This is a genomic window from Streptomyces sp. NPDC042638, from assembly GCF_040647235.1.
Taxonomy (GTDB): domain Bacteria; phylum Actinomycetota; class Actinomycetes; order Streptomycetales; family Streptomycetaceae; genus Streptomyces; species Streptomyces rameus.
In genome coordinates this window covers 45,743-99,499 of sequence record NZ_JBEZBT010000023.1, presented here as the reverse complement: position 1 = coordinate 99,499, position 53,757 = coordinate 45,743, and the positions used below count along the sequence as shown (strand labels likewise).

General features: G+C 72.7%; 49 protein-coding genes, 3 pseudogenes and 1 riboswitch. Of the genes and pseudogenes, 34 read left to right on the top strand and 18 right to left on the bottom strand.

Going from position 1 to position 53,757, the window contains the following annotated elements; genetic code table 11:
* Window positions 1-527 precede the first annotated feature (527 nt).
* Together AB0B40_RS20215 and AB0B40_RS20210 are read left to right on the top strand one after the other, a co-directional pair.
* The gene (locus AB0B40_RS20215) at window positions 528-1,316 is read left to right on the top strand and encodes a carbon-nitrogen hydrolase family protein (protein WP_345056470.1); all 789 of its coding nucleotides are present in this window, start codon (window positions 528-530) and stop codon (window positions 1,314-1,316) included.
* Window positions 1,317-1,369: 53 nt separating this feature from the next.
* On the top strand, window positions 1,370-3,067 hold the full coding sequence (locus tag AB0B40_RS20210) for an NAD(P)/FAD-dependent oxidoreductase (protein ID WP_345056468.1): 1,698 nt from the start codon (window positions 1,370-1,372) through the stop codon (window positions 3,065-3,067).
* A 64-nt stretch (window positions 3,068-3,131) separates the two neighbouring features.
* On the opposite strand, the gene AB0B40_RS20205 is transcribed toward AB0B40_RS20210, so the two are convergent.
* The 3 genes from AB0B40_RS20205 to AB0B40_RS20195 form a co-directional block, all read right to left on the bottom strand.
* A complete protein-coding gene (locus AB0B40_RS20205) occupies window positions 3,132-4,061 on the bottom strand; it encodes an LLM class F420-dependent oxidoreductase (protein ID WP_345056466.1) in 930 nt (309 codons plus the stop codon).
* A 106-nt stretch (window positions 4,062-4,167) separates the two neighbouring features.
* Window positions 4,168-4,881 (bottom strand): DUF5995 family protein, encoded by a 714-nt coding sequence (locus AB0B40_RS20200; protein WP_345056464.1) that lies wholly within the window; start codon window positions 4,879-4,881, stop codon window positions 4,168-4,170.
* A gap of 110 nt (window positions 4,882-4,991) precedes the next feature.
* The gene (locus AB0B40_RS20195; RefSeq protein WP_362264798.1) at window positions 4,992-6,395 is read right to left on the bottom strand and encodes a solute carrier family 23 protein; all 1,404 of its coding nucleotides are present in this window, start codon (window positions 6,393-6,395) and stop codon (window positions 4,992-4,994) included.
* A gap of 134 nt (window positions 6,396-6,529) precedes the next feature.
* Between AB0B40_RS20195 and AB0B40_RS20190 the strand changes: the two genes are divergently transcribed.
* The gene (locus AB0B40_RS20190; protein ID WP_362264796.1) at window positions 6,530-7,786 is read left to right on the top strand and encodes an alginate lyase family protein; all 1,257 of its coding nucleotides are present in this window, start codon (window positions 6,530-6,532) and stop codon (window positions 7,784-7,786) included.
* 106 nt (window positions 7,787-7,892) lie between these two features.
* Window positions 7,893-8,351: a thioesterase family protein gene (locus tag AB0B40_RS20185; RefSeq protein ID WP_345056457.1), complete on the top strand. Its 459-nt coding sequence runs from the start codon at window positions 7,893-7,895 to the stop codon at window positions 8,349-8,351.
* Here AB0B40_RS20185 and AB0B40_RS20180 read toward each other — a convergent pair.
* Window positions 8,311-9,525 carry an MFS transporter gene (locus tag AB0B40_RS20180; RefSeq protein WP_362264795.1) on the bottom strand — a complete coding sequence of 405 codons (1,215 nt, stop codon included), beginning with the start codon at window positions 9,523-9,525 and terminating at the stop codon, window positions 8,311-8,313. The genes AB0B40_RS20185 and AB0B40_RS20180 overlap by 41 nt on opposite strands.
* Before the next feature lie 139 nt (window positions 9,526-9,664).
* Between AB0B40_RS20180 and AB0B40_RS20175 the strand changes: the two genes are divergently transcribed.
* Together AB0B40_RS20175 and AB0B40_RS20170 are read left to right on the top strand one after the other, a co-directional pair.
* Entirely contained in the window at window positions 9,665-10,924 is a 1,260-nt protein-coding gene (locus AB0B40_RS20175) for an ROK family transcriptional regulator (protein WP_362264793.1), read from the top strand.
* 36 nt (window positions 10,925-10,960) lie between these two features.
* Window positions 10,961-11,197: a leucine zipper domain-containing protein gene (locus AB0B40_RS20170; protein ID WP_362264791.1), complete on the top strand. Its 237-nt coding sequence runs from the start codon at window positions 10,961-10,963 to the stop codon at window positions 11,195-11,197.
* Here the strand turns inward: AB0B40_RS20170 and AB0B40_RS20165 are convergent.
* The gene (locus tag AB0B40_RS20165) at window positions 11,098-11,844 is read right to left on the bottom strand and encodes an SDR family oxidoreductase (RefSeq protein WP_345056451.1); all 747 of its coding nucleotides are present in this window, start codon (window positions 11,842-11,844) and stop codon (window positions 11,098-11,100) included. The genes AB0B40_RS20170 and AB0B40_RS20165 overlap by 100 nt on opposite strands.
* 406 nt (window positions 11,845-12,250) lie before the next feature.
* Window positions 12,251-12,381, top strand: a riboswitch (FMN riboswitch).
* Between the two features lie 163 nt (window positions 12,382-12,544).
* Between AB0B40_RS20165 and AB0B40_RS20160 the strand changes: the two genes are divergently transcribed.
* The 9 genes from AB0B40_RS20160 (at window position 12,545) to AB0B40_RS20120 (ending at window position 19,857) form a co-directional block, all read left to right on the top strand.
* Complete coding sequence (locus AB0B40_RS20160) at window positions 12,545-13,150, top strand: riboflavin synthase (protein WP_345056449.1); 606 nt, start codon at window positions 12,545-12,547, stop codon at window positions 13,148-13,150.
* Window positions 13,147-13,788 (top strand): nicotinamide mononucleotide transporter family protein, encoded by a 642-nt coding sequence (locus tag AB0B40_RS20155; RefSeq protein WP_345056447.1) that lies wholly within the window; start codon window positions 13,147-13,149, stop codon window positions 13,786-13,788. Before AB0B40_RS20160 ends, AB0B40_RS20155 begins: the two co-directional genes overlap by 4 nt.
* Window positions 13,785-15,098 carry a bifunctional 3,4-dihydroxy-2-butanone-4-phosphate synthase/GTP cyclohydrolase II gene (locus tag AB0B40_RS20150; RefSeq protein ID WP_345056445.1) on the top strand — a complete coding sequence of 438 codons (1,314 nt, stop codon included), beginning with the start codon at window positions 13,785-13,787 and terminating at the stop codon, window positions 15,096-15,098. The genes AB0B40_RS20155 and AB0B40_RS20150 overlap by 4 nt, the downstream gene beginning before the upstream one ends.
* Before the next feature lie 20 nt (window positions 15,099-15,118).
* The gene (gene ribH / locus AB0B40_RS20145) at window positions 15,119-15,604 is read left to right on the top strand and encodes a 6,7-dimethyl-8-ribityllumazine synthase (RefSeq protein WP_345056443.1); all 486 of its coding nucleotides are present in this window, start codon (window positions 15,119-15,121) and stop codon (window positions 15,602-15,604) included.
* Between the two features lie 34 nt (window positions 15,605-15,638).
* On the top strand, window positions 15,639-15,911 hold the full coding sequence (locus tag AB0B40_RS20140) for a phosphoribosyl-ATP diphosphatase (protein WP_019983911.1): 273 nt from the start codon (window positions 15,639-15,641) through the stop codon (window positions 15,909-15,911).
* Between the two features lie 49 nt (window positions 15,912-15,960).
* A complete protein-coding gene (hisG, locus tag AB0B40_RS20135; RefSeq protein ID WP_345056441.1) occupies window positions 15,961-16,809 on the top strand; it encodes an ATP phosphoribosyltransferase in 849 nt (282 codons plus the stop codon).
* A gap of 17 nt (window positions 16,810-16,826) precedes the next feature.
* Window positions 16,827-17,288 (top strand): PH domain-containing protein, encoded by a 462-nt coding sequence (locus tag AB0B40_RS20130; RefSeq protein ID WP_345056439.1) that lies wholly within the window; start codon window positions 16,827-16,829, stop codon window positions 17,286-17,288.
* A gap of 164 nt (window positions 17,289-17,452) precedes the next feature.
* Window positions 17,453-18,787, top strand: a complete 1,335-nt coding sequence (locus AB0B40_RS20125) for a hemolysin family protein (protein ID WP_362264788.1) — start codon at window positions 17,453-17,455, stop codon at window positions 18,785-18,787.
* On the top strand, window positions 18,784-19,857 hold the full coding sequence (locus AB0B40_RS20120) for a hemolysin family protein (RefSeq protein ID WP_345056435.1): 1,074 nt from the start codon (window positions 18,784-18,786) through the stop codon (window positions 19,855-19,857). The genes AB0B40_RS20125 and AB0B40_RS20120 overlap by 4 nt, the downstream gene beginning before the upstream one ends.
* 96 nt (window positions 19,858-19,953) lie before the next feature.
* Here AB0B40_RS20120 and AB0B40_RS20115 read toward each other — a convergent pair whose 3' ends face one another.
* Window positions 19,954-21,825: an AAA family ATPase gene (locus AB0B40_RS20115; RefSeq protein WP_345056433.1), complete on the bottom strand. Its 1,872-nt coding sequence runs from the start codon at window positions 21,823-21,825 to the stop codon at window positions 19,954-19,956.
* Window positions 21,826-22,255: 430 nt separating this feature from the next.
* Complete coding sequence (locus tag AB0B40_RS20110) at window positions 22,256-22,876, bottom strand: hypothetical protein (protein ID WP_345056505.1); 621 nt, start codon at window positions 22,874-22,876, stop codon at window positions 22,256-22,258.
* Window positions 22,877-23,152: 276 nt separating this feature from the next.
* On the opposite strand from AB0B40_RS20110, the gene AB0B40_RS20105 reads away from it, so the two are divergent.
* The 5 genes from AB0B40_RS20105 (at window position 23,153) to AB0B40_RS20085 (ending at window position 28,225) form a co-directional block, all read left to right on the top strand.
* A complete protein-coding gene (locus AB0B40_RS20105) occupies window positions 23,153-24,109 on the top strand; it encodes a hypothetical protein (protein ID WP_345056431.1) in 957 nt (318 codons plus the stop codon).
* 41 nt (window positions 24,110-24,150) lie between these two features.
* Window positions 24,151-25,689: an amino acid permease gene (locus tag AB0B40_RS20100; protein ID WP_345056429.1), complete on the top strand. Its 1,539-nt coding sequence runs from the start codon at window positions 24,151-24,153 to the stop codon at window positions 25,687-25,689.
* A gap of 200 nt (window positions 25,690-25,889) precedes the next feature.
* A complete protein-coding gene (locus tag AB0B40_RS20095) occupies window positions 25,890-27,245 on the top strand; it encodes a peptidase C39 family protein (protein ID WP_345056427.1) in 1,356 nt (451 codons plus the stop codon).
* A 114-nt stretch (window positions 27,246-27,359) separates the two neighbouring features.
* Window positions 27,360-27,500 carry an SCO1431 family membrane protein gene (locus tag AB0B40_RS20090; RefSeq protein WP_345056426.1) on the top strand — a complete coding sequence of 47 codons (141 nt, stop codon included), beginning with the start codon at window positions 27,360-27,362 and terminating at the stop codon, window positions 27,498-27,500.
* 77 nt (window positions 27,501-27,577) lie between these two features.
* Window positions 27,578-28,225: a TetR/AcrR family transcriptional regulator gene (locus tag AB0B40_RS20085; RefSeq protein WP_345056424.1), complete on the top strand. Its 648-nt coding sequence runs from the start codon at window positions 27,578-27,580 to the stop codon at window positions 28,223-28,225.
* A 7-nt stretch (window positions 28,226-28,232) separates the two neighbouring features.
* Here AB0B40_RS20085 and AB0B40_RS20080 read toward each other — a convergent pair whose 3' ends face one another.
* Window positions 28,233-29,465: a glycoside hydrolase family 18 protein gene (locus tag AB0B40_RS20080; RefSeq protein ID WP_345056422.1), complete on the bottom strand. Its 1,233-nt coding sequence runs from the start codon at window positions 29,463-29,465 to the stop codon at window positions 28,233-28,235.
* Window positions 29,466-29,795: 330 nt separating this feature from the next.
* On the opposite strand from AB0B40_RS20080, the gene AB0B40_RS20075 reads away from it, so the two are divergent.
* The 3 genes from AB0B40_RS20075 (at window position 29,796) to AB0B40_RS20065 (ending at window position 33,518) form a co-directional block, all read left to right on the top strand.
* Window positions 29,796-30,968 (top strand): acyl-CoA dehydrogenase family protein, encoded by a 1,173-nt coding sequence (locus tag AB0B40_RS20075; RefSeq protein WP_345056420.1) that lies wholly within the window; start codon window positions 29,796-29,798, stop codon window positions 30,966-30,968.
* Between the two features lie 341 nt (window positions 30,969-31,309).
* Window positions 31,310-32,410, top strand: a complete 1,101-nt coding sequence (locus AB0B40_RS20070) for a hypothetical protein (protein ID WP_362264784.1) — start codon at window positions 31,310-31,312, stop codon at window positions 32,408-32,410.
* Window positions 32,411-32,420: 10 nt separating this feature from the next.
* Window positions 32,421-33,518, top strand: coding sequence for a phosphotransferase family protein (locus tag AB0B40_RS20065; RefSeq protein ID WP_362264782.1), 1,098 nt, complete (start codon window positions 32,421-32,423; stop codon window positions 33,516-33,518).
* 6 nt (window positions 33,519-33,524) lie between these two features.
* Here AB0B40_RS20065 and AB0B40_RS20060 read toward each other — a convergent pair whose 3' ends face one another.
* Window positions 33,525-33,959 (bottom strand): hypothetical protein, encoded by a 435-nt coding sequence (locus tag AB0B40_RS20060; RefSeq protein ID WP_345056415.1) that lies wholly within the window; start codon window positions 33,957-33,959, stop codon window positions 33,525-33,527.
* Window positions 33,960-34,195: 236 nt separating this feature from the next.
* Here AB0B40_RS20060 and AB0B40_RS20055 point away from each other — a divergent pair, with 236 nt between their 5' ends.
* From AB0B40_RS20055 to fxsA, 4 genes are all read left to right on the top strand, one after another.
* Window positions 34,196-34,636: an Lrp/AsnC family transcriptional regulator gene (locus tag AB0B40_RS20055; protein WP_132853528.1), complete on the top strand. Its 441-nt coding sequence runs from the start codon at window positions 34,196-34,198 to the stop codon at window positions 34,634-34,636.
* Window positions 34,637-34,688: 52 nt separating this feature from the next.
* Complete coding sequence (locus AB0B40_RS20050) at window positions 34,689-36,302, top strand: amidohydrolase (RefSeq protein ID WP_362264780.1); 1,614 nt, start codon at window positions 34,689-34,691, stop codon at window positions 36,300-36,302.
* A gap of 559 nt (window positions 36,303-36,861) precedes the next feature.
* The gene (locus tag AB0B40_RS20045; protein WP_362264778.1) at window positions 36,862-37,656 is read left to right on the top strand and encodes a polyprenol monophosphomannose synthase; all 795 of its coding nucleotides are present in this window, start codon (window positions 36,862-36,864) and stop codon (window positions 37,654-37,656) included.
* Window positions 37,657-37,717: 61 nt separating this feature from the next.
* Entirely contained in the window at window positions 37,718-38,269 is a 552-nt protein-coding gene (gene fxsA / locus AB0B40_RS20040) for an FxsA family membrane protein (RefSeq protein WP_345056407.1), read from the top strand.
* A gap of 119 nt (window positions 38,270-38,388) precedes the next feature.
* Here the strand turns inward: fxsA and AB0B40_RS20035 are convergent, their stop codons facing one another.
* The 4 genes and pseudogenes from AB0B40_RS20035 to AB0B40_RS20020 form a co-directional block, all read right to left on the bottom strand.
* Window positions 38,389-38,763, bottom strand: a complete 375-nt coding sequence (locus AB0B40_RS20035) for an RNA polymerase-binding protein RbpA (protein ID WP_003977404.1) — start codon at window positions 38,761-38,763, stop codon at window positions 38,389-38,391.
* A 170-nt stretch (window positions 38,764-38,933) separates the two neighbouring features.
* A pseudogene (locus AB0B40_RS20030) lies at window positions 38,934-39,125 on the bottom strand (MFS transporter); the annotation flags it as partial.
* Window positions 39,126-39,137: 12 nt separating this feature from the next.
* On the bottom strand, window positions 39,138-39,914 hold the full coding sequence (locus AB0B40_RS20025; protein ID WP_362264776.1) for a glycerophosphodiester phosphodiesterase: 777 nt from the start codon (window positions 39,912-39,914) through the stop codon (window positions 39,138-39,140).
* Window positions 39,911-40,582 (bottom strand): hypothetical protein, encoded by a 672-nt coding sequence (locus tag AB0B40_RS20020; RefSeq protein ID WP_345056403.1) that lies wholly within the window; start codon window positions 40,580-40,582, stop codon window positions 39,911-39,913. The genes AB0B40_RS20025 and AB0B40_RS20020 overlap by 4 nt, the downstream gene beginning before the upstream one ends.
* Before the next feature lie 101 nt (window positions 40,583-40,683).
* On the opposite strand from AB0B40_RS20020, the gene AB0B40_RS20015 reads away from it, so the two are divergent.
* Entirely contained in the window at window positions 40,684-42,192 is a 1,509-nt protein-coding gene (locus tag AB0B40_RS20015; RefSeq protein ID WP_345056401.1) for a PLP-dependent aminotransferase family protein, read from the top strand.
* A 330-nt stretch (window positions 42,193-42,522) separates the two neighbouring features.
* Here the strand turns inward: AB0B40_RS20015 and AB0B40_RS20010 are convergent, their stop codons facing one another.
* Together AB0B40_RS20010 and AB0B40_RS20005 are read right to left on the bottom strand one after the other, a co-directional pair.
* Window positions 42,523-44,142, bottom strand: coding sequence for a hypothetical protein (locus AB0B40_RS20010; protein ID WP_362264774.1), 1,620 nt, complete (start codon window positions 44,140-44,142; stop codon window positions 42,523-42,525).
* 40 nt (window positions 44,143-44,182) lie between these two features.
* A complete protein-coding gene (locus AB0B40_RS20005) occupies window positions 44,183-44,377 on the bottom strand; it encodes a hypothetical protein (protein WP_345056397.1) in 195 nt (64 codons plus the stop codon).
* 319 nt (window positions 44,378-44,696) lie between these two features.
* Here AB0B40_RS20005 and AB0B40_RS20000 point away from each other — a divergent pair, with 319 nt between their 5' ends.
* The 5 genes and pseudogenes from AB0B40_RS20000 to AB0B40_RS19980 form a co-directional block, all read left to right on the top strand.
* Window positions 44,697-45,089: an ankyrin repeat domain-containing protein gene (locus AB0B40_RS20000; protein ID WP_201825269.1), complete on the top strand. Its 393-nt coding sequence runs from the start codon at window positions 44,697-44,699 to the stop codon at window positions 45,087-45,089.
* A gap of 300 nt (window positions 45,090-45,389) precedes the next feature.
* Window positions 45,390-46,808: a HEAT repeat domain-containing protein gene (locus AB0B40_RS19995; protein WP_345056394.1), complete on the top strand. Its 1,419-nt coding sequence runs from the start codon at window positions 45,390-45,392 to the stop codon at window positions 46,806-46,808.
* A 277-nt stretch (window positions 46,809-47,085) separates the two neighbouring features.
* Window positions 47,086-48,213, top strand: coding sequence for a glycosyltransferase family 1 protein (locus AB0B40_RS19990; RefSeq protein ID WP_345056392.1), 1,128 nt, complete (start codon window positions 47,086-47,088; stop codon window positions 48,211-48,213).
* Window positions 48,210-49,385 carry a glycosyltransferase gene (locus AB0B40_RS19985; protein WP_345056390.1) on the top strand — a complete coding sequence of 392 codons (1,176 nt, stop codon included), beginning with the start codon at window positions 48,210-48,212 and terminating at the stop codon, window positions 49,383-49,385. The genes AB0B40_RS19990 and AB0B40_RS19985 overlap by 4 nt, the downstream gene beginning before the upstream one ends.
* Window positions 49,382-50,206 (top strand): annotated as a pseudogene (locus tag AB0B40_RS19980) (SGNH/GDSL hydrolase family protein); the annotation flags it as partial. The gene AB0B40_RS19985 and the pseudogene AB0B40_RS19980, both read left to right, overlap by 4 nt.
* A 215-nt stretch (window positions 50,207-50,421) precedes the next feature.
* Here AB0B40_RS19980 and AB0B40_RS19975 read toward each other — a convergent pair.
* The 3 genes and pseudogenes from AB0B40_RS19975 to AB0B40_RS19965 form a co-directional block, all read right to left on the bottom strand.
* A pseudogene (locus tag AB0B40_RS19975) lies at window positions 50,422-50,520 on the bottom strand (allophanate hydrolase subunit 2 family protein); the annotation flags it as partial.
* Between the two features lie 65 nt (window positions 50,521-50,585).
* Window positions 50,586-51,416, bottom strand: a complete 831-nt coding sequence (locus AB0B40_RS19970; protein WP_345056503.1) for a putative hydro-lyase — start codon at window positions 51,414-51,416, stop codon at window positions 50,586-50,588.
* A 5-nt stretch (window positions 51,417-51,421) separates the two neighbouring features.
* Window positions 51,422-52,744, bottom strand: coding sequence for an MFS transporter (locus AB0B40_RS19965; protein ID WP_345056388.1), 1,323 nt, complete (start codon window positions 52,742-52,744; stop codon window positions 51,422-51,424).
* A 127-nt stretch (window positions 52,745-52,871) separates the two neighbouring features.
* On the opposite strand from AB0B40_RS19965, the gene AB0B40_RS19960 reads away from it, so the two are divergent.
* On the top strand, window positions 52,872-53,573 hold the full coding sequence (locus AB0B40_RS19960) for a GntR family transcriptional regulator (protein ID WP_345056387.1): 702 nt from the start codon (window positions 52,872-52,874) through the stop codon (window positions 53,571-53,573).
* The last annotated feature ends 184 nt before the right edge of the window (window positions 53,574-53,757 follow it).

Sequence of the window (53,757 nt, the reverse complement as noted above, 5' to 3'; positions counted from 1 at the left end):
TGTCGGTGAGGCCGGACCCGGTTCCAGCTGTCGGCGAGACCGGCTCCGGTGCCGGCTGCCGGTGAGGCCGGCTCCGGTCCTCGGCTGTCGGCGCCGGCTCCGGCGTCAGCTGTCGGTGAGGCCGGACCCGGTTCCAGCTGTCGGCGAGACCGGCTCCGGTGCCGGGTCGGTGGGGACCGGCGGGCGGGAGCGCCAGGCGTACGTCCGGGTCGCCTACGTTCTCGGCCCGCACCGGGTCGATATGCGCCACGCCCACTCGGGCCCTGGCACGGCGCTTCAGGACGGCCCTTTCCGCAGGTGGAGGGCGTGCACGGGAGATCATCCCGCGGCCGGGCCGCACGCCCCGGCACACCGCGCCCGGGCCGGCCCCCGCACCCCGCCCGGGGGCGCGCAACAAATCGTCGTCCGCCCCCCGTTCCACGCAACGATCCGCGCACCCGCGCGCAACGGCTCCTTCTTGTCCGGCCGAGCGTGCCGACCGTACGGTCTATTCGGCCCCCAAACCCCCCGTACCGGTGAGGATCCCCATGCGCACCGCCCTGCTCCAGAGCTCCGGCCGCCCCGGCTCCGTCGTCGAGAACCTCAAGGTCCTCGACGAGGCCGCGGGCCGGGCCGCCGCCGCGGGCGCCGGTCTGCTGGCGGCGCCGGAGATGTTCCTCACCGGGTACGCGATCGGCGACGACATCGCACGCCTCGCCGAGCCCGCCGACGGCGACTCCGCCGACGCGATCGCCGAGACCGCCACCCGGCACGGCCTGGCGATCGCCTACGGCTACCCGGAGCGCGACGGCGGGACCGTCTACAACTCCGCCCAGCTGATCTCCGCCGACGGCACCCGGCTCGCGAACTACCGCAAGACCCACCTCTTCGGCTGCTTCGAGCGCGACCACTTCACCCCGGGCGGGCAGCAGGTCGTCCAGGCCGAGCTGAACGGCCTCACCGTGGGCCTGCTGATCTGCTACGACGTCGAGTTCCCGGAGAACGTCCGCGCCCACGCCCTGGCCGGCACCGACCTCCTCGTCGTGCCGACCGCGCAGATGCACCCCTTCCAGTTCGTCGCCGAGGCGATGATCCCGGTGCGCGCCTTCGAGAACCAGATGTACGTCGCCTACGTCAACCGCGTCGGCCAGGAAGGGGAGTTCGAGTTCGTCGGCCTCTCCGTCCTCGCCGGGCCCGACGGGATCGCCCGCACCCGCGCCGGCCGCGCCGAGCAGCTGGTGCTCGCCGACGCCGACCCCGCCTTCCTGGCCGCCTCCCGGGAGAGCAACCCGTACCTGAAGGACCGCCGCCCGGGCCTGTACGGGTCCCTCGTCTGAGCCGCCCCCACAGCTACCCCCCGTTTCACCACGCGCAAGGAGTCCGTACCCCCATGACGTCCACGGTGCCCAACGCCGTCGAGCACACCGACGAGCAGCAGCCGCCGATCACCATGTTCGGCCCGGACTTCCCCTACGCCTACGACGACTTCCTCGCGCACCCCGCGGGCCTCGGCCAGATCCCCGCGACCGAGCACGGCACCGAGGTCGCGATCATCGGCGGCGGTCTGTCCGGCATCGTGGCCGCGTACGAGCTGATGAAGATGGGCCTCAAGCCCGTCGTCTACGAGGCCGACCAGATCGGCGGCCGACTCCGCACGGTCGGCTTCGAGGGCTGCGACGGGTCACTGACCGCCGAGATGGGCGCGATGCGCTTCCCGCCGTCCTCCACCGCCCTCCAGCACTACATCGACATGGTGGGACTGCAGACCAGGCCGTTCCCGAACCCGCTGGCCGAGGCGACCCCGTCGACCGTCGTCGACCTCAAGGGCGAGTCGCACTACGCCGAGAAGATCGACGACCTGCCCCAGGTCTACCGGGACGTCGCCGACGCCTGGAACAAGTGCCTCGAAGAGGGCGCCGACTTCTCCGACATGAACCGCGCCATGCGCGAGCGGGACGTCCCGCGCATCCGCGAGATCTGGGCGAAGCTGGTCGAGAAGCTCGACAACCAGACCTTCTACGGCTTCCTCTGCGACTCCGAGGCGTTCAAGTCCTTCCGGCACCGCGAGATCTTCGGCCAGGTCGGCTTCGGCACCGGCGGCTGGGACACCGACTTCCCGAACTCCATCCTGGAGATCCTACGCGTCGTCTACACCGAGGCCGACGACCACCACCGCGGCATCGTCGGCGGCTCCCAGCAGCTGCCGTTGCGCCTGTGGGAGCGCGAGCCGGAGAAGATCGTCCACTGGCCGTACGGCACCTCGCTGAAGTCGCTGCACGTGGACGGCGAGCCGCGTCCGGCCGTGACCCGGCTGCACCGCACCGCGGGCAACCAGATCACCGTGACCGACGCGAACGGCGACATCCGCACCTACCAGGCGGCCGTCTTCACCGCGCAGTCCTGGATGCTGCTGTCCAAGATCGCCTGCGACGACTCGCTCTTCCCGATCGACCACTGGACCGCGATCGAGCGCACCCACTACATGGAGTCCTCGAAGCTCTTCGTCCCGGTCGACCGGCCGTTCTGGCTGGACAAGGACGAGGAGACCGGCCGGGACGTCATGTCGATGACGCTGACCGACCGCATGACCCGCGGCACCTACCTGCTGGACGACGGCCCGGACAAGCCCGCCGTCATCTGCCTCTCCTACACCTGGTGCGACGACAGCCTGAAGTGGCTGCCGCTGTCCGCGAACGAGCGGATGGAGGTCATGCTGAAGTCGCTCGGCGAGATCTACCCGAAGGTCGACATCCGCAAGCACATCATCGGCAACCCGGTGACGGTCTCCTGGGAGAACGAGCCCTACTTCATGGGCGCGTTCAAGGCCAACCTGCCCGGCCACTACCGCTACCAGCGGCGCCTGTTCACGCACTTCATGCAGGACCGGCTGCCCGAGGACAAGCGGGGCATCTTCCTGGCCGGCGACGACATCTCCTGGACGGCCGGCTGGGCCGAGGGCGCGATCCAGACCGCGCTGAACGCGGTCTGGGGTGTCATGCACCACTTCGGCGGCGGGACCGACGCGACGAACCCGGGCCCGGGCGACGTCTACGACGAGATCGCGCCGGTGGAGCTTCCCGAGGACTGACGAGGACCGACGAGTACCGACGCGAACCGACCCGCGCGACGGACCAGGGCGCGGGCGGCCGGCCTCAGACTCCGGCCGCCCGCGCCTCTTCCCACACCTCGGCGGCGACGTCCGTCAGCTCCCGTGCGTCCCGGGCGCAGCTCTGGAGATCGATGAGGATCTCGTCCATGCCGATCCCGTCGAACTCGACCAGGTCCGCCACGATCTGGTCCACGCTGCCCTGGAACGGCCTGCGGTCGGGACCGTCGTACGGCTTGGCCTGCTGGGTGGCGTTCACCCGCAGCACGGTCCGGATCGGCTCGGTGCGGCCCCGCTCCTCGGCCAGCTCCCGCAGCCGGCGCCACTCGGCGGCCACCCTCGGGGCGCTGAACCCCACCGGCAGCCAGCCGTCGGCGTGGTCGACCAGCCGCCGCAAGGCCCGCTCGCTGCCCGCCGCCAGCAGCACCGGGACCGGCCGGACGGGCTTGGGACCGACCGCGGCGGAGGCGATCCGGGTGAGCGGTCCGTCGTGGACGACCGGATCCGGGCCCCACACCGCCCGGCAGACCGCGATGATCTCGTCCAGGACCGCGCCGCGCTCCTCGAACGGCCGCACGCCCGAGGCGGCGTACTCGTCCCACGACCAGCCGGTGCCGAAGCCCGCGATCACCCGGCCCCCGCTCGCCGCGTCCAGCGAGGCCAGCGCCTTGGCCAGCCGGAACGGCAGGTGCAGCGGCGCCACCAGGACACTGGAGCCCAGTTCCGCCCGCTCGGTGGCCGCCGCGGCCAGGGTGAGCGTGACCAGCGGGTCCGCCACGTTCCGGTACGTGTCGGGCCAGGGCAGGCCCTCGATGCCGTACAGGCCCTGGGTGGCGGGCTCGGGGAACAGGGCCCGTTCGAAGACCCACAGGCTGTCGTAGCCGATCCGTTCGGCGGCACGCGCCACCGCGGGCACGTCCGTGCCGATCGAGTAGTGGCCCATCTGGGGAAGGCTCAGCCCGAGCCGGGTCGCCATACCGGTGCTCCTCTGCGATCGGATGCGTGATCGGGTGCCTGCCCGGCAACGTACGGCGCCGGACACGGGGTTTCGGGAAGGCTCGCTCGGTGCGGGATCCGACCGATCAGTCGGCGAGCGGTGTCAGCAGCATCCGGCCCGCGAACCCCACGGCCGCGTCCAGCCGTTCGGTGAACTCCTCGGCGACGTCGGCGCAGTGCCGCAGCGCCCACAGGGCGCGGGCCGCCGTCCAGGTCGCGTCCCGGGCCCGCTCCAGGCTCCAGGAGCCGAGCAGATGAGTGAGCGGGTCGGCGATCTGGAGCAGGTCGGGGCCCGGCATCAGATCCTCCCGGATGCGCTCCTCCAGCGATCCGAGCAGCTCGCCCACCCGGTCGAACTCGTCCTCCAGGTCGGCCGGCCGGCAGCCGAGCGCACGGCACGTGTCGACCACGGCGAGGGCCAGGTCGTGTCCGATGTGGGCGTTGATGCCGGCCAGCGCGAACTGCAGTGGCCGCACCCCGGGATGGCGGCGGAGCTGGAACAGGGGCCGCCAGCAGGCGGGCGGGCGGCGGTCCGCGGCAGCCGCGTCGACCGCCGCCAGGTAGCGCTCGGCGAACCGCACGTCCAGCGCGCTCGCCGCGCGCGGGTCCGGGAACTCGCCCGCGGCCAGCCGCCGGCCGACCTCCTCGGTGACGGCGAGGTAGACGCGGTTGAACACGGCGACGCCGTCCCGGGCGGGCAGCGCCGCGTCGAGCGCGCGCATCCGCGTGAGGACCGTGCCGACGGAGGTGGTCGTGACGACCGTGTCGACGGAGGTGGTGAGGTGTGCCGGCTGCGCCATGGGGGAAGCGTCCCAGCCCGTGGCCGGCCGGCGCGCCGACCGGCCCGGCGCTTCGCCGGAACGGGGGAACGCCGGGCCCGGTGCTGCGGTGTGCGGTGCGGCCGTGCCGCCTACGACTCGGCGCGCGGCGCCTGTGCGCCCGCCTCCGCGTCGTAGGAGGACATGCCCTCGTCCAGCAGCGGCTGCTGCTTCTTCAGATGGGCCGGGGCGAAGGCGCGCAGCGCGTGGTAGCCGGTGATGACGACCAGGGTGCCGAGGGCGATGCCGCTCAGCGAGAAGTTGTCGGTGAACTTCATGCTGACGTTGCCGACCCCGATGATGATGCCCGCCGCGGCCGGCACCAGGTTCAGCGGGTTGCGCAGGTCCACCTTGGCGTTCAGCCAGATCTGGGCGCCGAGCAGGCCGATCATGCCGTACAGGATGACGGTGATGCCGCCGAGGACTCCGCCCGGGATCGCCGCCACGATCGCGCCGAACTTCGGGCAGACGCCGAAGAGCAGCGCGAAGCCGGCGGCGGCCCAGTAGGCGGCGGTGGAGTAGACGCGGGTCGCGGCCATCACGCCGATGTTCTCCGAGTAGGTGGTGTTCGGCGGGCCGCCGACGGCCGTCGACAGCACGGAGGCGACGCCGTCCGCCGAGATCGCCGTGCCGAGCTTGTCGTCCAGCGGGTCGCCGGTCATCTCGCCGACCGCCTTGACGTGACCGGCGTTCTCGGCGACGAGGGCGATGACCACCGGCAGCGCGACCAGGATCGCCGACCACTGGAACGACGGTCCGTGGAAGTGCGGCAGGCCGATCCAGTCGGCCTTGGAGACGCCGGAGAGGTCGAGTCGCCAGTGGTCGGTGACCTTGCCGCCCGGGCCCATGGAGTGGATCTTCCCGAAGACCCGGTCGAACGCCCAGGAGATGCCGTAGCCGAAGACCAGACCGAGGAAGATCGCGATGCGCGACCAGAAACCGCGCAGGCAGACGACCGACAGGCCGGTGAAGAGCATCACCAGCAGGGCGGTCCACTGGTCCTGCGGCCAGTAGGTGGAGGCGGTCACGGGGGCCAGGTTGAAGCCGATCAGCATGACGACCGCGCCGGTCACGATCGGCGGCATGGCGGCATGGATGATCCGGGCGCCGAAGTGCTGCACGGCGAGGCCCACCAGGAACAGCACGACGCCGACGACGAGGACGGCGCCGGTCACCGTCGCGCTCGTACCTCCCTGGGCGCGGATGACGGCGGCCACACCCACGAACGACAGGGAGCAGCCGAGGTAACTCGGCACCCGGCCGCGGGTGGCCAGCAGGAAGATGGCGGTCGCGACTCCGGACATCATGATCGCGAGATTGGGGTCCAGGCCCATCAGCACGGGGGCGACGAAGGACGCCCCGAACATCGCGACCACGTGCTGGGCGCCCAGGCCCACGGTTCGGGGCCAGGAGAGCCGTTCGTCGGGGCGTACCACCGCTCCGGGTGCGGGCGTGCGCCCGTCACCGTGCAGTTTCCAGCGCACGCCGAGGTCCATGGTGGGGTTTCGCTTTCTTACGTACATGAAGACGGTCCGAACCATTGTCAGGGGTAACGAGCGCCTCTACGCTCGCACGGTCCTACTCGTGAACTCTGTTCATATATCTGATCAGTGGCAGATCGGAGCGCCTGATGAGTGGAAGATCCCGTGCGGCCGTACTGCTGGCCGCGGTGGTGACGTTCGGGGCCGTGCTCGTCCCGTCCGCGCACGCCGCGCCCGAGCCGCCGCGGACCGCCGTCCTCGACGGCGCCCGCCTGGAGCGGACCCGGGCCCGGGCGGCCCACGACCCCGCACTCCGGCGCGCCCTCGCGGACCTGACCACCCGCGCGGACGCCTGGCTGGACCAGGGCCCCTGGACGGTCGTCGACAAGCCGAAACCGGCCCCCGGCGGTGACGTCCACGAGTACCTGAGCCAGGCTCCCTACTGGTGGCCCACGACCGCCCCCACCGCCGGCAACCCCTGGGGCTGCCCCTACGTCCAGCGCGACGGACAGCGCAATCCGGAGGTCGACAGCGGCACGGACCGCCAGGATGTGGAGAAGGTCTTCGACTCGACGTACGACCTCTCCCTCGCCTGGTACTACACCGGCAGGCGTGACTACGCCGAGAAGGCCGGGCAGATCCTGCGCACCTGGTTCCTGGACCCGGCCACCCGGATGAACCCGAACCTGGACCACGCCCAGTTCATCCCGTGCAAGTACGACGGCCGGGCCATCGGCGTCGTCGACTTCTCGCAGTCGTACACCAGCGTCCTGGACGCGCAGGCCGTCCTCGCCGCGGGCGCGCCCGGCTGGACGGCCGCAGACCGGGCCGCCATGACCAGGTGGAACAAGGACTTCCTCGGCTGGCTGAGGAACAGCGGCTTCGGCAAGGAGGAGGGCGCCGCCGCCAACAACCACGGCACCTTCTACGACATGCAGCTCGCCGCCCTCGCCTACGCCACCGGCGACACGGCCCTCGCCCGCCGGACCGTGCTGGACGCGCGCGCCCGGCGGATCGCCCCGCAGATCGCGGCCGACGGCAGCCAGCCCCAGGAACTGGCCCGCACCCGCAGCTGGCACTACTCGACCTTCGACCTCGTCGCCTACACCCGGCTCGCGGCCATCGGCCGGCACGTGGGCGTGAACCTCTGGGACTACCGCGGGCCGGACGGGCAGAGCCTGTTCAAGGCGGTCCGCTATCTGCTGCCGGCCGCGACCGGCGGGGCCGCCTGGCCCCATCCCGAGCTGGAGTTCCACCGGTACGCGGCGACCGACGTGGTGCACGCGGCGGCCGACGCCGGTGACCCGGCGGCCGTGGCGGCCGTGCCCCGGCTTCAGGCGCCGCCCGGGGGAGACCTCTGGGCGCTGCGGCCCGCCGCCGAGCAACTGGACTTGATAGCGGGCTGATCCCCGACGGCCCGGGGCTTCCCGGCCCGGCTCCTGAGCGGTCGCTTAGTATGGTGGTGTACCGGGGGTGCCGCCACCCCGCCAGCGCTGCTCAGGAGCCGTTCCCGTGACCGCCGAAGCCCCGATCGCCCCCGCCGTCTCCCACGGCCGGCTGATCCCCGTCACCGTCCACTTCGACGACCTCGACGCGCTCGGGCTGCTGCACAACGCCCGCTACCCGCTGATGGTCGAGCGCGCCTGGACCGAGCTGTGGAACGAGCACGGCGTCCGCTTCGACGGCGACTGGGAGGCGGCCGGCGACGCCTGCAACGCGGTCCGCGAACTGCGCATCAGCTATGAGGCGCCGGTCACCCGCCCCGGCACCTACGCCGTCCACCTCTGGCTGGAGCGGCTCGGCACCACCGGCCTCACCTACGGCTTCCGGTTCTGCTCGGCCGACGGGACCGAGACCTACGCCCAGGGCACCCGGGTGCTGGTCCGGCTGGACGCCACGACCATGCGCCCCGCGCCCTGGAGCGAGACCTTCAGGGCCGCGGGTCGGGCACTGCTGCGGCCCGCGGACTGACCTCCGCACGGCCCCCGCGCTCGGCGGTGCGCAGCACGCCCGCGAACCCGGCGAGCCCGCACGCCAGCAGCGTCACCACGCAGAACGACACCATCAGGCTGGTCGCCTGGGCCACCCCGCCGATCAGGCTCGGCGCGATCAGCCCCGAGGTGTAGGTGATGGTCGCCACGCCCGCGATGGCCTGGCTGGGATGGGGGCCGGCGTGCCCGGCCGCCGCGAAGCAGAGCGGTACGACCACCGCGATGCCGAGCCCCATCAGCGCGAACCCGGCCATCGCCACCGCGGGGTGCCCGGCGACAACGACCAGCAGCCCGCCCAGCACGGCCAGGACGCCGCCGGCCCGCACGGTGCGGACCGCGCCGAACCGGTTCACCACCGCGTCCCCGGCGATCCGGGCCACCGCCATGGTGAGCATGAACCCGGTCGTGGAGGCCGCCGCCAGCCCGGCCGAGCTGTCCAGCCGGTCCCGCAGGAAGACCGCCGACCAGTCGAGGCTCGCGCCCTCGGCGAACACCGCGCAGAAGCCGACCGCGCCGATCAGCAGCGCGGAGCGCGGCGGCAGCGCGAACCGCGGGGGCGGCTCCTCGTCCTCGGCGGGCTGGAGGTCCAGCACCCAGCCGCAGGCGGCGAACCCGAGCAGCGTGAGGACGGCCGACGCGAGGGCGAAGTGCAGGCGCGCGTCCGCGCCCAGATGAGCGGCGAGGGTGCCGGCCGCCGACCCGGCCAGGGCCCCCGCGCTCCACATGCCGTGCAGGCCCGACATGATCGACTTGTCGAGCAGCCGCTCGATCTCCACGCCGAGCGCGTTCATCGCGACGTCGGCCATGCCCGCCGTGGCGCCGTAGGCGAACATCGCCAGGCACAGGGTGACCAGGTTCGGCGCGACGGACGGCAGCACCAGGGACAGCGTCCACAGCGCCAGCAGTCCGCGCAGGGCCGTGCGGCTGCCGTAGCGGTGGCTGATCCGGCCCGCCAGCGGCATCGCGCAGGAGGCGCCGAACGCCGTGAAGGCCAGCGCGAACCCGAGCCGGCCCGTGCCGAGCGAGGTGTGCTCCTGCACCCATGGGACGCGCGTCGCGAACGAACCGGTCACGGCGCCGTGCACGGCGAACACGGCCGCCACGGCGTACCGGGCGCGCCTCACCCCGTCATGCGCATGCCTCACGTCGCTCATGTCCCTGTCCCTCCCGAGGGTGCCCGTCCCTGGCCTCCGTGCAACGTCGCGTAAACTATCAGGGACCCTTCCTGATAGATAGTCGTCTGCGCGTCCCGTGCGGCCGGCCGGCCCTCACCGATCTGGGAGGATTCCCGTCATGCCCGCATCACCGAGCACCGCCCGGGCCATCAACGACCGGCTGGCCCTGCGGCTGTTGCAGCAGGAGGGCCCACTCACGGCAGGGCAGCTGAAGCAGCTGACCGGACTGTCCCGGCCGACCGTGGCCGACCTGGTCGACCGGCTCACGGCCGCCGGGCTGATCACGGTCGTCGGCGAGTCCGGCGAACAGCGCCGGGGGCCCAACGCCCGGCTCTACGGCATCGTCGCCGACCGCGCTCACCTCGCCGCGCTCGACGTCCGCACCGAAGGCGTCTTCGTCCTGGTCTCCGACCTGGTGGGGCGGGTGCTCGCGGAGGCGTCCGCGCCCATCGGCGGGAGCACCGGGACCGGGCCGGCGGTGGAGCAGGCGGTGGCCGCGGTGGAGAGCGCGGCGAAGGAGGCCGCCGCCATGGGGGCGCCCCCGCGCGAGGGCGTCCCGGCGTGGGGGAGGCTGCACACCGTCGGCATCGGCACGCCGGGCCTGATCGACCCGGCCACCGGCGACCTCAGGGACTCGGCCGGTCTGCCCGCCTGGCACCGCAGCCTGGCCGCCGCGCTCCAGGACCGGCTGCCCGGCGCCCGGATCACCGTCGAGAACGAGACCAACCTGGCCGCCCTGGCGGAACAGCGCGAGGGCGCCGCCCGCGACCGCGACACCTTCGTCCTGCTCTGGCTGGGTCACGGCGTCGGCGCCGCGGTCGTCCTGGACGGCACCCTGCGCCGCGGTGCCTCCGGCGGCACCGGCGAGATCGGCTTCCTGCCGGTCCCGGGAACCGGCGCGCTGCCCTCGGCGACCGACTGCGACGGGGGCTTCCACTCCCTGGCCGGAGCGGCGGCGGTCGTGTCGCTGGCGGCGGAGTGCGGACTGCCGGCGCCGGGCCCGGCCGACGGTCCCGGGGCGGCCGTGGCGGTCCGGGCCGCGCTGGCTCAGGTGTCCGGGGAGCCGGTACCGGCCACGTCGTCCCCGGCGCACCGCTTCCTGAACACCCTGGCCGACCGGATCGCCGTCGGAGCCGCCTCCGTCGTGGCCGTCCTGGACCCCGGCTGCGTGGTGCTCGGCGGGGAGGCGGGGCACGCCGGGGGCGCGGTGCTGGCCGGGCTGGTGGAGGAGCGTCTGCGCCGGATGTCGCCCCTGCCGACCGAGGTGCGGGCGAGCGGCCTCGGCGGGGGCGCCGTACTGCGCGGAGCACTGCTGACCGCCCGGGAGCGGGCGCAGGACGAACTGTTCGCACCGCCCGGGCGCCAGATCCGGGCGTAGTGGAGATGCCCGCCTTCACCACCACCGGAGGTCTTGGTGACCCATGCTGATGCTCGGCCGACGTTTCACGGCAGACGTCTTCCGGTGCGCCGTGTCGTGCAGGATCCGCGGCCGGTGCCCGAAAGGGCTGTCCGGTCGTCCGCGGCGGTGTCCGGGCGCCCCGCCTCCTCCGTTCAGGCCCGTCCGAACCGGCGCGCCAGGTACTCCTCGAAGGTCACCTCGCCCACGGCCCGGTCCGGCGCCAGGTGTGCGCCCGTTCGCAAGGCCCGGTAGGTCCCGCCGGCGAGGGGCACCCGCACCACCGGGCGGCGCCGACCGGTCGCGTGCAGATAGGCGCGGGCCAGCGAGTCCAGCCCGCGGATCTCGGGACCGGCCATGTCCGACACCCGTCCGGCCGGCGCCCCGAGCGCCAGCTCCGCCAGGCGCCCCGCCACCTCGGCGACCTCGACCGGCTGGTCCGGCACCCCCGCCGGCACCGCCAGCACGGGCGGCTTGGCCAGACGCTCGAAGAGCGTGACCAGCAGGTCGTGGAACTGCGTCGCCCGCAGCAGCGTCCAGCCGAGCCCCGACTCCTCGACCAGCCGCTCCACCGCGAGCTTGGTCCGGTAGTAGCGCATCGGCACCCGGTCGACGCCCACGATGGAGATGTACACGAGATGGCCCGCCCCGGCCCGCCGGGCCGCCGCGAGCAGGTTCCGGGCCGCCTGCTCGTCACCGCCCCGCTGCGTGCTCGCGCAGTGCACGACCGTGTCCGTGCCGGCCAGGGCCGCGTCCAGGCCCGCTCCGCCCGCGCGCAGGTCCACGGCGTACGGCCCGGCGTGCCGACTGAGCACCCGGACCTCGTGCCCGTCCGTCCGCAGTCGCTGCGTCACGAGCCGGCCGAGGGTACCGGTACCGCCGGTCACCAGGATCGTGGACATGTCGTTCTCCGTCCTTTTCGACGTCGGGGCGCTCCCGTTGGAACGCCCGTCGTTGAATGGGACCGATACAACCACCCGGAAACGCGACACCGGTCGGCGGACTTCTCGGCGGGGTACCGCGCTGCCCTGCCAGAGCTCTGAGGAGCCCTGCCAGAGCGCTGCACGACCCCTGGCGGCCCGGCGGCGGGCAAGGGCCGTCGTCACCGCCGCCGGGCCCGTCCGCACCCTAAAAGGACTAGACCAGTACGGTCAATGGTCCGGACCCACGTCAACACGCTCTCCTCGGTGTCCAGTTGACCAGGGCGACTGCGGGGCGCGAAAGCGGGGGTACGCACTGTGAGCGAACGCACACCACTCACCCGTATGGACGAGTACCGGGCGTGGCACACTGGCCCTGTACCAAAAGCAGCGCACTCCGGGGTCGGTGAAAGTCCGAACCGGCGGTTACAGTCCGCGACCCGGTCGCTTCCAGCGGCCGGTTGACCAGGTGAAATTCCTGGACCGACGGTTAAAGTCCGGATGGGAGGCAGTGCGCGGCGGGCGGGCATGCGTTGTTCCGTGTGCGCGCCGCCGAATCTGGGCTCGGCCGCATGCGGACGAGTCCGTTCCGGCGACGTCTCCGGTGTGTGCTCACCCGTAGATTCTGTCGTCATCGACAGGCCCCGGAGTCCGTGCCCGAAGAGGCAGGAGGACCCGGGAAGTGTTCACCGGAATCGTCGAAGAGCTGGGTGAGGTCACCGCCGTCGAGAACCTCGGCGACGCCTCCCGTTTCCGGCTCCGCGGCCCCGTCGTGACCGAGGGCGCGCAGCACGGCGACTCCATCGCCGTGAACGGGGTCTGTCTCACCGTCGTCGAGCACGAGGGCGACGAGTTCACCGCCGACGTCATGGCCGAGACCCTGGACCGTTCCAGCCTGGGGGCCCTCACCGTCGGCTCCCGCGTCAACCTGGAGCGTCCCACCGCCGTCGGCGCCCGCCTGGGCGGCCACATCGTGCAGGGGCACGTGGACGGCACCGGCGAGATCCTGGAGCGCCGGCCCTCCGAGAACTGGGAGATCGTGAAGATCTCCCTCCCCGCGGCCCTGGCCCGCTACGTGGTGGAGAAGGGCTCCATCACCGTCGACGGCATCAGCCTGACCGTGGTGGACGCGGGCTCCGACCACTTCACCGTCAGCCTCATCCCGACCACACTCGCCCTGACCACGCTCGGCGTGAAGCAGCCCGGCGACCCGGTCAACCTCGAGGTGGACGTCCTCGCCAAGTACGTGGAGCGCCTGCTCACGGCCGGACAGGGGGCAGGCCGGTGAATTCGCTCAACACCGAGGCGTTCACCCTGTTCGGGCAGCACATCCTGTGGTCCGACATGGTCGGCAACATCCTCGGCCTGGCCGGCCTCGCCCTCGGCTGGCGCCGCTCCCTGTGGACCTGGCCGGTGCAGTTCGCCTCCGGCCTGATCCTCTTCGCGGCCTTCTACGGCCACCTCACCGGCAGCGCCGGCAAGCAGGCCGTGGTCATGGCGGTCGCCGGCTACGGCTTCTGGCAGTGGAACCGCGGCCGGGGCGAGGGCGGCGACGGCCACATCGCGCCCCGGTTCGCCACCTGGCGCGAGCGCGGCGCGATGGTCGCCGCGGCCGCCGTGGGCACGGTCGCCGTCGCCCTGCTCTTCACGGCCTACCCGAAGCTGTCCTGGGATCCCTGGCCCGACGCCTACATCTTCGTCGGCACCATCGTCGCGATGTACGCCCAGGCCAAGGGCATGGTCGAGTTCTGGTTCGCCTGGCTGCTCGTCGACCTCGTCGGCGTCCCCCTCAACTTCGCCAACGGCTACGCCTTCTCCGGCTTCGTCTACGTCATCTACGGCGCACTCGTCCTGTGGGGCATGCGCGACTGGTGGCTGCGCTCCCGCAGGGGCCCGCAGCCCGCACTGGAAGGAGCGCCGGCATGACCTCCGCACCGCCGCTGTACGACACCGACGACATCGAGCACTTCACGCTCGACCCGGTCGAGCGCGCCGTCGCCGACATCGCCGCGGGCCGCCCCGTGGTCGTCGTCGACGACGAGGACCGGGAGAACGAGGGCGACCTCGTCATCGCCGCCGAGAAGGCGACCCCCGAGATCGTCGCCTTCATGATGAGCGAGTGCAGGGGCCTGATCTGCGCCCCCATGGAGGGCGAGGAACTGGACCGGCTGCGGCTGCCGCAGATGGTCGAGGACAACACCGAGTCGATGAAGACCGCGTTCACGGTCTCCGTCGACGCCTCCGCCGCCCACGGCGTGAGCACCGGTATCTCGGCCGCCGACCGCGCGACCACCCTCCAGCTGCTCGCGAGCGGCACCGCCGAACCCACCGACCTCGTCCGCCCGGGACACGTCTTCCCGCTGCGCGCCCGGCCCGGCGGCGTCCTCGTCCGCAACGGCCACACCGAGGCCGCCGTCGACCTCGCCCGGCTCGCGGGCCTGCGCCCGGCCGGCGCCATCGTGGAGATCGCCGGCGAGGACGGCCGGATGCTCCGCCTGCCCGAGCTGATCCCGTTCGCCCGCAAGCACGGTCTGACGATCATCTCCATCGAGGACCTGATCGCCTACCGCCGCGGCAGCGAGCCCACCGTCCGCCGCGAGGCCGAGACCCGTCTGCCCACCCGGCACGGCACCTTCACCGCCTACGGCTACCGGTCCACGGCCGACGGCGTAGAGCACGTCGCCCTCGTCCACGGCGAGATCGGCGACGGCGAGGACGTCCTGGTCCGCGTCCACTCCGAATGCCTCACCGGCGACGTCTTCGGCTCCCTGCGCTGCGACTGCGGCCCCCAGCTGGACACCGCCCTGGAACGCATCCAGGCCGAGGGCCGGGGCGTCGTCGTCTACCTGCGCGGCCACGAGGGACGCGGCATCGGCCTGCTGTCCAAGCTCCGGGCCTACGAGCTGCAGGAGCAGGGCCACGACACCCTCGACGCCAACCTGGAACTCGGGCTGCCCGCCGACGCCCGCGACTACGGCGCCGGCGCGCAGATCCTCGCCGACCTCGGCGTGCGCGGCGTGCGGCTGATGACCAACAACCCCGACAAGAGCGACGCCCTGCTGCGGCACGGCCTGAAGGTGACCGGCCGCGAGCCGATGCCCGTCCAGGCCGGCGAGCACAACCTCCGCTACCTGCGCACCAAGCGGGACCGGATGGGGCACGACCTGCCCTGGCTCGACACGCCCGCCGTGTCGGCCCCCACGGCCGCGGCAGCGGCCACCTGTGGCAACCAGTAAGCAAGGGACTTAGGAGAGACGTGAGCGGCAAGGGTGCACCGGAGCTGTCCGTACGCAACGTGAGCGACCTCAGGGTCGCCGTCATCGCGGCGCAGTGGCACGAGACGGTGATGGACGGTCTGGTGAACGGCGCGCTGCGCGCCCTGCACGAACTGGGCATCGACGAGCCCACGCTGATCCGGGTCCCCGGCAGCTTCGAACTCCCGGTCGCCGCCAAGGTCCTCGCCGGCCGCGGCTACGACGCCGTGGTCGCCCTCGGCGTCGTCATCCGGGGCGGCACCCCCCACTTCGACTACGTGTGCCAGGGCGTCGCCCAGGGCCTCACCCAGGTCTCCGTCGAGACCGGCGTCCCCGTCGGCTTCGGCGTGCTCACCTGTGACACCGAGGAGCAGGCCCTGGACCGGGCCGGCCTGGAGGGCTCGAACGAGGACAAGGGCCACGAGGCGGTGACGGCGGCCGTGGCGACCGCGGCCACGCTGCGCTCGGTATCCGAACCCTGGCACTAGGCCGGCCACCACAACGGCTAGGGTGGGGCTCACCATGTCCAAGAAGACGTTCGAGGAGCTCTTCACCGAGCTCCAGCACAAGGCCGCCCAGGGCGATCCCGCCACCTCCCGTACCGCAGAGCTGGTCGGCAAGGGCGTCCATGCCATCGGCAAGAAGGTCGTCGAAGAGGCCGCCGAGGTCTGGATGGCCGCCGAGTACGAGGGCAAGGAGGCGGCCGCCGAGGAGATCTCGCAGCTGCTGTACCACGTCCAGGTGATGATGGTCGCCCGCGGGATCTCCCTGGACGACGTCTACGCCCATCTCTAAGCCGCACCAGCTCCCACCCACCCCACTCCACGCGAAGGAAGCCGACCTCATGCTGCGCATCGCCGTCCCCAACAAGGGTTCCCTGTCCGGCCCTGCGGCGGAGATGCTGCATGAGGCCGGCTACCAGCAGCGCCGCGAGTCCAAGGAACTCCGGATCGTCGACCCGGGCAACGAGGTCGAGTTCTTCTATCTCCGCCCCCGCGACATCGCGATCTACGTCTCCTCCGGCCGCCTCGACATCGGCATCACCGGCCGTGACCTGCTGATCGACTCCGGCGCCGACGCCGAGGAGATCCTGCCGCTCGGCTTCGCCCGTTCCACCTTCCGCTTCGCCGCCAAGCCGGGCACGGCGAACGGCATCGAGGACCTCAAGGGCCGCACGGTCGCCACCTCCTACGAGGGGATCGTCGCCGGACACCTCGCCGACAGCGGCGTCGACGCCTCCGTCGTCCACCTGGACGGCGCCGTCGAGACCGCCATCGAGCTGGGCGTCGCCGAGGTCATCGCCGACGTCGTCGAGACCGGCACCAGCCTGCGCAACGCGGGCCTGGAGGTCTTCGGCGAGCCGATCATGAAGTCCGAGGCGATCGTGATCCGCCGCACCGGCGCCGACGCCGAGGAACCGAAGGTCCAGCAGTTCCTGCGCCGCCTCCAGGGCGTCCTGGTCGCGCGGACGTACGTGATGATGGACTACGACTGCCGGGTCGAGCAGCTGGAGAAGGCCGTCGCGCTCACCCCCGGCCTGGAGTCCCCGACCGTCTCCCCGCTGCACAACGAGGGCTGGGTCGCCGTCCGCGCCATGGTCCCCTCCAAGGAAGCCCAGCGGATCATGGACGACCTCTACGCCATCGGCGCCCGCGCCATCCTGACCACGGCCATCCACGCCTGCCGCCTGTAGAAGGGGTACGCCGACCGATGTCCGACCTGCCCACCCTGCCCGTCACCTTCCGGCCGGGCCACACCCGGGTGATCCTGCTCACTGCCGGGGTCGTGATGTTCCTGGTGATAAGCGCCATCGCGCTGCTGCTGGAGCAGCTCGGCCCGGGCGACCGGCTCACCTTCATCATCACCGGGGCAGTCATCTTCTGGGTCCTGGCCCAGCTGGCCCGGGTGAAGGTGATCGCCGACGACTCCGGCGTCACCGTGGTCAACATCGTCAGCAGGCGCCGCCTGGCCTGGGCGGAGATCCTGCGGGTGAACCTCCGCCCGGGTGACCCCTGGGTGTTCCTCGACCTCAGCGACGGCACCAGCCTGCCCGCGCTCGGCATCCAGCCGGGCATCGCCAGGCAGCGCGCCGTCGCCGACGCCCGGACCCTGCGCGCACTCGCCGAGGCCCACTCGGGCCCCTCCGCCCTGCCGCACGAGCCCAGATCTTGATTAATCTGGTGGGCGGAGGCCGACTCGCTGCGCCTCCGCCCCTGCGCCCAGCCCGGTGCACAGGGGCTCCTGCTACCCGAGGAGTGACTCCCTCCAGCGATGGACGGATCGTCCTGTAGTACCTGCGCCACCCCCGCCCGACATAGCGGGAAGGCGGTGGCAGCGTGACCACCCCCCTGCTGCTCCTCGGAGCGGCGCTCCTGTTGATCCTCGCCAACGGATTCTTCGTGGCGGCCGAGTTCGGACTGGTGACGGTCGAGCGGCCGGAGGCCGAGAAGGCCGCCGCCGACGGCGACCCGCGTGCCGGTACGGTCGTGGAGTCGCTGAAGGAGCTGTCCTTCCAGCTCTCCGGCACCCAGCTCGGCATCACCATCACCTCCCTGGTCGTCGGCATGCTCGCCGAGCCGGCCCTGGCCGAGCTGCTGCACGGCCCCTTCGCCGCGATCGGCATCCCCGACGGGGCGGCCTCCGGGGTCGCCGTGGTCGTCGGCATGCTGCTGGCCTCCGCGATCCAGATGGTGATCGGCGAACTCGTACCCAAGAACTGGGCCGTCTCCCGGCCGTTGCAGGTCGCGCGCTTCGTCGCCGGCCCCCAGCACCGCTTCGCCCGCCTGTTCCGCCCGGTGATCTCCGCGCTGAACACGGTCGCCAACCGGCTGGTCCGCGCCCTGGGCGTCGAACCCGCCGAGGAGCTGGCCTCCGCCCGCACCCCCGGCGAGCTGGTCTCCCTGGCCCGGCACTCCGCCCAGGCCGGAGCCCTGGAGCAGGACACGGCCGACCTGTTCGTCCGCACCCTGTCCCTGGGCGAGCTGACCGCGCAGCACGTCATGACCCCCCGCGTGAAGGTGAGCGCGCTGCAGGACTCGGCCACCGCCGAAGACGTCGTCAACCTCACCCGGGCCACCGGCCTGTCCCGTTTCCCCGTCTACCGGGAGAAGATCGACGAGATCGTCGGCATGGCCCACCTCAAGGACGCGCTGGCCGTCCCGGTGCACGACCGGCTGCGCACGCCGGTCGGCCGCATCGCCCGCAAGGCACTCCTGGTCCCCGAGACCCTGCCCGTCCAGCCCCTGCTCACCCGGCTGCGCAGCGAGCAGCCCATCGCGGTCGTCGTGGACGAGTACGGCGGCACGGCCGGCGTGGTCACCCTGGAGGACATCGTCGAGGAACTGGTCGGGGAGGTCCGCGACGAGCACGACGCCAAGGACATGCCCGAGCTGGCCCCCGCCCCGCCCGAGGACGGCAGGCCCGCCTGGGACGCGGCCGGCAGCTGCCGCGTCGACATCCTCCAGCGCATAGGCCTGGACGTGCCCGAGGGGCCGTACGAGACCGTCGCCGGGCTGGTCGCCGATCTGCTCGGCCGGATCCCGGCCCCCGGTGACAGGGCCGAACTGCCCGGCTGGCGGCTCTCGGTCCGCCAGGTCGGCCACTACCGCGCCGAACGGGTCCGCCTGGTCCGAATGGCCCCGGCGGCCGGCGTGACGGAGGCGGCCCGATGAGCGTCCTCCAACTGGTCTTCGCCGCGCTGCTCGTGCTCGCCAACGGTTTCTTCGTCGGTGCCGAGTTCGCGCTCGTCTCCGTCCGTCGCAGCCAGATCGAACCGCTCGGCACGGCCCGGGCCCGCCAGGTGCTGTACGGCCTCGAACGCCTGCCGCAGATGATGGCCGCCGCCCAGTTCGGCATCACCGTCTGTTCCCTGACGCTCGGCGCCGTCGCCGAGCCGACGGTGGCCCATCTGCTGGAGCCGCTGTTCGAGTGGATCCACCTCCCCCACGGCATGATCCATCCCCTCGGTTACGTCATCGCCCTGGCCGCGGTGGTCTTCTTCCACCTGGTCATCGGCGAGATGGTGCCGAAGAACCTGGCCATGGCGGCGCCGGAGAAGGCGGCGCTCTGGCTCAGCCCCGGTCTGGTCTGGTTCGCCCGCCTCTGCAAGCCGATCACCGTGTCCCTCGGCGCCTGCGCCCAGGGCATCCTGCGGCTGTTCCGGGTCGAGCCGAAGGACGAGGTGGAGGCGGTCGTCACCACCGAGCAGCTCAACCGGCTGCTGGAGGACTCCGGCCAGGCCGGCCTGCTCGACCCCGAGGAGCGCGAGCGTCTGGAGGACGCGCTGGAACTGGGCTCCCGCCCGGTGACGGACGTCCTGCTGCGCCGTGAGTCCCTGGTCACGGTGGCCCCGTCGGTCACCCCGGGGCAGATCGTCGAGCTGACGGCACGCACGGGATACTCCCGCTTCCCGGTCGCGGCGGGCGAGAAGGGCCCCTTCATGGGGTACGTGCACGTCAAGGACGTCCTCGACCTGGAGGACTCCGAGCGGGCCGTCCCGCAGCACGTCTGGCGCCCCATGGCCACGCTCCGCGCCGAGCTGCCCCTCGACGACGCCCTCACCGTGATGCGCCGCGCGGCCACGCACCTGGCCCAGGTGGCGGACGCGACGGGCAGGGTGCTCGGCCTGGTGGCCCTGGAAGACGTCCTGGAGACGCTGGTGGGAGAGGTCCGGGACCCGGCGCACCGGGACATGCCGGAGCCGAGGGTGAGCGGGGAGCCGGAGGGAGCACTCGCCGGTTAGCCCGGATGCGCGACGGGTAACCGCGGGGCTGCCGTTCCCGATGGCCGGCCGGCCGCTTTTCGACGGCCGGTCGGCCGTGCGGTTTCCCCGGGGTTCTCACAGACCCGGAGGATCCTGCGGGCCTCTGCCCGACAGCACCTCCCCGTAGGCCTGCATCAGGTCGGGCAGCCGCAGGGTCGCCAGGTCCGCCCGGGACAGGGCCCCCGCGTACGACGACAGCCGCAGATCCCGGTACGCACAGCTCTTCTCGTAGAGCGTCCGCAGGAACCGCCCGTTCCCCAGCTCGTCGATCCAGCCCTGGCCGACCACGTGCCCGGCGATGGACCGCAGCTCCTCCAGGGCCTCCTCGTCCCACTGGTCGCCGTTCTCGGCCGCGAGCACCTTTCCGATCTCGGTGAGTTCGCCGGGCCGGTAGGACGGGAAGTCGACGCGGGTCGTGAAGCGGGAGGACAGTCCCGGGTTGGCGGCGAGCAGCCGGTCCATGCCCTCCGGGTAGCCGGCCAGGATCACCACCAGGTGGTCCCGGTTGTCCTCGGCCCGCTTCAGCAGCACCTGCAGTGCCTCGTCGCCGTACGCGTCCCCCTTGCCGTAGCCGGAGTTGGACAGCGAGTACGCCTCGTCCACGAACAGCACCCCGCCGATCGCGGAGTCGATCAGCTCGTTGGCCTTGACGGCCGTCTGCCCGAGGTACTCACCGACCAGGTCGGCCCGCTGGGCCTCCACGAGGTGGTCGCCGCCGAGCAGTCCCAGGGCGTAGAAGACCCGGCCCAGGATCCGCGCGACCGTGGTCTTGCCGGTGCCGGACGGGCCGGAGAAGACGAAGTGCCGCTTGGGCGGCTGCACCGGCAGCCCCTGCCCGGCCCGCAGCCGCGCCATGTTCAACTGTGCCGACAATGCCTTGACCTGGCGTTTCACGGGTTCGAGCCCGACCATGCGCTCCAGTTCGGCGAGCGCCTCCTCGAGTAACGCGGGATCGGTCGGCCCGGCCGGGATAGGCGAGACGGACATCCCGGCCACCCCTGTCCTCATCCGCACCGAGGGGTCGGACACCGACGGCAGCGGTCCGGTCGGCAGGTCGGGCTCCGGCAGCCGCAGGTCGCGGCCCTCCACGCCGAACAGCGGATCGAACACGTCCGCCCCGTCCGCCATGTCCTGCCCGGCGCCGGTGAGTGTGATCGCGGCGAAGTCGGCCGTGTCCTCGTACCCGTCGCCCTCGGCGATCGCGGCCAGCCGGGCGGAGGTGTCCATGAAGGCCGGGTCGACCCGGTGCACCGCCCGGTACAGGGGGAGCGCGGCGGCGCTGCGGCCGGTGCCCTCATGGGCCCGGGCCAGCCAGTACCGCAGCTCCTTGCGCTGCGGCTGTTCGCTGCGGCACCGCATCAGCGCCGCCGACAGCAGCGGCTCGGCCTGGCCGTACATCTCCAGCCGGACCCGGGACATGCCCCCGAACAGGCCGGCCTCGATGCCGAGCATGGGGTCGTCCAGCAGCGGGTCGGTGTGCCGGACCAACTGCTCCCAGTCCTTGATCAGATAGGCGCGGCAGGCGTGCAGGAACCGGACCTGGGCGTCGGCGTCGACCGGGGGCAGCCCGGCGAGGGCGCGGTCCAGCTCGGGCACATGCCGGCCGTCCAGCCAGTGGGAGGCGTGCGCCAGCAGCAGATCACGCGGGCTCTCCAGCACCGGCTGCACCCACCAGCCGAGCCAGTACCAGGAGTTGAGGGTACGGCGGTGCCGGGCGCGCTGTTCGCCGAAGCGGTCGCGGTGCCGGAACATCCGCAGCAGCGCGGTGGTCGTGTCGACCCGGAGCGCGTGCAGGCCGAGCCAGCCGTCCGCCATGCCCGGGTCCATCCGCACCGCGATGCGGAACTCCTCCTCCGCCTGCGGGTAGGCGCCCATCGTGTAGGCGTCCACACCCCGCAGCCAGGCGAGGTCGGCCGGGGCCTCGGAGCCCTGCGTGCCGAAGTCCATCACGTCCCCCCACAGACCGTGCCCCCGTGGTTCGCCACCGGGCAGTCACCCGACGGCCGCCGCCGTCGAACCGCTGTGCCGCGGACCGGAGTTGCCGGTGCGCGAGGCAGCCGCTCGAAGGTCGCACCGAGGGCATCGTACCCGTGGTACCGCGCGCACCGTAGGGTGCCGCACAGGGCGTTCGGCGAGGTGGGAGCAGACGGGGCGCACGGCGTTTCGTGACCCAGGGTGAGAGGATCGGTGCGCGCAGCGCTCGGAATTCCGCTCCCGCGGGCAGAACGAAGCCCCCGGTCACGGGGGAACAACCGGGGGCTTCGTGTCGGTGGGCGGCTACGAAAGCCGCACATTGAGAACGTAAGTCCTGTACGGGCCCCCGGTCAAGCAGAGTTGAGGCAGTCGGAGAAGTTGTCCCGCAAGGCCCTTCACAACTTCACCACATCAGGGACGGTCCATCACTCAGCGTCACACCCCGCCCGGTTTCGGCGGTCGCGGCGGGTCCCGGGAGTACCTCGTATCCCTTTTGTCGCTGCATCACCAGGAGATCGGCATGGGGGCGCGAGGGGTCGGCGGCGAAGTGCGCGCGCTCCGCCGCGACCCACCCGTCCCAGAACTCCCGCTGCTCCGCCCCGTCCCGCTGCCGGCCACGCGCCCAGGACTCCTCCTGGGGCAACTCCATCCACAGCAGCCCCGCCAGATACGGCCGCAGCGCACGGCGGCCGGCGCCGACGCCCTCGATCAGCACCACGGGTGCGGCCGGCAGCGGGCGCGGGGCGCCGAAGGTGCGGGCCCGCCAGTCGTAAGGGGTGAAGTGCGCGCTCTCGCCGCGCGCCAGCGGTGCGATCACCTCGGTCATGAGCCGCCCGGTCCAGGCGAAGAGCTGTGCGTGGCTGGCGATGTCGTCGAGATGGAGCACCGGAGCCCCGCCCAGCGCCCCCGCCAGCCGTCCGGCGAAGGTGGACTTCCCGGAGCCGGCGTGCCCGTCCACGCCGATCAGCCGGACCGGTCCCAGTGAAGGGGAGAGCCCGTTCAGCCGGGCGGCGAGGTCGTGAATGGCGTTTCCCGAGGTGTGGTGCGGTGTGGGGGGATTTCCCGTGAAACAGTCTAGTAGCGGCCCCGTGCGGCTGGACGCGGGACGGTGGTGCCCCGGGCTGGAAAAGTCGCATATTGAATCACCGGCTGGCGGCCAGTCAATGGCGCCGATAAACATTCCGAATCCTCTGACCGATATGTCGAATTCGGCGTTTCGGGTGTGCCCCACGCTGAGTAAGGTGCCTCCTGCGCACCGTGATGCGTCGCAGGGGACGGGCAGGGGGACTGGCAGGGGGACATGGCCGCGGAATTGTTCGAGGGGCACTACGTGTGGCATCCGGCGGCCGACGACCGCACCCTGGCGAGCGTATGCGTCGACGTGCGTGCCGGGCGTTACCGGTACGCCTCCGAAGCGCTGGCGGAGACCCGCGCCGACTTCGCCCTGAGGGCCCACCGCTCGCTGGTCCTCGCGTCCGAGGCGGCCGGCACCGACCTGGTGGAACGCTGGCTCGACGAGGAGCCCACGCCCGAGGCGGCGCTGATGTGGGCCCGGGTCGCGGTACAGCGCGCCCTGCGGGCCGCCGACGCGCGCGACGAGCGAGCCGAGGCCCTGGAGCGGATAGCGCTGGCCGCCTGCGACCGGGCCACCGACGCGGCCCCCGCCGACCCCACCCCCTGGGTCGCCCGGCTCGCCATGGCCCGGCTGCACCGGCTGCGCGACCCGGCCCCGCACGGCCTGCTCACCGCACCGCCCGGCCCCTGGCGGCTGTTCGCGCACATCCTCTCCCTGGACCCCTGGCACCGCGAGGCCCACCACCGCTTCCTGTCCTGCTTCTTCACGCGGTACGGCGGCTCGGTCACCGCGGCCTGGGACGTGGCCGCCTTCCTCAGTCAGCGGGCGCCCGGCGACTCCGCTCTGCGGATGCTGCCCCTGGTGGCACTGGTGGAGAGCTACAACCCCACCCAGCTGCTCGCCGACCGGGTCTGGGAGCAGCCCCAGTGGCGCTCCACCGCGCTGTCGATCTACCAGAACTGGCTGCCCGCGGTGACCGGTTACCGCTTCACCCCCGTGCTCGACCTGGCCTACCTCGCGCACGCGCTGGTCATGGGCCAGCGCGAGTTCGAGGCCCGGGCGGTCTTCACGGCGATGGGCCCGTACGCGTCGCGTATGCCCTGGAGCGCCTTCGGCGACCCGGCCGAGCAGCTCTCCCGGGCCCGGCGCGCCTGCGGCCTGCCCGTCCCGGGGCCCGGCTGACCCCGCTCGTCCCCCTGCCCCATCGAGAGAAAGGCCGATCTGTGTCGGAACGGATGTCGACTCCCCGGGCGCGGGCCCGGGTCGCGGACACCGTCGTGCTCGACGACGACGCCACCCTGCACGCGATGGGTTATCCGCGGAAACTCACCCGGCGCTTCAAGGCGTTCGACAATTTCGCGATCTCCTTCACCATCATCAATATCCTCTCGGGTATCTTCTCGTCCTTCGGATTCGGTTTGAACGCGGGCGGCCCGCGTATTCTCGTATTCGGCTGGATCGGTGTGTCGGTGATGGTCCTGCTCATCGGCGCCGCCATGGCGGAAGTCGCCTCGGCCTATCCGACGAGCGGCGCCCTGTACTTCTCCGCGGGTAAGCTCGCCAAGCGGCACAAGGGCGCCTGGTCCTGGTTCACGGGCTGGCTGAACTTCGTGGGCCAGGTCGGCGGCACCGCCGCCACCGGATACGCCGCCGCCACCTTCATCCAGGTGTTCGTGCAGTTGCAGTGGCCCTCCTACCAGCCGACCGCGCACCAGACGGTACTGATCACGGCGCTGATCATCGTTCTGCAGGGCCTCGCCAACACCTACACCGTCCAGCTCGTCGCCGTACTCAACCGCATTTCCGTGTGGTGGCTGCTGATCGGACTCGTCGTGATCGTGGGCGCACTCGCCGTGATGCCCGACCAGCACCAGCCGGCGTCCTTCGTCACGCATTTCGAGAACAACACCGGTTTCACGAACGGGCTTTACGGTGGCATGCTCGGCCTGCTGGTCACGAGCTGGACCTTCACGGGCTTCGACGGCAGCTTCCACATGTCGGAGGAAACCGTCCACGCGACGGTCAGCGCCCCGAAGGGCATCACCCGTGCCATCGGCTGTTCGGCGATCACCGGGCTGATTCTGATGCTCGCACTGGTCTACAGCATCGGTGACTACGCCGAGGTGGCCGGTGCCGCCGCGCCGCCCGTGCAGATCCTGATCGACGGCCTCGGCCTGCGCACCGCCAAGGTGATGCTCCTCATCGTCATCGGCGCGATGCTCTTCTGCGGTCTCGCCAACCTCACCAGCAACACCCGGCAGATCTTCGCCTTCTCCCGGGACGGCGCCATGCCCGGATCCCGCTGGTGGCACTCGGTCTCGCCGCGCACCCGTACGCCGGTGAAGGCGGTGTGGCTCGCGGTCGCCTGCTCGCTCGCTCTGGTGGTGCCGGGCTGGTGGTCGCACACGGCGTTCACCGCCATCGTCAGCGTCAACGTGGTCGGGCTCTTCCTCGCCTACGCCGTACCGATCTTCCTGCGGCTGCGGCTCGGTGACGCCTTCCAGCCGGGCCCCTGGCACCTGGGCCGCTGGGGCGCCCCGGTCGGCTGGCTCGCGGTGATCTGGATCCTGCTCAGCAGTGTGCTGTTCATGCTGCCGCAGGCCTCGCCGATCACCGTCGACACCTTCAACTACGCGCCGATCGCGCTCGCCGTCGTCCTGCTGGTGGCCACGGTGTGGTGGTTCGCCACCGCCCGCCGCCGCTTCCAGGGCCCGGTCAGCTACGGCCGCCCCGACGAGGTCGCCGCGATGGACCTGGTCTGACCGGACGTCCCGGCCCGGCGCCGGCAGGCGCCCCGCCGCGCGGCAGTGCTCCCTCCGGACCCCCCTCCACCGGCCCAGACCAATATTCATGCCGCGGCATGCGCGGAAGTGCTGGCAGGGGGGTCCGGCCTGCTCCATAGTTGGCGCACACACGTGCACCGGACCAGCCCGACTAGGCCACCCTGGGGGTCATCGCGCCCATGAGCAGAGCCCAACAGCCGTCCCGCAGAACCGTCCTGGCGGTAGCCGTCGCCGCGGCGGTGACCGGCACAGCGGCCCCCGCTGCCGCCACCCCGCGGACCACCGACGCCGGCCGGGCGCAGGCCCGCCCGATCGACTACCACGCCTGGACCACGTACCGCGACTGGCGCGGGGGGACCGCCCAGGGCGCCCGGGCCGTCCCCGGCCACCGGCCCGGCATCGTCATCGGCGCCCCCGCGGGCCGTACCGACTACACCGACCCGCACACCGGCACCACCGCCACCTGGGAGTACGCCACCTGGACCTCCCCGGTGCACCGCCTCGCCGTGCCCGCGACCGAGGCCGTCGCCTCCTGGAACGCGCACACGCCCGCCGGCACCTGGCTCCAGGTCGAGCTGCGGGGCACGTACTCCGACGGCACCGACACGCCCTGGTACGTGATGGGCCGATGGGCGGCCGGCGACCAGGACATCAAGCGGACCTCGGTGGACGGCCAGAGCGACGGCAAGAGCACCGTGTGGACCGACACCTTCGCCGTCGACGACGCGAGCACCGGCCTGCGCCTGGCGTCGTACCGGCTGCGCCTGACCCTCTACCGCCGGCCGGACACGTCCCTCACGCCGACCGTCTGGCGGCTCGGCGCGATGGGCTCCGACATCCCCGACCGCTTCACCGTCCCGGCCTCCAGCCCCGGCCTCGCCCAGGAACTGGCCGTCCCGCGGTACTCGCAGGAGATCCACAAGGGCCAGTACCCGGAGTACGACAACGGGGGCGAGGCCTGGTGCAGCCCGACCTCCTCGCAGATGATCATCGAGTACTGGGGCGGCCGGCTCACCCCCGAGCAGCTGTCCTGGGTCGACCCGTCCTACGCCGACCCCCAGGTCGACCACGCGGCCCGCTTCACGTACGACCACCAGTACGAGGGCTGCGGCAACTGGCCCTTCAACGCGGCCTACGCGGCCACCTTCGACGGCCTGCAGGGCGTGGTCACCCGGCTCGACTCTCTCACCGACCTGGAGACGCTGATCGCGGCCGGCATCCCGGCCATAACGTCCCAGTCCTTCCTGAAGGAGGAGCTGACCGGTGCCGGGTACGGCACGTCCGGGCATCTGATGACCGTGATCGGCTTCACGGCGGACGGCGATGTGATCGCCAACGATCCGGCCTCGCCGGGCGACGACGCGGTACGGCGGGTCTATCTGCGCCGGGAGTTCGAGAACATCTGGCTCCGGACCAAGCGGTACAACGCCTCCGGGAAGGTGGCCTCCGGCACCGGAGGGGTCTGCTACCTCTACTTCCCGGCCCACCCCACCCCGCGCCAGCGCAGGGCACTCGCTGCGGTGGGCGTCCACTGAGCCGAGCCGGGGCCTGTGAGCAAGCTCATCGCCGCGGACGCCGTCGCGGGTGGCATGGTGGACGGATGGACGGGGGGATCCGACCGTGTACGTCCGACCTCTGCGAGTAACACCATGACCGCACACCCGGCCACCGCCACCCGCGTCCGCACGGGCGGACCCCAGGAAGACGGCCCCCAGATCGTCGAGCACCTCATGGGCTGGGTCCTCGTCGCGGTGTTCGCGATGCTCGTGACCCAGCTCGGCCTGCTCTGAACCGACCGCCTCCGGCCGCGGCATGTTCTGACATACTGCCGGTGTCCGCCGCGCCCAGACCGGGGTCGATCTTGAACATGCCGCAGCAGCGTGCCGCCACCCAGGCGCGCGGTACCGAGCGCTCGGCGGCGCGTCGCGCCGAACTCATCGCCATCGGGCGGAAGCTGTTCGCCGACACGTCCTACGACGCGCTGTCCATGGACGACATCGCCCGTCACGCCCAGGTCGCCAAGGGCCTGATCTACTACTACTTCGGGTCCAAGCGCGGTTACTACCTGGCGATCGTCCGGGACTCCGTCGCCGACCTGGTCACCTCCGCAGCCGGCGGCCTCCGGCTGCCGGCCGTGGACCGCGTGCACCGCACCGTCGACGGTTATCTGCGCTATGCCGAGAACCACCAGGCGGCCTACCGCACCATCGTCAGCGGTGGTGTCGGCTTCGACGCGGAGGTGCACGCGATCCGCGACGGTGTGCGGGAGGCGATCGTCGCCACGATCGCCGAGGGTGCCTACGGCCGCGGCGACATCTCCCCGCCGGCCCGGATGGGCCTGCTCTCCTGGGTGTGCGGCGTGGAGGGCGCCACCCTGGACTGGATCGCCCGCCCCGGGCTGTCCCGCGACACCATGCGCGAGCTGCTGGTGAAGACGCTCGGCGGGGCCCTGCGCGCCATCGAGGAGCTGGACCCCGCCCACCCGGCCCCGCCGGCCGCCCGCCGGGACGGCTGACCGGGCCCTAGCTGATCGCCTTGATCAGCTCACCGCCCGCGGTGTCGCCGCTCAGCTCCCAGAAGAAGGTGCCGCCGAGGCCCTGCTGGTTCTTGTACGTCATCTTCGTGCCGATGGTCGCCGGGGTGTCGTAACTCCACCAGTCGCTGCCGCACTTGGCGTAGGCCGTGCCGCCCACGGTGCCGGTCGCCGGGCACTTGGTCTTGAGCACCTTGTAGTCGTCGATGCCCTGCTCGTAGGTGCCGGCCGCCGGGCCCGTGGCCGTGCCGCCGGGCGCCGCCTGGGTGACACCGGTCCAGCCGCGGCCGTAGAAACCGATGCCGAGCAGCAGCTTCGAGGCCGGGATCCCGAGGCCCTTGAGCTTGGCGATGGTCGCCGAGGTGTGGAAGTCCGCCTTCGGGATGCCCGAGTACGAGTTCAGCGGGGAGTGCGGGGCGGTCGGGCCGGTGGCGTCCCAGGCGCCGAAGTAGTCGTAGGTCATCGGGTTGTACCAGTCGACGTACTGGGCGGCGCCGGCGTAGTTCGCCGCGTCGATCTTGCCGCCGCTCGTGGCGTCGGCGGTGATCGCCGCGGTGACCAGGTTGCCTGAGCCGAACTTCGCCCGCAGGGCGGCCATCAGGTTCTTGAACGCCTCCCGCCCGCTGGTGTCGCAGGTGTTGCCGCAGGCGTTGGGGTACTCCCAGTCGATGTCGATGCCGTCGAAGACACCCGCCCACTTGGAGTTCTTGACCAGGTCGTAGCAGGACTGCGCGAAGGCGGCCGGGTTCTTCGCGGCCTCGCCGAAGCCGCCGGACCAGGTCCAGCCGCCGAAGGACCACAGGACCTTCAGGCCGGGATGCCTCTTCTTCAGCTTCAGCAGCTGGTTGAAGTTGCCGCGCAGCGGCTGGTCCCAGGTGTCGGCGGTCCCGTCGACGGACTCGGCCGCGGTGTAGGCCCGGTCGGTGGCCGCGTAGGCGTCGCCCATCGCGCACTTGCCGCCGGTGACGTTGCCGAAGGCGTAGTTGATGTGGGTCAGCTTGGCCGCGGAGCCGGAGGTCTCGACGTTCTTGACGTAGTACTTGCGGTCGTAGGTGCCCCATTCGGTGAAGTAGCCGACGACCTTGGAGCCGGCCGCGAGCCGCGGGGCGGTCGGTGCCGCCGCGGTCGCCGTGCCCGTGCCGGCCAGCAGGCCGGCACCGAGGGCGGCGGTACACGCGGCCGAGACGAGCGCCCGGAGGAGGGAGCGGTGGGGAGTGTGCATCGGGTGTCTCCTCGTGGGGAGAGGGGAACGCGCGCCGATTGGCATGAACGCGGTAAAGCGTTGGTCATGCAGGCTAGGAGGACTAGACCAATAGGTCAATGGTTCGGACCAATCTCGCCCCGCACGGACGCCTGGAGTGGATTCCTGAAGTGAGCGGTCGTTAACTGGTGACGGGAGGTCCCCGATCGGGCATACTCACAGCGCATGCCGCTGGTCAGCAGCTTCCGAGACCCGGGAGCGGACGCCGTCGGCACCGCGGAACGATCAGGCGGAGCCGCCCCCAACCACGGGCCTCACCGCCTGTGTCCGAACAGGGAGGAGCCCGACGCCATGTCCGACCGCTACCCGCAGCCGGTGGAGCGTCAACTGCCGACGGAAGAGGCGAAGGAGCTGCTCGCCCTCGTCCGGGAGATCGCCCAGCGCGAGATCGCGCCGAAGGCGGCGGAGGAGGAGGACGCGGGACGCTTCCCGCGCGAGATCTTCACCCTGCTCTCCGAGTCCGGCCTGCTGGGCCTGCCGTACGCCGCCGAGTACGGCGGCGGCGACCAGCCCTACGAGGTCTACCTCCAGGTCCTGGAGGAGCTGGCCGCGGCCCGGCTCACCGTCGGCCTCGGCGTCAGCGTCCACACGCTCGCCTCCTACGCGCTCGCCACCTACGGCGCCAAGCAGCAGCAGGTCGAGCACCTGCCCGCCATGCTCGGCGGCGGCCTGCTCGGCGCGTACTGCCTGTCCGAGCCGTCCTCCGGCTCCGACGCCGCGTCGCTGCGCACCAAGGCCGTCCGGGAGGGCGGGGGCTGGGTGATCGACGGCACCAAGGCCTGGATCACGCACGGCGGCATCGCCGACTTCTACACCGTGATGGCCCGCACCGGCGAGGACGGCCCGCGCGGGATCACCGCCTTCCTCGTCCCCGGCGACGCGCCGGGCCTGAGTGGCGCGACGCCCGAGAAGAAGATGGGCATGAAGGGCTCACCCACCGCGCAGGTGCACTTCGACGGCGTCCGCGTCCCCGACGACCGGCGCATCGGCGAGGAGGGCCAGGGCTTCTCCATCGCCCTGTCGGCGCTGGACTCCGGCCGGCTCGGCATCGCGGCCTGCGCCGTCGGACTCGCCCAGGCCGCCCTGGACGAGGCGGTCCGCTACGCCGCCGAGCGCCGCCAGTTCGGCCGGCCCATCGCCGACTTCCAGGGCCTGCGCTTCATGATCGCCGACATGGCCACCCAGGTGGAGGCGGGCCGCGCGCTCTATCTCGCCGCGGCGCGGCTGCGGGACGCGGGCAGGCCGTTCGCCAAGCAGGCCGCCATGGCCAAGCTGCACTGCACCGACGCGGCCATGAAGGTCACCACGGACGCGGTGCAGATACTGGGCGGCTACGGCTACACCGCCGACTTCCCGGCCGAGCGCTATATGCGCGAGGCCAAGGTCCTGCAGATCGTCGAGGGCACCAACCAGATCCAGCGGATGGTCATCGCCCGTCACGTGGCCGGCCCAGAAGGTCGCTGAACTGGCCCGTCAGGACCGTCGGGGCCGCCAGTCTGACCCACTCCGGGTCGTGGCGGCCCGGCAGTGTGCGGCCCCGGTCGGCCCACGTCCGCATGAGGTCACGGTAGATGGGCGGGTCCTGCGGCGTGGGCGGCGGAAGCGATGCTGCCGGGCGGGGGACGAAGATACGGCGCTGACGCCCGGTCGCCGGGTACGTGGGGGTCATACCCGGGCAACGCGGCGACGACCGGACAGGTCACCCCCCGGGGGATTCGAGCGTCAGTCCATACCCGTCCGGCTCACCCTCTGGCCACCTCCCGTCAGCTGACGTACCGTCAGCTGACCATCGACCAGGGGGTGACGTGGCCGACGACCGTCCCGTACCGCTCGACGAGTACCCCGTGCACCAGGTGCCGCTCTCCATGAAGCACGTGGCGACCGGCGACCGGAACGCCTACGACCGCTGCATCTTCCACATCCTCGACCACGCGGGCCGCGCCCTGCTCATCTGCGGCCTCGGCGTCTACCCCAACCTCGGCGTGATCGACGCCTACGCCACGCTCCGCGCCGGGGACACCCTGCACGCCGTACGCGCCTCGGACGCCCTCGGCGAGGACCGGATGCGGCTCGCCGTCGGCCCCCTGCGCATCGAGGTCCCGGAACCACTGAGAAAGCTGCGCCTGATCTGCGAGGACGCACAGCTGTCCTACGACCTCACCTGGACGGCCGCCTTCCCCGCCCTGTGGGAGCCGCACCACCTCCAGCGCCGGGGCGACCGCCTCACCCTGGAGGGCCGCCGCTTCGTCCAGGCCGGCATGGCGGAGGGCGTGATCCACGCCGGGGGAGCGGACTTCCCGGTCACCGCCGACGACTGGACCGGTACCCGCGACCGCAGCTGGGGCGTACGCCCGATACCCGGCGAGGACGGAGGCCGGCTCGCCGCGGACCATCCGGCCGAGGGCTTCCACTGGATCTGGAGCCCGGTCCGCTTCGACGACGGCTTCCTGATGGTCATCACGCAGGAGGACGCCGACGGCCACCGCTCCCTGAACGACGCCACACTCGTCCGCCCCGGCCACCGGGACCGTCAACTGGGCTGGCCCCAGGCCGAGATCGGCTACCGCTCCGGCACCCGTCACCCGGAACGGGCGGTCATCCACCTCGGTGACGCGCGGGCGCCGCGCAGACTCGACGTCGAGATCCTGGCCTCCTCGCCGCTCGCCCTCGGCGCGGGCTACCCGCCGGCGGACGACTGGCAGCACGGCACCTGGCGGGGGCCGGGCTGGACCGACCGCCGCACCTACGACATGGCCCTGCCGCACCCGCTGGCCGGCTACGGCGTCACCGACCACTCCGCCCGCTTCCGGCTCGACGGGCGCACCGGGTACGGCATCTTCGAGCACGGCTCGTTCGGCCGGCACGACCCGAGCGGCTTCACCGGCTTCGACTCGGTCGCGCCCTGAGGGAGACGGGATGACCACGGCACCGCGTCCCCGCACCAGCACCCGGGACCCCGAGGAGCTGACCCGCCGCCTCACCGCCTGGCTCGCCACCCGGCTGCCCGGCGCCAGGGCGGCCGGCGTCACCGTACCGGCCTCCAACGGCATGTCCAGCGAGACCCTGCTGTTCGACATCGACCACCCCGAAGCGCCCGTCCCCTCCTGTGTGCTGCGGCTGGCGGCGGACCCCGCGGCCTACACCGTGTTCCCGGTGTACGACATGGGCCGCCAGTACCGCACCCTGAAGCTCGTCTCCGAGCGGACGGACGTGCCCGTGCCCCGGGTGCTGTGGCTGGAGGAGGACCCGGGCCCGCTCGGGGCGCCGTTCTTCGTCATGGAACGCATCGCCGGCCGCGTTCCGCCGGACGTCATGCCGTACACCTACGAGGGCAGTTGGCTGCACGCGGCGAGCGACGCCGAACGTGAGCGCCTGGAAGCGGCCACGGTCGGCCTGCTGGCCCGGCTGCACGACCAGGCCCCGCTCCCGGAGGCGGAGTTCCTGGCCCTGCCGGGCCGGGGAGACGCGCTGCGCCGGCATGTGACGGCCCAACGCGCCTACTACGCCTGGGTGATCGAAGGCCTCGCCCGCTCACCGCTCATCGAGGCCGCGTTCGACCGGCTCGAGCGGCTGTGGCCGCGCGACCCCGGCGCGCCCGTTCTCACCTGGGGGGACGCGCGCATCGGAAACGTCGTCTACGACGGCTTCGAGCCCGTCGCCGTGCTGGACTGGGAGATGGCGGCGCTCGCCCCGCGCGAGGTGGACCTCGGCTGGACGGTGTACCTGCACCGCTTCTTCCAGGACCTCACGGCCGGCTCCGGGCAGCGGGGACTGCCCGGCTTCCTGCGCCGCGACCGCGTCGAGGCCCGCTATGCGCGCCTGACCGGCCACACCCCGCGGGACATGGACTTCTACACCCTGTACGCCGCCCTGCGGCACGCGATCGTCATGCTGCGCATCGCCTACCGGCAGGCGTACTTCGGGGAGGTCGCCGTCCCGGCCGACCCGGACACGCTGATCCTGCACCACGACAGCCTGCGCGCCATGGTGCAGGGCACCTACTGGGTGGGGTGAGGCGGCTCAGGCGGCCTGGCGGCGCATCACCGGCACGCGCATCGGGCGCGAGCCCGGGCCGCCGGCGTGTGAGAAGGGCTGCGTCCGCCAGTTCAGACCCTGGGGGAGCGTCAGCAGCAGCGCCGTGTCCTGCTCCTGCGGCTCGGCGGACTCGTCCGCCGGGCGGGCGTCGGCCGCCGAACGGCCCGTACCCGCGCACACCGTGAGCCCGAACGGGTTCCACGGCGAGGCGCACAGCGCGTGCTCCGGCAGGAACTCCTCGTCCGCCAGCAACGCGATCGGCTGCGCGCAGTCCGGGCAGATCACCCGGTACATCTCGAAGGTGTCGTAGGCGTCCAGTTCGTCGTCGAGAGCGTCGCGTTCGACGCCCTCCGGCTCGGGCTCGGCGACCGGCTGCTGCCGTGCGGACGCGGATCGACCAGGGCGATGGGCACTCTGCATGGATTTCTCCCCCTAAGGCTGGGCCGTGAAAGGCACTGCGGCCACGACCACAGCAAGCACTTCCCGTCCGCTCCCGGAGGTAATCACGAACACATCACGGAGCCTGTCCGAGTCGTGTGGCGTTCGTCACACGCCCCGTCCAGGTGCCCTCCCCGACGCCGTTTTCCGCCGGACGGGGAATGACCTGCGCCTCTCAGGTATCCGAGGAGATCAAGCGCACTGTAGGTTTTGGCGGCATGGAGGAGCTGGACCGACAGATCGTGCAGCTGCTCGTCAAGGACGGGCGGATGAGCTACACAGACCTGGGCAAGGCCACGGGCCTGTCCACGTCGGCCGTGCACCAGCGGGTGCGCCGGCTGGAGCAGCGTGGCGTCATCCGCGGCTATGCCGCGGTGGTCGACCCCGAGGCCGTCGGGCTGCCGATGACCGCCTTCATCTCGGTCAAGCCGTTCGACCCCAGCGCCCCCGACGACATCGCGGACCGCCTCGCCGGGGTCCCCGAGATCGAGGCGTGCCACAGCGTGGCCGGCGACGAGAACTACATCCTCAAGGTACGTGTGGCCACCCCGCACGAACTGGAGGAACTGCTGGCCCGGGTGCGCTCGCTGGCCGGCGTCTCCACCCGCACCACCGTGGTGCTGTCCACCCCGTACGAGGCGCGCCCTCCGAAGATCTGAACCGGCCGCCCCGGTGCCCGGCGTGCCCCGCGCACGCGAGAGACTGTGCCTCATGAGTGAGCAGTCCGCCGAGCCCCAGACCGTCCTGCTGCGCCGCGGGGAGGTGCACAGCCCCGCAGACCCCTTCGCCACCGCGATGGTGGTGGAACGCGGCCAGGTCGCCTGGGTCGGCTCCGAGGGCGCCGCCGACGCCTTCGCCGACGGCGTGGACGAGGTGGTCGACCTCGACGGCGCCCTGGTCACCCCGGCCTTCACCGACGCCCATGTGCACACCACCGCCACGGGCCTGGCCCTGACCGGCCTCGACCTGTCCGGCGCCCCCTCCCTGGAGGCGGCCCTCGCGCGGATCCGCGAGTTCGCCGCCGCCCGCCCCGGTGACCGGGTGCTGCTCGGCCACGGCTGGGACGCCGCCCGCTGGCCCGGCGGCCGGCCGCCGACCCGCGCGGAGCTGGACGCGGCCACCGGCGGACGCCCGCTGTACCTGTCCCGCATCGACGTGCACTCCGCGGTCGTCACCACGGCCCTGCTGGACCTGGTCCCCGGCGACGTCACCCGCGAGGACGTCCCGCTCACCCGGGAGGACCACCACGTCGTCCGCGAGGCCGCCCTCGCCGCCGTCACCCCCGCACAGCGCGCCGAGGCCCAGCGCACCGCCCTGGCGCACGCCGCCTCCCTCGGCATCGGCACCCTGCACGAGTGCGGCGGCCCGCAGATCTCCTCCGAGGACGACTTCACCGCCCTGCTGCGGCTCGCCGCCGAGGTGCCCGGCCCCCGCGTCGTCGGGTACTGGGCCGAACAGGGGGACGACGGTGTGGCGAAGGCCCGCGAGCTGGGCGCGGCCGGTGCCGCGGGCGACCTCTTCGCCGACGGCGCCCTCGGCTCGCACACCGCCTGCCTGCACGAGCCGTACGCCGACGCCGCCCACACCGGCACCGCCTACCTGGACGCCGACGCCGTCGCCGCCCATGTGCTGGCCTGCACCGAGGCGGGCCTCCAGGCCGGCTTCCACGCCATCGGGGACGCGGCCGTGGCCGCCGTGGTCGAGGGCGTGCGCACCGCCGCCGACAAGGCGGGCCCGGCCCGGATCCGCGCCGCCCGGCACCGCGTCGAGCACGCCGAGATGCTCACCCCCGAGACCGTCGCCGGCTTCGCCGAGCTGGGCCTGATCGCCTCCGTCCAGCCCGCCTTCGACGCGCTGTGGGGCGGCGAGGACGGCATGTACGCCCGGCGGCTGGGCGCCGAGCGGGCCCGTACCCTCAACCCGTACGCCGCGCTGCTGCGCGCCGGCGTACCGCTCGCGTTCGGTTCCGACAGCCCGGTCACCCCGCTCGACCCCTGGGGCACCGTCCGGGCCGCCGCCTTCCACCGCACGGCCGAGCACCGGATCTCGGTCCGCGCCGCCTTCACCGCGCACACCCGCGGCGGCTGGCGGGCCGTCGGCCGGGACGACGCCGGTGTCCTCGTCCCGGGTGCGCCCGCCGACTACGCCGTCTGGCGCACGGACGAGCTGGTCGTGCAGGCGCCCGACGACCGGGTGGCCCGCTGGTCCACCGACCCGCGCTCGGGCACCCCCGGCCTGCCCGACCTCTCCCCGGGCCGTGACCTGCCGGTCTGCCTGCGGACCGTGGTGGGCGGACGGACGGTGTTCGTACGGCCGGGCGAGTGATCTCCCGGGGTGGCGCGGTGGCCGGGCGCCGCCGCGGCCCCGCCGCCCGACCTGCGCATCCTCCGCGCGTGCCGCGCCGGCGGCGAGGACTTGCCAGATCAGGAGGCTGTTGACAGTCGGCGGCCAGGGGCCGGTAGGTTCGTCCGAGTCCACCACCGGACGCCCGACCGGTGGAGCATTCAGACGGCTCGTCGCAGCGCCGCTGGGTCAGGGACGGTGTGCCGAACCGGGGCACCGTCACTGGGAGCCAGGCTCAGCGCCCGCGCCGACGAGGGAACGCTCCAGCTGGTCGGCCAGGTGTGACCCGGGTGGGGCCCGGGCGCTCAGTAGACAACGGCTTTCGGTCGATCCGCAGCCAGCGGGTCCCAGGTCGGCCCGAAGGGCGCCGGGCCCCCATCCGTCGTGGTACCGAGGGGCCGAGGCCGGCGGGACCGGGCCGGAAAAGCCGATTCTTACCCAGCTCTTCGCGAATCGACACCACCATTTGCGCGCGATGTCGCGTCTTCCCAGGCCGCGGCCACTAAGGTGGACCCCCTGAGTACGACATGAAGGGGCAGTAGTGAACGACGGCGACGGGACCCTCGCGGCCAAGTCTCACGGGAGGCAGTTCGGCCCGCTCGGCACGGCCTTGGTGATCATTCCGACCTACAACGAGGCGGAGAACATCAAGACCATTGTCGGCCGGGTGCGCAGGGCCGTCCCCGAAGCGCACGTACTGATCGCGGACGACAACAGTCCGGACGGCACCGGCAAGCTCGCCGACGAACTGGCCGTCGGGGACGACCACATCCAGGTGCTGCACCGCAAGGGCAAGGAGGGCCTCGGGGCCGCCTACCTGGCGGGCTTCCGCTGGGGCCTGGAGCGCGACTACGGCGTGCTGGTCGAGATGGACGCCGACGGCTCCCACCAGCCCGAGGAACTGCCCCGGCTGCTCACCGCCCTCAAGGGCGCCGACCTGGTCCTCGGCTCCCGCTGGGTGCCCGGCGGCCGGGTGGTGAACTGGCCGAAGTCCCGGGAGATCCTCTCGCGGGGCGGCTCCACCTACTCGCGGCTCATGCTCGACGTGCCGATCCGGGACGTGACGGGCGGCTTCCGGGCCTTCCGCCGCGAGACCCTGGAGGGCCTCGGCCTCGGTGAGGTCGCCTCCCAGGGCTACTGCTTCCAGGTCGACCTGGCCCGCCGGGCGGTGAAGGCCGGCTACCACGTCGTCGAGGTCCCCATCACCTTCGTCGAGCGCGAGCTGGGCGACTCCAAGATGAGCCGGGACATCGTCGTCGAGGCGCTGTGGCGGGTCACGGCCTGGGGCGTCGGGGACCGCATCGGCAAGATCACCGGCAAGGAAAAGCACGCCTAGGGCCTGCCGGGCTGATCGCACGCTTATCCCGCGCTGAGCCGCGCCCAGGCACACTGGGAGCATGACGACTGGCGCTCCGACCTCCCCGAACACCGCCCGCCGCCGGCGCTCCCGGCTGCGCAGGTATCTGCCGCTGGGCCTCGCCCTGTGGCTGGTGCTGGAGATCTGGCTGCTGACCCTGGTCGCGGGGGCGGCGAGCGGCCTCACCGTGGTCCTGCTGCTGGTGGCGGGGCTCGTGGCCGGCTCCGTGGTGATCAAGCGGGCGGGCCGCCGCGCCTTCCAGAACCTGAACGAGGCACTGCAGCGGGGCGGCTCGCCGGCGCGCGGCGGCGGCAACGGCCTGACGATGCTCGGCGGTCTGCTGCTGATGATCCCCGGCCTCGTCTCGGACGCGGCCGGTCTGCTCCTGCTGCTCCCGCCGGTCCAGAAGGCGGTGAGCCGCTTCACGGAGAACGCGCTGGAGAAGAGGCTCCGCAAGGCCACCCCGGGCAGTTTCGGGGAGGTCTTCCAGCAGGCCCGCATGCACCGGCCCGACGGCAAGGTGGTGCAGGGCGAGGTCATCCGGGAGGACCGCTCCGAGCCGGGGGAGCGGCGGCCTCCGCTCACGCGCTGAGGCCGGGCTGCGTCCGCGGCGCCCGGGCGGGCGGCGGTGCGGGCCTCGGGCAGCACGAAACCGCGGGCGCCGTACGTCTTCACGTACGGCGCCCGCGGTTACTTGTGCTGTCGTGCGCGTTACGCGCTCTTGCGGCTGTCCCTGGGGTGGACCGCGATGTTCATCGCCCCAGAGCGCAGAACCGCCAGACGCTCCTCGAGGACCTCTTCGAGTTCCTCACGGGTGCGTCGTTCCATCAGCATGTCCCAATGGGTACGCGCGGGCTTGGCCTTCTTCTCCTCAGGGCCGTCGCCGTCCACCAGAAGTGCCTGGGCCCCGCAGACCTTGCACTCCCACTCCGGCGGGATCTCCGCCTCGACCGAGAAGGGCATCTCGAAGCGATGCCCCTTCTCACATGCGTACTCCACGGCCTGGCGCGGGGCCAGGTCGATGCCGCGGTCCGTCTCGTAGCTGGTCACCACGAGGCGCGTACCGCGAAGAGCTCGCTCACTCATGAATCGTGCCTCCCGGGCTTGTCGCCCACAGGACAGGTGTCGCTGTCGTCGTCATCCGGTCAACGTCCGGTCGGCGGTAAAGATTCCCGTTCCGAGTCCCGTTCCGGGTCATGCGTCGCCGTCGTAGCCGCCCCTTGTTCTACCCACAGGCGCCCGGTTTGTCACATCTGCTAGCAGATGTCACCCAGCGTTTCGGCATCTTTGACGCGCAGTAACGGTACGCCTGGCAGGCCAAACGCGTACACTACCGCCCTTTCACGCCGAGTGCTAAATCGGCGCTGGATCCCTTCGGGAACGGGGTTCCCCGCCTCGCCGGTCGCACGCCGTACCGGTACCCGCGCGAGCAGGACGAAACCGAGAACGCGGCCGGGTAATCAGACCCAGACGCCGCGGTCCTCCATGACCTTGCGCAGCATGTCGATGTGGTCGGTCATGATGCCATCGACCCCGAGGTCCAGGAGCCGGTGCATCCGCTCGGGTTCGTTGATGGTCCACACGTGCACCTGCAGCCCGCGCGCGTGGGCGGCGCGGACGAAACGGTGGTCGACCACGGGCACGCCAGACTGGGCCTCGGGTACCTGCGCGGCCACTGCCGACCGGCGTACCGCGGCCGGCAGCCCCCAGGAGCGCAGCCGCAGGTTCAGCACCCCGCGTGTGCCGAACGAGGTGGCCAGCCGGGGCCCGGCCAGCCGCTGGGCGCGGAGCACCCGCGCCTCGGAGAAGGAGCCCACACAGACCTGGTCCCAGGCGCCCGTGCGCTCGATCAGGTCGAGCAGGGGCCGCAGCGCGGGCTCCGCCTTGATGTCGACGTTCCAGCGCACCCCGGGGAAGGTCTCCAGCAGCTCCTCGAACAGTGGCACCGGTTCCCGGCCGCCCACGCGCGCGTGCTCTATCTGCGCCCACGGCAGGTCGGCGATCCGGCCCGTGCCGTCGGTGATCCGGTCCAGCGTCGCGTCGTGGAAGGCGACCAGCCGGCCGTCGGCCGAGGCGTGCACGTCCGTCTCGATGTACCGGTAGCCCATCTCCACCGCACGCCGGAACTGCGCCACGGTGTTCTCCAGGCCGTCTGCGGCCCCGCCCCGGTGGGCGAACGCGATCGGCCCGGGATGGTCCAGGTAGGGGTGGCGCAGGGGCGGTCTCGTGAGGGTCACGGACGCAGTATGACCCGCTCGGGTGTCGCGGCGGCAACGACCGTGCTGCCCGCCGATGCCGGCGACACGGCGAACACCCGCAGGAACACCTGGGCCAGCGGGCCGATGGACACCGCGTACAGCACGGTGCCCACCCCGATGGTGCCGCCCAGGACGAACCCGGTGACCACCACGGCCACCTCGACCGCCGTCCGCATCAGCCGGACCGAGCGGCCGGTGCGCCGGTGCAGTCCGGTCATCAGGCCGTCGCGCGGGCCCGGACCGAAGCGCGCCGCGATGTACAGGCCGGTCGCCATGCCGTTCAGCACGATCCCCGCCAGCAGGAGCGGAACGCGCAGGGTGAGGGAGCGGACGTCCGGCAGGAGCGCGAGCGTGCCGTCCATGGCGAGGCCGACCACGAAGACGTTGGAGACCGTGCCGAGCCCGGGCCGCTGGCGCAGGGGGACCCACAGGAGCAGCACCGCCGCGCCCACCACGATCGACACGGCGCCGATGCTCAGCCCGGTCAGCTCCGCGAGTCCCTGGTGGAGCACGTTCCACGGCTCCAGCCCCAGCCCCGCCGCCACGAGCAGCGCGGAACTCGCACCGTACAGAGTGAGTCCCGCAGCCAGCTGGACCAGCCGTCGTCCGAGACGGCGGCTGGAAGCGGACGCGCTGGGAGTGGACACGAGATACCCCCCGGGGTGGTGGCGGTGGCCTGACACATGACACTCTGTGGCTTGGAAACGATCGCTCTCCATGGCCAATTCGGGGAAGGTGGACTGATCTCATGGCGCAGTGGACCTCGGCAATGGGGGCCGCGCAGCTCGCCCGGCTCCTCACCTCGCAGCAGGACCGCCCGGCCGGTCCCGGCACCCGCCGTCCCCCCGCCTATCGCGCCCTCGCCGACGGCATCCGGCTGCTCGTGCTGGAAGGCCGGGTCCCGGTGGCCGCCCGCCTTCCCGCGGAACGCGAACTGGCCCTGGCCGTCTCCGTCAGCCGTACCACCGTCGCGGCGGCCTACGAGGCGCTGCGCGGCGAGGGCTTCCTGGAGTCCCGGCGCGGAGCGGGCAGCTGGACCGCCGTGCCGGCCGGCAACCCGGTCCCGGCCCGTGGCCTGGAACCGCTGCCCCCGGAGGCCCTCGGCTCGGTGATCGACCTGGGCTGTGCCTCGCTCCCGGCGCCCGAGCCGTGGCTGACCCGGGCCGTGCAGGGCGCCCTGGAGGAGCTGCCGCCGTACGCCCACACGCACGGCGACTACCCGGCCGGGCTGCCCGCCCTGCGCTCGATGATCGCCGAGCGCTACACCGCGCGCGGGATCCCCACCATGCCGGAGCAGATCATGGTGACGACCGGCGCGATGGGCGCCATCGACGCGATCTGCCACCTCTTCGCGGGCCGCGGCGAGCGGATCGCCGTGGAGTCCCCGTCCTACGCCAACATCCTGCAGCTCATGCGCGAGGCGGGCGCCCGGCTGGTCCCGGTCGCGATGGCCGCGGGGCTGTCCGGCTGGGACATGGACCGCTGGCGCCAGATCCTGCGCGAGGCCGCCCCGCGCATCGCCTACGTGGTCGCCGACTTCCACAACCCCACCGGGGCGCTCGCCGACGAGGACCAGCGGCGCCGGCTGGTGGACGCGGCCCGCTCGGCGGGCACGGTGCTGGTCGCCGACGAGACGATGTCGGAGCTGTGGCTCGACGAGGACTTCCGGGACGGCGGGATGCCCCGCCCGGTGTGCGGTTTCGACCCGGCCGGTTCCACGGTGATCACGGTCGGCTCGGCCAGCAAGGCGTTCTGGGCGGGGATGCGCATCGGCTGGGTGCGTGCGGCCCCGGACGTCATCCGCAGCCTGGTCGCCGCCCGGGCGTACGCCGACCTGGGCACTCCGGTGCTGGAACAGCTGGCCGTGAACTGGCTCTTCAGCACGGGCGGCTGGGCGGAGGCCGTGGAGCTGCGCCGTGCGCAGGCCCGTGAGAACCGTGACGCCCTGGTGGCCGCCCTCCGCCGGGAGCTGCCCGGGTGGGAGTTCGAGGTGCCCCGGGGCGGTCTGACGCTCTGGGTCCGCGCCGGCGGCCTCTCCGGCTCCCGTCTCGCCGAGGCGGGTGAGCGAGTCGGGGTCCGTGTGCCGTCCGGCCCCCGTTTCGGCGTCGACGGCGCGTTCGAGGGGTACGTACGGCTTCCGTTCACCGTCGGGGGAGCGGTGGCGGACGAAGCGGCGGCTCGGCTCGCCGCCGCGGCCCGGCTGGTGGAGTCGGGGGCGACGGGGGCGGGGGAGTCTCCGCGGACGTTCGTGGCGTAGCCGGGGCCGGGGAGTGGGTATCCGCGGTGGCGCCCGGCGTCCGGTGGGAGGCGCCCCGCCTGGGCCGGGGCCGGGCCGGACAGAGCCCCCCGCCTCGGCCCCGGCCCGGGCGCGGGACACCCGGCTGACCTCCGGCCGCTCCGGCCTTCCCGGCGGGCACCGGTGTCTTCTCGGTGGGCGGCGTCCTTGAGATCCGCCCTGGCTCGGCTGCCTTTCTCGCTTCCGTCGCCTGCGTCCCGTGCCCCGCCCGTGTCGGGTCCGTCGGCTCTGCCGGACCGGCCGGACCGGCCGGATCCGCCGCCTTGGCCCGGCCCGGCGCAGGATGCCCGGCTAGCCCTCGGCCGCTACGGCCTCCGCCGGCACCGGTGTCTTCTCGGTGGGCGGCTTCGTGAGATCCGTCAGTTCCGCCGGCTCGGCCGCCGGGGCGTTCGTCCGTGGGGGCAGCAACTCCAGCACCGCCTGCCGGTCGGCGTCGCTCGTGGCGTCGTCGTAGGGATCGGGCGTGCGCGGCACCTGGAGCCGGTGCACCGGGCCGGAGCCCAGTCGGGCGTACCCCCGCCCGGGCGGCAGGTGCGCCGGTGGCGTGGTGTGCGGCGGTACCCCGAGCACCGTCTCCACCTGCTGGGGCGCCGCCGCTCCCAGCACCACGCGCGCGCGTGTGTGCTGCCGAACCGCGTCGCTGAGCGCGTCCACGCTGTCGAACTGCTCGGCCACGACCACGGTCACGTTGGCCGCGCGTCCGTGCCGCAACGGCACCTGGAGCAGGGCCTGTGGGTCCTTGCGGCCGTCCGCCGCCGCGAGGTGCGCGAAGACGCCCGGCCGGTCCACCAGGAGCCACAGCGGGCGCCGGGTGTCCGCGGGCGGCGGGTCGCCCGCCTGCCGGGCCAGGTTGATCGCGATCAGCCGCCGCTCGGTCTCCTGCGCGGCCCACTCCAGGCTGGCCAGTGCCCCGGCGAGGGCGCACTCGACGGCCAGTACGCCCTCCCGGCCGGTCAGGCAGGCGTACTCGCCGGTGCCGCCGCCGTCGACGACGAGCACATCGCCGTACTGCAGGGCCTGCAGGGCGATGGAGCGCAGCAGCGTGGACGTGCCGCTGCCGGGATGCCCCATGGCCAGCAGGTGCGGCTCGGTGGAGCGGATGCCGGTGCGCCAGACGACCGGCGGGACGTCGATCTGTTCCTCTCCGTAGGAGAGGGGGAGCGTGCGCTGGACCTCGCTGGGGTCGGTGTAGCCGAGGACGGTCTCACCGGGTGCGGTGACGAAGCGCTGGGCGGGGACATCGGCGGGCAGCGGGGCGAGGACGGTGACGGTGAGCTGGTTGCCCGCCTCGTCCCACGCGAAGTGGTACTCACGGCTGCGACCGGCCTTCGCGGTGAGCAACTGCTCGATCCGCGCGCGGGCCGCGGGCTCGCCGTCCGGGAAATAGGCGGGGTAGCGGATCACGAGGTGGCCGACGCGCCCGGCGTCGTCGAACTCGTGCGCGACGAACCCCTTCTCCCACTCCCCGCCGTGCGCGTACAGCGGCGCCGGGTCCTCGGGGCCGGAGAAGTACGGCACCAGGGCCTCGTACAGCGCCTGGAGCCGCTCGCTCTGGGCCTCGTCGGGTCCCTCGGAGGCCGAGGGGGTGCGGTCGCGGCCCTGCCAGGCCGCCGCCGCCATCACGGTGATGACGGCGAGCAGCGGCCCGTACGGCACCAGGGCCACGACCAGGAGCACGGACGCCACCAGGAACAGCAGCGGCCCGCGTCTGTCCTTGGGCGTCTCCGCCCATCTGCGCCGGCCGGCCGAGGCCAGCAGGCGCAGCCCCCGCGTGACGGTGATCAGCGGGTGAAGGACGTCGGTGGCGCTGTCCGCCGCCGTCCGGGCCAGCTCCCTGCTCCGGGCGATCTGCATCCGGGCGATCTGGGCGCTGTCCTTGCTCAGGATGCGGGGGAGAGGGCGCCGGGCCACTGCTGTCTCCTGGTGGTGCGTGCGGACGGGACGGGCGGCGTCAGAACTTGATGCCGCCGAGGAGGCTGGCCAGGCTCTCGCCGCCTGCCTTGATGCTGGGGGCGATCCCCGTGCTGGCGAGGTAGAAGCCGAACAGCGCCGAGGTGCATGCGTGCGAGCCCTTCAGCCCGTCCTTCCGGAAGAAGAGGAAGACGACGATGCCGAGCAGCAGGACGCCTGACAGGGAGAGGATCATTTCGGGTCTCCTGGTGTCGAGAGGGGACAGTCACCATGAGTTCTTCCAGGATCACAGGATGTATCCATACGATTAAAGGTGCAACCGGGTGAAAAACGGCGTATTTCCCCCAGTTGGCGGAGCCGGTCAACGGCCGGTTGACCAGGTCTTTTACTGTCACCAGGGCCTGTCGCTGATCTTTACCTCGGGCACATCGGGTCATGTGCCGCGCGAGCCAGTACCCTGGCGATTCACTCGTACGGCCGCGTTCCGCTCGCTGCCGTACGCTCGCTCAGTCCCCGAGCGGTTCCCGAAGGCGCAAGGAGAGGCGGTCCGGCCGATGAGTGAAGCCCCCGACCCCGAGGTCGTGGAGCTGGCGACCAAGATCTTCGATCTGGCCCGGCAGGGGCAGACCGAGGCGCTCGTGGCGTACGTCGACGCGGGTGTTCCGGCCAACCTCACCAACGACCGCGGCGACTCCCTGGTGATGCTCGCCGCCTACCACGGTCACGCCGACGCGGTGCGTGCGCTGCTCGCCCGCGGCGCGGCGGCGGACCAGATCAACGACCGTGGCCAGACCCCGCTCGCGGGTGCCGTGTTCAAGGGCGAGACGGACGTGATCAAGGCTCTCCTGGAAGGCGGAGCCGACCCTTCCGCGGGCACGCCGTCGGCCGTCGACACGGCCCGGATGTTCGCCAAGACGGAACTGCTCGAACTGTTCGGCGCACACTGAACGAAGTGTCCTGACCAGCTAAGACACAGAAAACGGGGGAGGCGGTAAAGGGCCGCCGGAAATACGGTCGCGGCAGCACACCGCGCGGGTCATCATGACGACGTGATTCACGGACGCGATGGCCGGGCAGGTGTTGCCGCACCGCGCGGGCCGTGAAGCGGTCCGCATGGGCCACCGACGAGAGGCAGAGAGAAATGGTCTACAGCAAGCAAGAGACGGCGGGCGCTCCGACGTTGTGTCACGCGGCCAGGTAATGCGTGTTTCCCGGTTGCGTCGACGCTTGATGTGAGGCTGTTTCCCATGTTCGATCCGGTCATAGCGCCCAGCGGTACGCTGCTGGGCCTGCTCCAGCGCGGCCGTGGCGACGGCACGCTGCACGCGCTCACCGCCCCGCGCGCCGAAGCGCTCACGGCCCTGAACCACTGTGTGCTGCGCGATCCCCGCCACGACTGGCAGGTGGAGAACCGCTCCCTGTACTACGCCCGGCTCTACCTCGACCTGAACGGCGGGCTGGACGCCATCGAGGCGCACCTCTTCGACCCGGAGGACGTCGTCCACACCGACGAGTCCCGCACCGGTCTGGCCCTGGCCGTCCTCGGACACCTCGCCTCCTACGGCAGGCGGGACGCCCTCCTGCTGCTGCGCAGGTACGCCGCCCACGGCTCCAACTGGGCGTGGGCACTGGACGAACTGGCCCTGCGGGACGACGACGCGGGCCTGCGTGCCCTCGCCGCCCCCGTCCTGGCCCGCTTCGCCACGGACCCCGAGGGCGAGGCCGAACTGGCCACCGCCGTACGCGACGCCTTCGAGCCCCGGCCCTGGCGGCTGTGGGCCGAGGATGCGCGCGAATCGATCGCCACGCGTGTGCGTGCCGCCCAGGAGACCGGCTGTTTCGACCGCTGGCAGAGGCAGTTGCGTCCCACCGGCCCGCGCCCCGGCTGGAGCGTCCGCGCCGTCTTCGAGTGGGCGCAGCAGGGCATGGAGCGCGGCGCCGCCCTCCACGTCCCCGCCGCCCGCTGCCTGGTCGCCGTGGCCGGCCCCGAGGACCGGCCGGAGATCCTCCAGGCCGCCAGGAACGGCATCGACGGCGCCCGCTGCACCGCCCTGCGTTACCTCGCGGACGGCAACGACCCCGACGCCCTCGGGCTGATCGAGGTCGCGGTCGCCGACGGAACGGCGGCCGTCGTGGAGGCCGCCGTGGACGCCTTCGAACGGATGCGCAGCGTCGCCGCCGTCGACCGCGCCCGGGGCTGGGCCCAGCGCCCCGACGCGCTCGGCGCCGCCGCCGGCCGCATGCTCGCCTGCCGGGGCGGTGTCAAGGACCGCGACCTCGTCCTCGCCGCCCTCCGCGAAGCCGTACGCGGCGAGGGACCGGACGCGCCCACCCTGTGGACCCTCGTCGACGGAGCCGGACGCCTCGGCATCGCCTGCGCGGCCCCCGTCCTGCGCCACATCTACCGTGAGACGGCCTCCTCCCATCTCCGCGGCCGGGCCGCCCGCGCGCTGGCCGCCACCGATCCCTCCTTCGCCGCCGGCTTCGCCGTCGAATGCCTGTGGGACTGCGAGGAGACCACCCGTGAGGTCGCCGCCCGGCACGCCGAGACCGGTGACACCCGGGTCGTGGAGCGCCTGCGCCGCCTGGCCGCCGACCCGGCCGAGGAGGACGAGGTGCAGACGGCGGTACGCAGCCGCTTCGGCCCCGACGCGACGCTCGGCTGAGCCACGCGGTGACCCGGGGCGCCCCGGAGCGTCCGTGTCCGGACAGGTCCCTCGGCCGCGTCGTGCGTCGGCCGTGCCCCGTGCCGGCCGGCCCCCGCTCGCGCATCCGGTCCGGGCGGACGACGGCCCGGCGTATGAACACCGGGTGACCCGCAGGTCAGGCGGTCATGACGGCAGCCTGGCCTGCTCGGGTGCGCAGTCCAACGCTCATGGGACGTTCCCCGCGCGGAAAGATCGAAGTCGACGCGGGCACGTCCTGCGCGGCGACAACACCCGTATGCGTGTCGTCATCGTGACCGAATCCTTTCCCCCCGATGTGAACGGCGTGGCCCACTGCGCGCTCCAGACCGCCCGGCACCTCGTAGATCGCGGTCACCACCCGCTCGTCGTCGCCCCCGCCCCCGCACCCGGCAGCGGCCCGGACACGGATGCCCCGTGCCCCGTCGTCCGGGTCCCCTCCCTCCCGCTCCCCGGCTACCCCCAGGTCCGCGTCGCCCTGCCCAGCCGACGCCTCGCCGCCGCCCTCGTCGCGCACCGCCCCGACGTGATCCACCTGGCCAGTCCCTTCGTCCTCGGCGTCCGCGGCATGGCCGCCGCAGCCCGGCTCGGTGTCCCCGCCGTCGCCGTCTACCAGACCGACCTGGCCGGCTACGCCCGTACCTACATGGGCGCCGGAGAGGCCGCCGCCTGGCGCCGTATCCGCTCCGTGCACGCCGCCGCCGACCGCACCCTCGCCCCGTCCAGCGCCGCCCAGGCCGATCTGGAGACGCACGGCGTGCCCCGGGTACGGCTGTGGCCGCGGGGCGTGGACACCGTACGTTTTCGGCCAGACCGCCGGGATGAGGCACTTCGCCGCGAACTCGCCCCCAACGGCGAACTCCTCGTCGGCTACGTCGGCCGGCTCGCTCCCGAGAAGCACGTCGAACTCCTCTCCGGAGTGTGCGGGCTGCCCGGCGTGCGGGTCGTGGTCGTGGGCGACGGACCCAGCCAGGCGCACCTGGCCGAGGCGCTGCCCGGCGCCGTCCTCCTGGGCCGCCGTACCGGCGGTGAGCTGGCCCGGATCTTCGCCTCGCTGGACGTGTTCGCGCACACCGGCCCCTTCGAGACCTTCTGCCAGACCGTCCAGGAGGCCATGGCCAGCGGTGTCCCGGTCGTCGCGCCGGCCGCCGGCGGCCCGCTCGACCTGGTCGCCCACGGCCGCACCGGCCTGCTCGTCCCGCCGGGTGACGCCACCGCCGTCCAGGAGGCCGTCCGGGCCCTGGCCGCCGATCCCGGGCGGCGTGCCGCGTACGGCGCCGCCGCCCGCGCCATGGTCGAGGGCCGCACCTGGGCCGCCGTGGGCGATCAGCTGATCGCCCACTACGACGACGTGCTCGTGACACGGAAGACGGCGGTGGCGGCATGACCGGCCAGTCCCTGCGCATAGTCCGCCTCGCCAACTTCGTCGCCCCCTCCTCCGGCGGCCTGCGCACCGCCCTGCGCGAACTCGGCAAGGGCTTCCGGGCCGCGGGGCACGACCCGGTCCTGGTCGTGCCCGGCGAACGGCACACCGACCGCGACACCGAGCAGGGCCGCGTCATCACCCTGCCCGGCCCGCTGCTGCCCGGCACCGGCGGCTACCGCGTCCTCACCGACAAGCGGCGCGTGGCCGCCCTCCTGGAGGAGCTGGCCCCGGACCGCCTGGAGGTCTCCGACCGGACCACCCTGCGCTGGACCGGCCGCTGGGCCCGCCGCGCGCGCGTGCCCGCCGTGATGGTCTCCCACGAGACCGCCGACGGCGTACTGCGCACCTGGGGCCTGCCCGAGCAGCTCGCCCGGCGCGCGGCCGACTCCCTCAACACCCGGACCGCGCACGTCTACTCACGGGTGGTGTGCACCACCGAGTTCGCCGAGCGCGAGTTCGTCCGCATCGGCGCGCGCAACGTCGTACGCGCCCCGCTGGGCGTCGACCTGATGGAGCGCCACCCCGCCCTGCGCGACGCCGGGCTGCGTGCCCACCACGCGCGCGCGGATGAGGCGCTGCTCGTGATGGCCTCCCGGCTGTCGGTCGAGAAGCGACCCGGCACGGCCCTGGACGCCCTGGAATCGCTGCTGCGCCGCGGGCGGCGGGCGGTGCTCGTGGTCGCCGGGGACGGGCCGCTGCGGGCCCGGCTGGAGCAGCGCGCGCGGGACCGCGGGCTCCCGGTCACCTTCCTGGGGCATGTCTCCGACCGGGCCGTACTCGGCGCCCTGCAGGCGTCCGCCGACGTGTGCCTCGCGCCCGGGCCCGCGGAGACCTTCGGACTGGCCGCGCTGGAGGCCATGGCGTGCGGCACACCCGTGGTGGCGAGCGCCTCGTCCGCGCTGCCCGAGGTCATCGGCTCCGCCGGGGCCACCGCGGCCGGCACCGCAGGCGCGTTCGCTGACGCCGTGGAACGGCTCCTGGACCGCGCCGAACCCGAGCGGCGGGACGCGGCACGCGCGCGTGCGGAGTGCTTCGGGTGGGGAACGGCCGTGGAGGCCTTCCTGGCGGCCCACGACGCCGAGGTCCTGCGGCGCACCGGCTCCCGTCCCGCCGTGCCGGAGGCCGCGGCATGAGAGCCGTGCGTTTCGTCGCCGTCGGGGACTCGCTGACCGAGGGCGTGGGCGACCCGCACGGCACGGGCTGGCGGGGCTGGGCCGCGCTGCTGGCGGCCTCCCTCGCCGAGGACAGCGAGCACGTACGGTTCACCAACCTCGCGGTCAGCGGGGCACAGACCCGGGACGTGCGGGAACGGCAGACGCCGGCCGCCCTGGAGCTGCGCCCCGACCTGGTGTCCGTGGTCATCGGCGTCAACGACACCCTGCGCAGCACCTTCGACATCCACGCCGTGGCCGCCAACCTCGACGAGGTGTACGCGGCCTTCGCCCGCCAGGGCGCCACCCTGCTCACCGCCTGCCTGCCCGACCCGGGCGCGATGCTCGGCCTGCCGGACGCCCTCGCGCGTCCGCTGGCCCGCCGCCAGCGGGCGGTCAACGAGGTCGTGCACGCCCTGTCGGACCGCTACGGCGCCGTGCACCTGCACGCGGCGGACGGGGTCTGGGTCACCGACCGCACCCTGTGGAGCGCGGACCGGCTGCACCCGGGCGAGCGCGGCCACCGGCAGCTCGCCGCCCGCTACCACACGATGCTCGCCGAAGCGGGCCGGGCCACCGGACGGCCGCCCTCGCCCGAGCCGGAGCTGCCCGCCCCGACCCGTACGGCGAGCCTGTGGTGGCTGGCCACGGCGGGGACCGGCTGGGTGGTACGGCGCTGCAACGACCTGCTGCCGCAGCTGCTGCGCCTGGCCGCCGACGAACTGCGGCACCGCGCCCGGGGCACCAGCGCCCGTCTCGACCTGCGCGCGTCGGCGGCGGTCTCCGCGGCCCTCGCGGCCCTGCCGACGTCCCTGGGCGACACCGCCGAGGCCGCTCCGGTCCGGCGGGGCCGCGCCGACGGGCGGGCGCCCCTGCCGGAGGAGGCCGCTCCGGTTCGGCTGGACCGCATCGGCGAGCAGGCGGTGGTTCCGGCGGGGCTCGACGCCGTTCCGGCGCAGCCCCGCCGCACCGGCGAGGGCGTGGACCTGCCGGAGGGAGCCGTCGAGGCCGTCATGGCTCAGCGGCGCCGTACCGGCCAGGACCGGACCGGGGTGCCGGGCGACACCTGCGCCGCGGCCGGCAGGCCGACGGCGCGGACCACCGCGACCACCGGGTAGCAGCGGGGTCACCCTGGTGTTCTCGTGTCTCCTGTTCCCGTGCGGGCTCAAGGGCCGACCGACCTCACTCGACGCCGGTCAGCCGGTACTGCTCGTCGCGGGCGTCGGTCAGGAACATCCGGCCCGGTGCGTGCGTGATCGCGAACGGCGGCCGGGAGGCCATCACGGCCGCCTGCGGGGTCACCCCGCAGGCCCAGAACACCGGGATGTCGCCGTCGGCGGCGGTCACCGGGTCGCCGAAGTCCGGGCGGCCGAGGTCCTCGATGCCGAGGGCCGCGGGGTCTCCGCAGTGCACCGGGCCGCCGTGCACGGCCGGCAACAGGCTGCTCTCCCGGATCGCGGCACCCAGGTGCTCGGGCGGCACGAACCGCATGGACACCACCATCGGCCCGCGCAGCCGGCCCGCCTCCCGGCAGGGCCGGCCGGTCACGTACATCGGCACGTTCCGGCCCTGCTCGACGTGGCGGATCGGCACGCCCGCCCGGGCCAGCGCCCACTCGAAGGTGAAGCTGCAGCCGAGCAGGAACGACACCAGGTCGTCCCGCCAGTACGCGCGCACGTCCGTGGGCTCGTCCACCAACTCGCCGTCGCGCCACACGCGGTAGCGCGGCAGGTCGGTGCGCAGGTCGGCGCCCTCGGCGAGAACGGTCGCCGTGGAGCCGGCGTCCGTGACGTCGAGCACGGGACAGGGCTTGGGGTTGCGCTGGCAGAACAGCAGCATGTCGTAGGCCCAGTCCGCGGGCACGGCGATCAGGTTGGCCTGCGTGTGGCCCGCCGCGACCCCAGCGGTGGGACCGGCCAGGCCCGCGCGGAAACGGGCCCGCGCGGTTTCCGGGCTCCACGCGTGCGCGTGGGCGTCGACCGTGGTGACGGGACGGTCCTCGGTACGGTCCACCCGGGTCATGCCAGCTCCTTCCCGCGCGTCTCCGGCAGCCCGAGCAGGGCGAGCGCGGCGAGGCCGTAGCCGATCGCGCCGAAGACCAGCGCGCCGCCGACCCCCCAGCTGTCCGCGAGGAAGCCCACCACGGTCGGGAACACCGCGCCCACCGCGCGCCCGGTGTTGTACGTGAACCCCTGCCCCGTGCCGCGCACCGCCGTCGGGTACAGCTCGCTGAGGTAGGAGCCGAAGCCGCTGAAGATGGCCGACATGCAGAAGCCGAGGGGGAAGCCGAGCACCAGCAGCAGGGTGTCGGCGCCGTGCGGGATGTTCGCGTACGCCAGGATGCACAGCGCTGACAGCAGCGCGAACAGCCAGATGTTGTTGCGCCGGCCGAGCCGGTCGGTGAGATGGCCGCCGGTCAGGTAGCCGAGGAAGGCGCCGGAGATCAGGAAGGTCAGATAGCCGCCGGTGCCGACGACCGACAGGCCGCGCTCGGACTTCAGGTACGTCGGCACCCAGGTCGCCAGGGTGTAGTAACCGCCCTGCACGCCCGTGGACAGCAGGCTCGCGAAGAGCGTGGTGCGCAGCAGGCCCGGGGCGCCGTCCCGGGCCGGCCGGAAGATCGCCGTGAACGAGCCGCGCCGCGGATCCTGTTCACGGGCCGCCGTGGCCGTGGGGGCGTCGTGCACCCGGCGGCGCAGCCACACCACGAACAGCGCCGGCAGTGCGCCCGTCCAGAACATCACCCGCCAGGCCAGGTCGTCCCCGGCGAAGGAGAACACCAGCGTGTAGACGACCGCCGCCAGTGCCCAGCCGGCCGCCCAGGAACTCTGGACCGCGCCGAGCGTACGGCCCCGGTGGCGTGCGCTCGTGTACTCGGCGACCAGGATCGCGCCGACCGCCCACTCGCCGCCGAAGCCGAGGCCCTGGAGGGCGCGGAAGACCAGCAGGGTCTCGTAGGTGGGCGCGAAGCCGCAGGCGACGGTGAAGACGGCGTACGTGATCACGGTGATCATCAGCGCCCGGACCCGGCCGACCCGGTCCGCGACCACGCCGGCCGCGGCGCCGCCGACCGCCGAGACCACCAGCGTGACGGTGGTGAACAGGCCGGTCTGGCCGCTGTCGAGGCGGAAGTACGCCGCCAGCGCCACCATGCTCAGCGGCAGAGTGAAGTAGTCGTAGGAATCCAGCGCGTATCCGCCGAAGGCTCCGGCGAACGCCCGCCGTCCGCGCGGGCCGAGGGCGTGCAGCCAGCCGAACGCGCCGTCCTCGGCGGAGCGTTCGCCTCGCGCCGGCCGTACGCCGGTGGAGGGCGCGGACGGAGGCGGTGGAGTCGTGCTCATGGGCACCTCGCAGAAGGGGGACGGAGGGTGCGGAGAAGTGAGCCGTGCGGAGCACCGTAGGGGATCGTTCAACGATCCTTCAATACCCATGTTGTTTCGTCCTGCTGTCTGCGATTGAATTCCGGGCATGGCAGAGCAGCTGACGGGACTGGCCGGCGACCGTGCCCTTCTGGGCCGCACCAGCACCGCTGAGCGGGTTTCGGACATCCTCAGGAGCCGCATCTCCGAGGGCTACTTCCCGCCCGGCACCCGGCTGTCGGAGGACAGCATCGGCGGGGCGCTCGGCGTCTCCCGCAACACCCTGCGCGAGGCGTTCCGGCTGCTCACCCACGAGCGCCTGCTCGTCCACGAGCTGAACCGCGGGGTGTTCGTACGGGTCCTGACCGTCGAGGACGTCGAGGACATCTACCGCACGCGCTCCCTCGTCGAGTGCGCCGTCGTCCGCGGTCTGGGCGAGCCGCCGTACCCGCTCCGGCAACTGGCCGCGGCGGTCGCCGAGGGCGAGCAGGCCGCCGTCGACAGTGACTGGAAAGCGATGGGTACCGCCAACATCCACTTCCACCGGGAACTCGTCGCCCTCGCCGGCAGCGAGCGCACCGACGAGCTCATGCGCAGCGTCTTCGCCGAGCTGCGGCTCGCCTTCCACGTCGTGGACGACCCGCGCCGGCTGCACGAGCCGTACCTCGCCCGCAACCGCGAGATCCTGCGCACACTGCAGGCCGGCGACCGGCGTGGCGCGGCGCGGGCCCTGGAGACCTATCTCGCGGACTCCCTGGAGCGGGTGGTGGAGGTCTACCGCCGCCGGGTCGGCGAGGACAGCGCCCCCTAGCGGGCACCGGGAAGACGCGCGGCCGGCCACGGGCCCGTACCCGGGACGGCGCCCCACCGTGCCCGGCCCTCCGTACCCGGGACGGCGCCCCACCGTGCCCGGCCCTCCGTACCCGGGACGGCTCCCCACCGTGCCCGGCCCTCCGTACCCGGGACGGCGCCCCACCGTGCCCGGCCCTCCGTAC

Bases quoted from the DNA above. Each gene is read 5' to 3' on its own strand.
- AB0B40_RS20215 (WP_345056470.1), top strand. From the start codon at position 528: ATGCGCACCGCCCTGCTCCAGAGCTCCGGCCGCCCCGGCTCCGTCGTC.
- AB0B40_RS20210 (WP_345056468.1), top strand. From the start codon at position 1,370: ATGACGTCCACGGTGCCCAACGCCGTCGAGCACACCGACGAGCAGCAG.
- AB0B40_RS20205 (WP_345056466.1), bottom strand. From the start codon at position 4,061: ATGGCGACCCGGCTCGGGCTGAGCCTTCCCCAGATGGGCCACTACTCG.
- AB0B40_RS20200 (WP_345056464.1), bottom strand. From the start codon at position 4,881: ATGGCGCAGCCGGCACACCTCACCACCTCCGTCGACACGGTCGTCACG.
- AB0B40_RS20195 (WP_362264798.1), bottom strand. From the start codon at position 6,395: ATGGACCTCGGCGTGCGCTGGAAACTGCACGGTGACGGGCGCACGCCC.
- AB0B40_RS20190 (WP_362264796.1), top strand. From the start codon at position 6,530: ATGAGTGGAAGATCCCGTGCGGCCGTACTGCTGGCCGCGGTGGTGACG.
- AB0B40_RS20180 (WP_362264795.1), bottom strand. From the start codon at position 9,525: ATGAGCGACGTGAGGCATGCGCATGACGGGGTGAGGCGCGCCCGGTAC.
- AB0B40_RS20175 (WP_362264793.1), top strand. From the start codon at position 9,665: ATGCCCGCATCACCGAGCACCGCCCGGGCCATCAACGACCGGCTGGCC.
- AB0B40_RS20165 (WP_345056451.1), bottom strand. From the start codon at position 11,844: ATGTCCACGATCCTGGTGACCGGCGGTACCGGTACCCTCGGCCGGCTC.
- AB0B40_RS20150 (WP_345056445.1), top strand. From the start codon at position 13,785: ATGACCTCCGCACCGCCGCTGTACGACACCGACGACATCGAGCACTTC.
- AB0B40_RS20140 (WP_019983911.1), top strand. From the start codon at position 15,639: ATGTCCAAGAAGACGTTCGAGGAGCTCTTCACCGAGCTCCAGCACAAG.
- hisG (WP_345056441.1), top strand. From the start codon at position 15,961: ATGCTGCGCATCGCCGTCCCCAACAAGGGTTCCCTGTCCGGCCCTGCG.
- AB0B40_RS20130 (WP_345056439.1), top strand. From the start codon at position 16,827: ATGTCCGACCTGCCCACCCTGCCCGTCACCTTCCGGCCGGGCCACACC.
- AB0B40_RS20120 (WP_345056435.1), top strand. From the start codon at position 18,784: ATGAGCGTCCTCCAACTGGTCTTCGCCGCGCTGCTCGTGCTCGCCAAC.
- AB0B40_RS20115 (WP_345056433.1), bottom strand. From the start codon at position 21,825: ATGGACTTCGGCACGCAGGGCTCCGAGGCCCCGGCCGACCTCGCCTGG.
- AB0B40_RS20105 (WP_345056431.1), top strand. From the start codon at position 23,153: ATGGCCGCGGAATTGTTCGAGGGGCACTACGTGTGGCATCCGGCGGCC.
- AB0B40_RS20095 (WP_345056427.1), top strand. From the start codon at position 25,890: ATGAGCAGAGCCCAACAGCCGTCCCGCAGAACCGTCCTGGCGGTAGCC.
- AB0B40_RS20090 (WP_345056426.1), top strand. From the start codon at position 27,360: ATGACCGCACACCCGGCCACCGCCACCCGCGTCCGCACGGGCGGACCC.
- AB0B40_RS20085 (WP_345056424.1), top strand. From the start codon at position 27,578: ATGCCGCAGCAGCGTGCCGCCACCCAGGCGCGCGGTACCGAGCGCTCG.
- AB0B40_RS20080 (WP_345056422.1), bottom strand. From the start codon at position 29,465: ATGCACACTCCCCACCGCTCCCTCCTCCGGGCGCTCGTCTCGGCCGCG.
- AB0B40_RS20075 (WP_345056420.1), top strand. From the start codon at position 29,796: ATGTCCGACCGCTACCCGCAGCCGGTGGAGCGTCAACTGCCGACGGAA.
- AB0B40_RS20065 (WP_362264782.1), top strand. From the start codon at position 32,421: ATGACCACGGCACCGCGTCCCCGCACCAGCACCCGGGACCCCGAGGAG.
- AB0B40_RS20060 (WP_345056415.1), bottom strand. From the start codon at position 33,959: ATGCAGAGTGCCCATCGCCCTGGTCGATCCGCGTCCGCACGGCAGCAG.
- AB0B40_RS20055 (WP_132853528.1), top strand. From the start codon at position 34,196: ATGGAGGAGCTGGACCGACAGATCGTGCAGCTGCTCGTCAAGGACGGG.
- AB0B40_RS20050 (WP_362264780.1), top strand. From the start codon at position 34,689: ATGAGTGAGCAGTCCGCCGAGCCCCAGACCGTCCTGCTGCGCCGCGGG.
- fxsA (WP_345056407.1), top strand. From the start codon at position 37,718: ATGACGACTGGCGCTCCGACCTCCCCGAACACCGCCCGCCGCCGGCGC.
- AB0B40_RS20035 (WP_003977404.1), bottom strand. From the start codon at position 38,763: ATGAGTGAGCGAGCTCTTCGCGGTACGCGCCTCGTGGTGACCAGCTAC.
- AB0B40_RS20015 (WP_345056401.1), top strand. From the start codon at position 40,684: ATGGCGCAGTGGACCTCGGCAATGGGGGCCGCGCAGCTCGCCCGGCTC.
- AB0B40_RS20005 (WP_345056397.1), bottom strand. From the start codon at position 44,377: ATGATCCTCTCCCTGTCAGGCGTCCTGCTGCTCGGCATCGTCGTCTTC.
- AB0B40_RS20000 (WP_201825269.1), top strand. From the start codon at position 44,697: ATGAGTGAAGCCCCCGACCCCGAGGTCGTGGAGCTGGCGACCAAGATC.
- AB0B40_RS19995 (WP_345056394.1), top strand. From the start codon at position 45,390: ATGTTCGATCCGGTCATAGCGCCCAGCGGTACGCTGCTGGGCCTGCTC.
- AB0B40_RS19990 (WP_345056392.1), top strand. From the start codon at position 47,086: ATGCGTGTCGTCATCGTGACCGAATCCTTTCCCCCCGATGTGAACGGC.
- AB0B40_RS19985 (WP_345056390.1), top strand. From the start codon at position 48,210: ATGACCGGCCAGTCCCTGCGCATAGTCCGCCTCGCCAACTTCGTCGCC.
- AB0B40_RS19965 (WP_345056388.1), bottom strand. From the start codon at position 52,744: ATGAGCACGACTCCACCGCCTCCGTCCGCGCCCTCCACCGGCGTACGG.
- AB0B40_RS19960 (WP_345056387.1), top strand. From the start codon at position 52,872: ATGGCAGAGCAGCTGACGGGACTGGCCGGCGACCGTGCCCTTCTGGGC.